The organism is Thiorhodococcus drewsii AZ1 (assembly GCF_000224065.1).
GTDB classification, from domain to species: Bacteria; Pseudomonadota; Gammaproteobacteria; order Chromatiales; family Chromatiaceae; genus Imhoffiella; species Imhoffiella drewsii.
The window spans coordinates 1-57671 of sequence record NZ_AFWT01000017.1; the positions used below are offsets into that span (position 1 = coordinate 1).

A 57671-nucleotide genomic window follows, 5' to 3' on the forward strand; every position below is an offset into this window, starting at 1 on the left:
TCTCTTCTCCATCAGTTGCTTAAGAAAATGAATGTACTCTTTAGAGGCAATGGACTTCTCTGTTACGTGATATCTCAACTCTCCTTGAGCCGTGATATACCGAGCTAATACCAATTTTTCGGTTTTTACTCGCCGACAATGGCGAAGTTTTCCGTCAGCAACGATCGTAGGTCACCACGATATTGGTTCGGGTGACGAAAGAAATTCTCGCAAGCCGCTTTGAAGTCGGCGAACGACTCAAAATAGCGGTTATAGAGCACTATCTTTTTAAAATACTTCCAGAATCGCTCGATCAGATTGAGGTTTGGCGCATAGGGCGGGAGAAAGAGCAATTGCACGCGTGATGTCTCCAAGTGCTTACGAACCGCCTTGGAGCGATAGTAGCGAGCATTGTCGCAAATCACGTGAATCACCGCCGCGTCTGGATGCCGCTGCTCGATTTGCTGCAGCAGAGCGATGGTCGAGACGGCATTGATGCTGTCGTCGAAGCGGACAACGGGTTCGAGGCACTTGAGATCGATGGCACCGTTGATGTTGACGCGCCGCCGCCCGGTGTTGGAGCGGATCTCGCGATCCTCGCCGCGCTTGATCCAGCCCTGGGCGATGACCGGATTGTGCTGCGGGTGGACCGCATCCATGAAATAGATGGGATCCGCATCACCCTTGGTTTGCTTGAGTGTTTCGTACTCGGCGAGGAAGGCTTTCTGGGCCTCGGGATCGGCCTTGCCAGGGATGAGCTTGGGTTTCTTGTAGACGTAGCCCAAGCGATGCAGCAGCGCCGTCATGCCGCTGACGGTGTAGGCAACATCAAAGGTGTTTTCGACCCACTGGGCGACAGCCTTGGCGCTGAGGTAGAGGTGGCTTTGCAGATGCGCTTCCAAGCACGTCAATTGCGCGGCGTCGAGCTGGCATGCGCTGCCACGGAACGCCACGTGCCCCAGTGATTTCAGGCCATCCTGGCGATAGCGCTTGAAGTGGTTGCGCACCGTATTCGGGTCGATCTGTAGCACCTCGGCGATTTGCTCCGCTGTCCAGCCGGTCGCGAGCAGAACAACCGCCTTGATCCGATCAGCCTCGCGTTTATCGCGCGTACCTCGGTGGGCCGCACGCAGTTCCGCGAGTTGCTTATCAGTGAGGTGGTAGTCAGGCATGGCGAAGATTCTACAGATTCGGTTGAGTGTCACAAAATGCCTGTCCGCAAAAAACTCAAATGAGAGCGGTATATCTCAACTTATCATCGCTATTGGCGTTAACCTGTTAAACAGCCACTTGGTCGGAGGAGTCGCTGTGATTTTTGCTGGAGGTCTGCAGGCGTCGCTAGCACTGTATTTCACATTCCGCACCAGCAAAGGCTAATCGGATAGCCGGGGGTTTTTCTCCCCCGGCCTCCACAACACCCCGCATGCGGGTCCGCACGGGGCGTTTCCTTCGGGTTTAAAAGGATCACCGAAGAATGGCGACCTCCAACGCTGGCTACATAACGGACCGCCAAGGCCGATTCACCCGGTCGGGTGCAATTCAGCCATTGAGATTCGCCAGGCTCGCTCGTTGCCGAAGGTTCAGGCCTTCACCTTGTCCCACCCATTACAGTGGGCGTTTGGCTACTATGCCGTCTGCTGACTTCTGTCTCATCACGCCGAGCGTTACCGCTCAGCGCGCTGCCCGAGTCGCTGTAGGGTCCGGTGGTTATTCCAACCCTTTCGGACTGGCCCTCAGGCCGGCTCCCACGGCAACCACAGCCCCCTTAGGGTTCGATGGTGATTCCAGCCCTTTCAGGCTGGCCCTCAGTTCGACTCCCATAGGAACGCGGACCGCAAGCGAGACAGATCTCCCCGGATAAGAACGTGAACTTTCAGTGCACAACCGCCGCATTTACCCTACCCCCTGCACCTGTCGGGCTTCGTCATCTCGTGCTGACTCGCCCAGGGGCCAAGCCTTCTATGCGGTTTCTGTCCGTCGGCTCGCACTTTTGCACTCGGGCTTCCTCCAGACATCCCCTCGCGGGTTTGCCCTTGCCGTCAGCTAGTAGTTACAGTCCACTTCGTGGACACAGGTACTCCTACAGGGGACTTTCACCCCATGAGTTCACGCCCATGCCGGGCGTACACGATCGCGACGCCCGCCAAAACGGGCGCGAACAGCATGGTCAGAGTGTCGGTGCAACTCGCATGCAAGGGTCCGATCGGCGACATGTCTCGCATCTCCCCGTCGATCAGCTCGACGCGATCGCCATCGGCGAATACGCCTGCGTCGATCATCTGGTGGAACCGATCCACGCTGACGCGATGAATGGGGTTGTGAAGATCCAAGGCTTCCATCGCGGGATACCTGTTCTGTCTCGTTGCTCGGGATTAGGCTAGCAGAAAAGTGCAGCACGGCCCGCGATAGGCAACAGCCAACACCACGGCATCGCTTCGACGCCTAGCGTGCTGGAGGCACGCATGTGCCGATCGGCCGATCCGGCTTGGTATCGGGTCGGGCTTACAGGCACAATGCAGCTCTTTTCCGATCCGCAAGACCATGCTGCAAGCACGCATCCGCCTCATCACCTTCGACCTGGACGACACCCTCTGGCCCTGTCTGCCGGCGATCCAGGCGGCGGAGCAGGCGCTTTACGACTGGCTGCGTGACCGGGCGCCCCGGCTCGCCGAGTCGCACGACATCGAGAGCATGCGCGCACATCGTCGCGCGGTCATGGAGACGATGCCCGAAATCGCGCACGACCTGGGGCTGGTCCGACACCGCTCGCTGATCCAGCTTCTGGAATCCTTCGGCTATGCGACCGACCTGGCCGACGTCGCGATCTCGCTCTTTTTGGACCATCGCAGCCGGATCGAGCCCTATGCGGACACCCTGCCCGCGTTGCGCTCACTGGCATCGAACTACCGTCTGGCGAGCCTCACCAACGGCAATGCCGATGTCGAGGTGACGCCGCTGCGCGGGATCTTCGACCACAACCTCACGGCGGCCGGCATTGGCGCAGCCAAGCCGGACCCGGCCATGTTCCGCCGCGCACTGGAACTCACCGGCTGTAGTGCCGACGCATGTCTGCATCTGGGCGACGATCCCTGGACCGACGTGGAGGCGGCACGCGCGCTCGGCATCGCTGCGATCTGGGTCAACCGCACCGGTCGCGACTGGCCGGACGCACTCACACCACCGTCGCTGACGGTGAAGAACCTGTATGAATTGACCGACTGGCTGAACGGCGGTCGCACCGGAGACACTGATGGAATTTGATCTGCTTGGCCAAGACGGTCTGGCACGACGCGCCCGCCTGACGTTCGAACGCGGAACGGTCGAAACGCCCGCCTTCATGCCCGTGGGCACCTACGGCACCGTGAAGGCGATGACGCCTGAGGAGCTACTGGAGGTCGGCGCCGAGATCGTGCTCGGCAACACCTTCCATCTGATGCTGCGTCCGGGAACCGAGATCATCCGCCGACTCGGCGATCTGCACGACTTCATGCATTGGGACAAACCGATCCTGACCGACTCGGGCGGCTTCCAGGTCTTCAGCCTCGGCGAGCTGCGCAAGATCACCGAGGAGGGCGTCCATTTCCAGTCCCCGATCGACGGCAGCAAGGTCTTCCTGAGCCCGGAGGTCTCGATGCAGGTCCAGCGCGAGCTGGGATCGGACATCGTCATGATCTTCGACGAATGCACTCCCTACCCGGCCGATGAGGCCCAGACGCGCGCCTCGATGGAGCTGTCGCTGCGCTGGGCGGCCCGCTCGCGCGAGGCGCACGGCGACAATCCGTCGGCCTTGTTCGGTATCGTACAAGGCGGCATGCACGAGGGACCGCGCGCCGATTCGCTCGAAGGGCTGACGCGAATCGGCTTCGACGGCTACGCCATCGGCGGGCTCTCGGTCGGCGAGCCGGAAGAGGACCGGCTGCGGATCCTCGATTTCCTGTCCGACAAGATGCCGACCGACCGGCCGCGCTATCTGATGGGTGTCGGCACGCCCGAGGACATCGTCGCGGCGGTCCAGCGCGGCATCGACATGTTCGACTGCGTCATGCCGACCCGCAACGCCCGCAACGGCTATCTCTTCACCCACCAGGGCATCGTCAAGATCCGCAACGCCGCCAACCGCACCGACGAGGGGCCGCTCGACCCCTTGTGCGACTGCTACACCTGCCGCCACTACAGTCGCGCCTATCTGCACCATCTCGACCGCTGCAAGGAGATCCTGGGCGCACGGCTCGCGACCATCCACAACCTGCATTATTACCAAACGCTCATGCGCGGTCTGCGCGAGGCCATCGCCGCCGGCAAACTCGATGCATTCGTTAGTCATTTCAAGGAACAACGCCGCCCGAGGGCCGTCAGAGTGTAGCCTGGCGGCGAAGATTGGGGTCTTACTCCTCATCGACCTTGTGCGATAATCCGCCGCCATGTCTCGTGCGGCGGTTGCGCCGCCGGACGATGCAGCGCTGTTCATGCAACTGGATCCAGCTCACGGATCCACACACCACTAGGGAAGCGATATGAGCTTTTTCATCACCGACGCCCTGGCCCAGGGCGAGCCTGCGGCAGCCGCAGGCGACCCCTTCATGGCACTGCTGCCGCTGGTGCTGTTCGCGGTCGTCTTCTACTTCCTGCTGATCCGCCCTCAGTCCAAGCGTCAGAAAGAGCACCGTAAGATGATCGAGGCCCTGTCGAAGGGCGATGAGATCACCACCGTCGGCGGTGTCGCCGGCCGCGTCATCGACCTTGGCGAGAATTTCATCCTGGTCGAGATCGCCGACGGCGTGCAGATCAAGGTTCGCCGGATGGCGGTCGAGGCCGTGATGCCAAAAGGCACCCTTAAGGACCTCTGAGCCGCCGGTAAAATAGGCATGGACCCGGCTCGGGCCGCCCTTGGCGGCAAAGCCGGGTCATCCGGCCGCTATATCTCCAATTCGGTCGCGGCCACCGCTACACGGCGGTCTCTCCCGCGCGCCCTTCCCGCCTCCCCTCCAGGCTGTCGCGACCAGCGATGTTGAGATTTGAACTGCAATGAACCGATATCCCTTGTGGAAGAACCTGCTGATCCTGAGCGTGATTCTGGTGAGCCTCTTTCTGGCTTTGCCGAACCTCTACTCTCAAGACCCCTCGATCGAGATCAGCGCCGCGCGCGGCTCGACCATCACCGATTCCAGCAGCGGAGAGATTCGTGCCGCGCTGGAGAACGCCAAGGTGCCCTTCAAGGACATCGAACCCCGCGAAGGTGACAAGCTGCTGGTGCGTTTCGCCAAGCCGGGCGAACAGCTCAAGGGCCAGGAGGCGATCGAACGCACCCTGTCCGAGCGTTACCGCACCGCGCTCACCCAGGTCGCCGATCTGCCCGGCTGGATGCGCGCCATCGGCCTGAACCAGATGGCCCTGGGTCTCGACCTGCGCGGCGGTATCCACGTCGTCATCGACGTCGACATGGAGGCCGCGCTGGATCAGGCGCTCGAACGCTATATCGGCGACCTGCGCTCACAGCTGCGAGAGGCCAAGATCCGCTACCTGACCGTCACCCGCGACGGCGGAAACATCAAGGTCAAGTTCTCGGATGCCGACAGCCGCGCTGCGGCGGAGAAGCTCCTGAGCCGCGAGTTCCGCAACCTTCAGGTGCAGTCGAGCGAGAGCGGTTCCACCTTCGAGCTCCAGGCCAGCCTGCCCGAAACCGAGCAGAAGGAGATCAAGGACTTCGCCCTGCAGCAGAACATCACGACCCTGCGCAATCGCGTCAACGCACTGGGCGTCGCCGAACCGAGCATCGCGCGCCAGGGCGATCGACGCATCGTCGTCGAGTTGCCCGGAGCCCAGGATCCTGGACGCCTCAAGGATATCCTCGGCGCTACGGCAACCCTGGAATACCGTCTAGTCGATACCGAGGGCAGCGTGGCCGATGCGGTCGCCGGACGGGTTCCGGTCGGCAGCAAGCTCTACTACGAGCGCGACGGAACCCCGATCCTGCTCAAGCGTCGCGTCATCGTCACCGGCGACCAGATCACCGACGCCTCGGCCGGCTTCGACAACCAGAGCGGCACCCCGACGGTCTTCGTCAACCTGGACGGACAAGGCGCACGGCGGATGCGCAACGTCACCACCGAAAACGTCGGCAAGCCCATGGCGGTCGTCTTCATCGAGAACCGCACCACCACCAAGATGGTGAACGGCGAGCCGGTCAAAAACACCCGCAAGGTCGAAGAGGTCATCAGCGTCGCCAACATCCGCGAACCTTTCGGCCGACGCTTCCAGACGACCGGTCTCGACAGCAGCGAGGAGGCCCACAACACCGCACTGCTGCTGCGTTCCGGCGCCCTGGCCGCACCCATTCAGATCGTCGAGGAACGCACCATCGGCCCCAGCCTCGGCCAAGACAACATCGATCAGGGCTTCTTCTCGGTCATGGTGGGTCTTGCCATGGTGGTCGGCTTCATGGCGCTCTACTACCGCAAGTTCGGCCTGATCGCCGACCTGGTGCTGGTGGTCAACCTGGTGATGATCATCGCCATCCTCTCCATGCTCCAGGCCACCCTGACGCTGCCCGGTATCGCGGGTATCGTGCTGACGGTCGGCATGGCGGTGGACGCGAACGTGCTCATCTTCGAGCGCATCCGCGAGGAGATCCGCAACGGAAATTCGCCGCAGGCGAGCATCCATGCCGGATACGACAAGGCGCTCTCGACCATCGTCGACGCCAACGTGACCACGCTCATCGCCGCCGTCGTGCTCTTCAGCTTCGGCACCGGCCCCGTCAAGGGATTCGCCGTGACGCTCTTCATCGGTATCGTGACCTCCATGTTCACCGCCATCCTCGGATCGCGCGCTCTGGTGAACCTCATCTACGGCGGCAAACGCCTGAACAAGCTGTATATCTGACGGAGGGATCACCATGAAATCGCAAAGCACGGTCAAAACGAAGCGAACGATCAACGACTTCGGCATCGACTTCCTGGGCAAGCGCAAGTTCGCGGCCATTGTCTCCGGCACCGCCCTGGTCATTTGTCTTCTGTCGATCCTGTTCCGAGGCTTCGACTTCGGACTCGACTTCACGGGCGGTACCGTGATCGAGCTCGGATATCAGGAGCCCGTCGAGTTGAGCGAGATTCATCAATCGCTCGAATCGCAGGGCTTCCCCGGTACGACCATCCAGTATTTCGGCTCGAACCGCGACATCCTCATTCGTCTCGCCCCTCAGGAGGAAAAGGACAGCTCCAAGCAGAGCGACCGGGTCTTCCGCATTCTCAGCCAGGAGGCCAAGGGCCAGGTCGAGCTGCGACGGGTGGAGTTCGTGGGTCCGCAGGTCGGCGAGGAATTGCGCGAGCAGGGCGGCCTGGCGGTTCTCTTCTCGCTCATCGGCATCCTCATCTATGTCGCGCTACGCTTCGAGTGGCGCTTCGCGGTGGGAGCCGTGGTCGCACTCGTCCATGACGTCCTCTTCACGGTCGGCATCTTCTCGATCTTCCAGATCCAGTTCGACCTGACGGTGCTCGCCGCCGTGCTGGCGGTCATCGGCTATTCGCTGAACGACACCATCGTCATCTTCGACCGTATCCGCGAGAACTTCCGACGCATGCGCAAGGGCACGGTGATGGAGATCACCAACAACTCGATCAACCAGACCCTCTCGCGCACCATCGTCACCTCGGGGACCACCCTGCTGGTGCTGTTCGCGCTCTATCTGTTCGGGGGCGAGGCGATCAGCGGTTTCTCCCTGGCACTGATCGTCGGCATCTTCGTCGGCACCTACTCCACCATCTACGTGGCGACCGCCATCGTCATCTGGCTGGGACTGACCAAGGCCGACCTGCTGCCGGTACCGGTCAAGAAGGAAGGCGCCGAACTGGACTCCATGCCTTAACAGCCGCCAGCCGCCAGCCGCCAGCCGCCAGCCGCCAGCCGCCAGCCGCCAGCCGCCAGCCGCCAGCACTATAATCTTGCTGGTAGCTGGTAGCTGGTAGCTGGTAGCTGGTAGCTGGTCGCTGGCTCAGGCCGAGCGGTAGCGGCGCAGATACATCCACTCGAAGAAGCGCTTCAGCCAGTGGAAGAGCTTCATCGAGGGCAACACCAGATTGAACTTCTCGTTTCGGGCCACGAGCATGCCGCTGTCGTTGGTATCGACGATGCACAGCAGTTCGACCCGGAATCCCGCCTTGGGCTCGCGACCGGCGAATTCGGCCAGCAGATTCTTCACCGCAGCGCGTGCCTGCAGATCCGCCATGTGACCCTGCTTCGGCATCCAATCCGGCCCGGGGAAGCTGCCCGAGTCGCCCGCCACATAGACCCGCTCGAACCCAGGCACCCGGCACTGGGCGTCGGCCTGGAGCAGACCGCCCGGCGAGCGCGGCAGACTGGTGTTGTCGAACCAGGCGTTGCCCGTCATACCCGGCATGAAGAGGATGAGATCGGCATCGAACGCGTCGCTCTCGGTGGTGACCTGGGTCGAGGAAAAGCCCTTCATCTTGCTGCCGAGATGGGTTTCGATCCCACGGCGCTTCATCTCGGCGAGCAGGCCATCGACCGCCTTCGGCCCCAGACGGTTACCGGGACGCTCGGCCGGGGTGAAGAAGTGGAGCTTGAACTTGTCGCGCCGCTTCTCCTTGCGCAACTGATTGTCCATGCCGAACAGGAACTCGAACATGGGTCCGCCACGCATGGAGCTCTGCTCCTTGGGGTTGCTGGCGAAACCCATGGCGATGCTGCCACCGTCCATCGACTTGACCCGATCGCGAATCGCCTTGGCCGCTGCCACGCCCTCGCAGGGAACGATGGCATGTTCGATTCCAGGCAGCTTCTTGATGAAGCGTCCGCCGCTGGCGAGGATGAGACCGTCGTTCTCGATCGGACCATAGGTGGTCTCCAGAACGCGACCATCCGCGCTGAGACCCGTCGCCTCGCCGGGGATGTGCTTCACCCGCATCCGCTCGAAGAAGCGCCCTAGATCGATGACCAGATCGTCCCCGGTACGTCGCCCCGAGGGCACCCAGATCAGGCCAGGATAGTAGACGAATTCGGGCTTGCGGCTGACCAGCGTGATCTCAATACTCGGATCGGCTTGGCGCAGCGCCCGGACGGCGGTCAAGCCGGCGAATCCAGCCCCCACGATCGTCACGCGTTGCATGTCATAGACCCCCAATCGATGGATATCCAGCCAAGGCTGGACAAAAGGAAACCAAGACCATCCTCGGATGGTCCGTAATCGAAACCTGGCACGAAATCAATGCCCCTCGGGCGCGCTCAACAGTGGCTCGAGCGCCGGCCAAACGTTATCGAGAATACGCCCCTGGGCCTTGGCTCGCGGATGCAATCCATCCGCCTGCATCAGATCCCAGTGCTCGGCAACATCGGCGAGCAGGGCCGGAACCAGGGACACGTCGAGCGACTCGGCAACCTCGCCGAACAGGGATTGAAAGCCCTGGGTGTAGGACGCACCGTAGTTCGGCGGCAGCCGCACGCCGATCAAGAGGACACGACACCCTGAGTCCTGCCCCAGCTGAACCAACCGAGTCAGATTCTGTCGGATCACAGCGAGCCCAAGCCCGCGCAGACCGTCGTTCGCGCCCAATTCGATCACCAGCACCGCCGGCCGATGCCGAGCGAGCAGCGACGGCAAACGCGTCAGACCGCCCGCCGTGGTATCGCCCGACACGCTGGCATTTACGACGGTCTCCGCGCGACCATCGGCCTTCAAGCGTTCGGCGAGCAACGAGACCCAGCCCTCGCCCGGACCCAGCCCATAGCCGGCGCTCAAACTGTCGCCCAGGACCAGCACGCCCGGCGGATTGGCGACAACGATGGCGGGAAACGTCAGGATACAGATCAGGAGTAGTCGGATCATGTCAGAACCTTTGACTCAAACAATGCCTCGAACCCTGTCGAAGGCAATCGGCTTGGGCAAGCATGTTAACGGTCCGGCCGGCGGATTGACCATCCTCGAAGGGCTGGATCTGGAGATCGACGCTGGCGAGGCCGTGGCCATCCTGGGCGCCTCCGGATCGGGCAAATCCACCCTGCTCTCGCTGCTCGCGGGACTGGACGACGCCAGCGCCGGCGAGGTCTGGCTCTGCGACCGACGCATCGGCGACCTGGACGAAGACGGGCGTGCCGAGCTGCGCGCCGGCCGGGTCGGATTCGTGTTCCAGAATTTCCAGCTGCTACCGACGCTGACCGCGCGCGAGAACGTACTGCTGCCCCTGGAACTCACTGGGACAGCAAACGCGGCCGAACGTGCCGATTCGGCATTGGAGCGGGTCGGCCTCACCGCCCGTGCGGGACATTATCCGCGCCAGCTCTCGGGCGGCGAACAGCAGCGGATCGCCATCGCGCGCGCCTACGCCCCGCGTCCGAGCGTGCTCTTCGCCGACGAACCGACCGGGAACCTGGACCAACAGACGGGCGAACAGATCATCGACCTACTGCTCGATCTGCGCCAGGCCAGCGATGCGGCCTTGATCCTGGTCACCCATGACCCGCGCCTAGCCGAACGCTGCGACCGCCGCCTGCGGATGCGCGACGGCCGGCTGGAGACGCTGGCATGAGCGCCTGGCGGATCAGTCTGCGACTGCTACGCCGCGACTGGCGTAGCGGCGAACTCTATCTGCTGGCCGCCGCGCTGGTGATCACGGTCGCGGCCGTCACGGCGGTCGGCTTCTTCACCGACCGGGTAGAGGCCACCATGGAGCGTCAGGGCAGCGAACTGATCGCCTCCGACCTCGCGATCCAATCCTCTACCCCTCTGCCCGAAACACTCGCCGACGAGGCCAAGACACGCGGCCTGAGCACGGCTCAGACGCTCGAATTCCGCAGCGTCCTGGTCACGGACCAGACGCCCCAGCTGGTCAACATCAAGGCCGTCGACTCGGCCTATCCGCTGCGCGGCGAACTGCGGATCCGCGCAAATGCGGATACCCAGGACGCACCGGCCCCCCAGGGCCCTCCCGCCGGCGAGGTCTGGCTGGAATCGCGACTCCTGCCCCTGCTGCAGATCCAGATCGGCGACCGCATCAAAATCGGCGAGACGCCACTGCGCATCGGCGCCATCCTGACCCGCGAACCCGACGAAGGACGCAGCTTCTTCAACATCGCGCCACGGGTCATGATGAACACGGCCGACCTGAAGGCCACCGGACTCATCGGACCGGCCAGCCGCGCCACCCATCGTCTGCTGATCGCCGGCGATGCCGAGGCGGTGGCACGCTATCGCGACTGGATCGAGCCACGGCTCGCGGCCAATATGTCGGCCGAATCGGCGAGCGAGGCACGTCCCGAGTTCGCTTCGGCGGTCGAGCGCGCCGCCCGCTTCCTGCATCTCGCCACACTGACGACACTCCTGGTCGCGGGCGCCGCCATCGCACTGGCCAGCCATCGTCTGGTCGAGCGCCAGACGGACGCAGTCGCCATCATGCGCTGTCTGGGCGCGCCACGACGCCTGCTGACACGGATCTTTCTGCTGCGACTGGTTCTGTTCGGACTGATCGCGAGCCTGGTCGGCTGTCTGTTCGGCTGGCTCGCCCAAGCCGGGCTCGTCGGCGCGCTGAGCGACTGGCTCGGAGAGGATCTGCCTCCGGCCTCGGCAGCCCCGATCGTGACGGGTGTCGCCACCGGTCTCATCTGCCTGCTCGGATTCGCCCTCCCGCCGCTCCTGCAACTGACCCGCGTCACCCCGCTGCGGGCACTGCGCCGCGACATCGGCGGACCGAAAGCGCCGGCTGCGCTGGCGCTCGTGGCGGCAGGCGGCGCCCTCGCACTGCTGATCCTTTGGCAGGCGCAGGACCTGTCGCTGGCCTGGAAACTGATCGCCGGGGTGATGGGCGCGCTGGTCACGCTCGTCCTCTCCGTCCTGCTCCTGGTCCGTCTGGCCGGGCGGCTGACCGGACGGGTCCGGGGCATCTGGCGACTGGGACTGGCGGCCCTGGCGCGCCGCCCGAGCGGCGCCGTGCTGCAGATCGGCGGCTTCGGGATCGGGATCCTGGCGCTGCTGCTCCTAGCCGTGGTTCGACTCGACCTGCTGCACGCCTGGCAGGACAGCCTGCCGACCGACGCGCCCAATTATTTCCTCATCAACATCCAGCCCGAAGAGGTCGAACCGCTCAGGGACTTCCTCGCCGAAGCGGGCATCGAACGGGCGCCGATCTATCCCATGATCCGGGGCCGTCTGACCCGCATCAACGCCCATGAGGTCGAACCGAGCGACTACGAGGATCCGCGCGCCGAGCGGCTCGCGACCCGCGAATTCAACCTCAGCTACGGGACCGAACCTCAACCGGACAACCGCATCGTCGCCGGCAACTGGTGGTCTGGAGAAGAGGCACCGCCACAGTTCTCGGTCGAGACCGGCATCGCCGAAACACTCGGCATCGCATTGGGCGACAGGCTCACCTTCTGGATCTCGGGTCACGCCGTCAGCGGCCCCGTGACCAGCCTGCGCGAGGTTCAGTGGGACAGTTTCAACGTCAACTTCTTCGTCACCGCGAGTCCGGTCCTGCTGCGCGACGAGGCCGCGACCTATATCACCAGCTTCCACCTCGCGCACGAGAACGAGGGACTGGTCGCCGAGTTGTCGCGACGCTTCCCAAGCGTGACGCCGCTGGACGTGGACGCCATTCTGGGACAGGTGCGACAGGTGATCGACCGAGGCGTGCTGGCGGTCGAATACGTCTTCGCCTTCACGATCTTGGCGGGACTGCTGGTGATGTATGCGGGAATACAGGCAAGCCTGGAGGATCGGCGCGCCGAGCACGGCATCCTGCGCACGCTGGGGACAGGGCGTCGGGCATTGCTTGGAAGTCTGGCGGTCGAGTTCACCGCCGCCGGACTGCTCGCCGGACTGCTCGCCTCGATCTTCGCCGAGGCCACCGGCTGGCTGCTGGCCGAACAGCTGTTCGAGCTGGAGTTCAGCTTCAACCCCTGGCTCTGGGTAGTCGGGGTCTTGGGCTCTGGATTGGCGATCGGATTGGCTGGAACCCTGGCGACCTATCCGCTGCTGATTCGACCACCACTGCAGTCGCTCAGACAGGCAGGTTGAGCGGGGTTCGAAAGGGATCCGCAAGGCTCGACCAGGGGATGGTCGAGCGCACGTTACGGTCGAACGGACAGGATCAACAGGATTTCATCCTGTTCGATCCTGTAAATCCTGCCTCATTCAAGGGTTCGAAACCGAGGCAGGAACTAGGCTCAGGCCGTGACCCAGTTACCGAAGTTCTCGGCACTCTTCTCCTCGCCGTCGCTGTAACCGGCCTCATAGGCCTCGGTCAGGCGCTGCTCCTCGCGCTTGGGGTTCTGAAGAAATCCACACTGCCACCCCTGAATGTATTCATCGTCGACGCCCATCTGCTCCATCTTGGTCACGGCATCGTAGTAGAACTGGTTCATTTCCGGTCTCCGAGCTGTTTTTCATTTGGTGAAGGCGGCATCCATCAGGACTGGGCCATCGATTTATTCTGTGGACGAATCCAACCCTCATCGGCGGGACCCGTCGAGTCCTCTCTGGTTATAGACTCTCGGACGGAGCGTCACCCGACAGCGGGCACGATCACGGGGACGAGAAGGGGCATAAGAATACAGCGTTTTTCTAATAGGTGACAAGAAGCATGGGCAATTGAACGACGACTGGGTTTGCAATGACGACCATCAATTTCAAGCGGTTGCCAAACCCCAGATTTAGTCCCATTTGATCCATTCAGTCTTATCCAGCCGATCCTTGCGCTCACCCTGCCCGGAGGAATCAGACACGCCATGCGTCCAGCCCAGTTGTTTCGCGTCCTGGATCGCGAGCTCACCAGTACCGCCGAAGGCCACCACACGCCGACCATGCTCTGGGGGCCTCCGGGGGTCGGAAAGTCACAGATAGTGACTCAAATCGCCAAGCACCATGGTGTTTCGGTGATCGATATTCGACTGTCGCAGATGGAGCCGAGCGATCTGCGCGGCATCCCCTTCCGTGACGACAACCGGGTCGAGTGGGCCATCCCGGCGGTCCTGCCCGACATCCACCGCCACGGCCCAAGCGGCATCCTCTTCCTCGACGAGATCACCTCCGCCCCGCCGGCGGTGTCGGCGGCGGCCTATCAACTCATCCTGGACCGCCGACTGGGCGAGTATCAGGTTCCGGACGGCTGGGCCATCTTCGCCGCCGGCAACCGCCAGGGCGATCGCGGCGTCACCTACGCCATGCCGGCGCCACTGGCCAACCGCTTCGCCCATTTCGAGGTCGAGGCCCATCTGGACGATTGGGTGGCCTGGGCCTACGCCAACGGCATCGACGAGCGCCTCATCGCCTTCCTTCGCTTCCGACCCGAACTCCTGTTCGATTTCGATCCGGCTCACAATCCGGTCGCCTTTCCATCGCCGCGATCCTGGGAATTCGCCCATCGCGGACTCCGGAAATTTCAGGATGACCCGGATCTGCTCCAAGGGGCGCTCCAGGCCTGCGTCGGCCCGGCCGCCGGGATCGAGCTCGCCGCCTTCATCCGCAGTCTGGAACAGATGCCGGACCTGGACGCCATCGCGCGCGGCGAATCGGTGAGCGTTCCGCGCGAGATCGACCTCCAGTATGCCGTCGCCGCCGCCCTGGTCGGCCGGGCGATCCGCGCGATGGGGGAGGACGACGGCCAGATCCTCATCGGCAACATCCTCAACTACGCCGGGTATTTCCATGAGCGCGAGATGGGCGTGATGCTGGTCTCCGATCTGCACCGCGCGCTCGGCAACCGACTGTTCGAGATACCGGCCTTCGCCGACTGGGCACAGTCCGTATCGGATGTCATGCTCTATGCCTGAGTCCGCCACGAAGCCAGATCCGTCTGCGGTCGAGACCAAGCTGGCCGCAGCGCGCACGCGCCTCATCCTCGACAAGCCCTTCCTGGGCGCACTGGTGCTGCGTCTACCCTTGAAGCCAGCCGACTCCGACTGGTGCCAAACCACCGCGACCGATGCCAAGTCCTTCTATTTCAATCCAGATTACATCGCGTCGCTCACCCTGGAGCAGACCCAGTTCATCCTGGCCCATGAGGCACTGCACTGCGCGCTCTCGCACTTCGCGCGACGCCAACACCGCATCAAGCATCGCTGGGATCTGGCCTGCGACCACGCGATCAACCCGCTCCTGATCGACGACGGACTGATCCCGCCGCACTCGGCGCTCGCACAGCCGCGCTTCAAGGGACTGACCGCCGAGGAGATCTATCCGCTGATCGACGAGGAGGACCCGTCCGAGACGCTCGACCAGCATCTCTACGACCAAGAGGAACGCTCGAACGGCAGCCAACCCGAGCACAACGACGCCGAGTCGAACGGCCGTCGGAACGACCAAGATGAAGGGGACAAGGGCCGCTTAGGATCCAGCGCGCCAGCAGTCGAGACCGACAACACGGGCTCGGGCGCGCCAGAGCCCCGCCCCTTGTCGGCGAGCGAGCGCGAAACGCTCGCGACGCAATGGCGACAGCGGCTCGCCGGCGCCGCTCAGCAGGCACTCCAGGCCGGCAAACTCGGCGGCGAGATGGCGCGCATGATCGACCATCTGCTCCAGCCCCAGCTACCCTGGCGCATGCTGCTCGCACGCTATCTCACGGCCCACGCCCGAGACGACTACGACTATTACCGCCCCTCGCGCCGCGAGGGCGACTTCATCCTGCCCCGTCTGCACAGCCACCAGATGGATCTGGTCGTGGCGATCGATACCTCGGGTTCCATTCGCGATGGCGAGCTCGACGACTTCATGGCCGAGATCGACGCGCTCAAGGGACAGGTGCGAGCGCGCGTCACACTGCTCCCCTGCGATGCGCGACTCGATCCGGGCGCCCCCTTCCATTTCGAGCCTTGGGACGCCTTCCAGCGTCCCGCTCGGCTCGCCGGGGGTGGTGGGACCCACTTCACCCCGGTGTTCGACTGGATCGCCGACCGGGAGCTGCCTCCGGACTTGCTGGTCTACTTCACCGACGCCAACGGCGAGTTTCCAGAGCGCGAGCCCACCTACCCCGTCATCTGGCTGGTGAAGGGGCGCGCGCCGGTGCCCTGGGGACAGCGCATACAGCTCAACTGATCCATGCAGACACACCCGCTTGACCCGAGACCAACGGCCGGTTCATTGTGTTTGCACCCGTCGCCGAAAACCTTCGGCCATACTTCACTCGCCCACCTGAATCGGCAGACCGTCGCGACGGGAACTCAGCGGACGGTCGCCTCTCTGAGCAAGCGATGATAACGACCAGACTTCCCACCCGAATCAGAAAACTCCTGCTCGCGGCCGGCGTGATCGCGACAACCGGACTCGCCGTACCAACCACCCAGGCCTTCGACCTGCCGGACATGGGTAGCTCGGCGGATGCCGTCATGTCGACCGGAGCCGAGCAGAAGCTCGGCAAGGCCTTCATGCGCAGCGTGCGCGAATCGCTGAAGATCGTGGACGACCCAACCCTGATCAACTACATCGAAAATCTCGGGCAGTCGCTGGTGGCCGCCGACCCCGAGGCAACGGGCAACTTCACCTTCTTCCTCATCGACGAACCCGTGGTCAACGCCTTCGCCGGTCCGGGCGGTTACATCGGCGTGTATGCCGGGCTCGTCCTGGCCGCCGAAACAGAAAGCGAACTGGCTGCGGTCATGGCCCACGAGATCGCCCACGTGACCCAGCGGCACCTGATGCGCAGCATCGAAGAGCAGAGCAAGATGTCGATCCCGGCGACCGCGCTGCTGATCGCCGCCGCCATCCTGGGCGCACAGGTCTCGTCCGACGCCGGTGTCGCCGCCATCGCCGGCATCCAGGCCGCAGCGCTTCAGCGTCAGATCAACTTCACCCGCGACAACGAGAAGGAGGCCGACCGGCTCGGCATCGCCACGCTCGCGAACGCTGGGTTCGATCCCTACGCCATGGCCGGATTTTTCGAAAAGCTGACCAAGTCGAGCCGGCTCTACGCGAACAACGCGCCCGAGTTCCTGCGCACCCACCCGGTCAACAGCAACCGTATCGCCGATGCGCTGGGACGCGCCGACGACCACGGCGCCAGACAACGCCCGGACAGCCTGGGCTTTCAATTGACGCGCGCCAACCTGCGCCAGCGCGCCTATTCGCGCGCGCAACTCTCGGTCGACCATTTCCGCAAGACGCTGCGCGAGGGACGGCTGCGTAGCGAGATCGCCGAACGCTACGGCTATGCGCTGGCGCTCGAGCGCGCCGGCAACCTGTCCCAGGCCAAGAAACTGACCAACGCACTGCTGTCGGCAAAACCCAGCCAGGCCGAATTTATCATTCTGGACGCGCGGCTCGACCGCAAGATGGGCAAGGCCAAGCAGGCCGTGGAGATGTTGCGCCAGGCGACCAGCCTCGCATCGGATCAATGGCCGCTGCGCGTGGCCTACGCCGAAGCGCTCCTGGACGCGGGCCGACCGAACAAGGCGATAGACGAGCTGACGACGGTCGCCAGACTGCGCCCCGGAAACGCCTTCCTCTACGACATGCTGGAGCAGGCCGCAATGAAGGCCGGCAACCGCGCCGCGACCCATCGATTCCGCGCCGAAAAGCTCTATGCCGAGGGCGACCTCGAACCGGCGATCCGTCAGCTTGAGTTCGCCCTGCGCAACCGCGATATTCCCTATCACGACGCCGCGCGAATCCAGGCGAGACTGGATGCCTGGAAAGAAGAAGAACGCGATCAGAAGCGCGATGAAAAGGGCAGAAATAGAGGGGAAGGCCGAACCGGCTGACGCGACGCACCAGGGCCGCGATCTGCAGGCGTTGCCAGCCGAACGCAAGCCCTTTCTTTCGAGGCTCGCAAGGACTGCTGTAAGCTCAGGCGCGCGACGCAGCCGGCAAAGCGGCCCGATCTCCGTTGCCGGACTACATATTCGACCGGCTCGCCCCCATCACGGCAAGACCGTCCTTCAGCGAGCCAGGACGTTGCATTCGACCATTAGGCTCGCCCATTTCATTTCATCACTGACGCTCGACAGGAGATCCTGCATGATCGACGCGAAACGTAGAATCCTACTGAAAGGCTCACTGGCGGCCGGCTCGATCGGCATCGCGGCCGGAGCCGGATTGCTGACACCCGGACGCGTGCTGGCCGAATGGAACGAGACCGCCTTCCGCGCCAAGGACATCCCCACCGCCTTAAGCAGCCTCATGGGGGCCGACGACGCCGAGATCAGCGACAAGATCAAGATCAAAGCCCCGGACATCGCCGAGAACGGCGCCGTGGTTCCGATCACGGTGGAAACGGACCTGGAGGGGGTCACCTCGATCGCCATCATCGCCTCCGGTAACCAAACCCCACTGATCGCCTCGTTCGAGCTGTCGCCGATCGCCCTTCCTTTCGTCGCAACCCGCATCAAGATGGCCAAAACGGCCGACGTCGTCGCGGTCGTCAAGGCCGGGGACACGCTTTACAAAAACGCGAAGAACGTCAAGGTCACCATCGGCGGATGCGGCGGCTGAGCCAGGGTCTCACCGACTGCCACACACAACACCGCCCCGATCAAAGACGCCAATAGAGGAGAGAGACGATGCCAGATATCAAGATTCGCGCCAAACTGAGAGGCGATGAAACCACCGTCAAATGCCTGATGAGCCATCCGATGGAAACCGGACTGCGCAAGGACAGCAAGACAGGAGAGCTGGTTCCGGCGCACTTCATCCAGGAGGTCGTCGGCAAATACAAGGACCAGGTCGTGATGACCGCATCCTGGAGCGGCGGGGTATCCAAAAACCCCTACCTCTCCTTCAAATTCAAGGGCGGCGCGGTCGGCGACCCGATCGAGATCGCCTGGACCGATAACAAGGGCGAATCCAGCAGCGCCTCCGACACCATCTCCTGAGAACGCCCGCTCCACTGACCCGATAAGCCCCAGCCATGTCGTGCGTCTGACATGGCTGGGGCCTACCTTCACTCAACCGCCTTGCAAACGCCTCACGTGGCGAAAGACATGGGCATCGTCCAGCGGGCCTGTGTAGACCTTGACCCCGCCTTCGGGACGCCGACGAAAACGCTTGTAGGACCAGAGATACTGCTCAGGACAGGTCAGCACGCAACGCTCGATCCCTTCGTTGAGCGCACGCGCGGCGACCTCATCATCCTCGCTGGCGACCTCCTCGGGGGCCGGGATACAGTGCAGCCTAAATCCCCCCTCGACCAGACGCTCGGCGAAAAGGAACACCACCGGAGCCCCGGTGCGCTTGGCCAGCCGATTGACCAGTAGCATGGTGAATGCGGGCATACCGAAGAAGGGCGCGAAGACGGCACCCTTGTTGGCCTTGGGCTCCTGATCCGGCAGGATCCCGACGAAATCGCCGCGCTCCAGCGCCTGAACCAGCACCCGGATGCCCTTGGCGGTAATGGGCGCCAGCTCCCCTCCGGTACGCGCGCGTGAGGCACGAATGAGGTCGTCGAGATAGCGCTGGGGTTTGTAGAAGATGGCTGTTGGCCCTTGCGCCGCGAGATAGAGCCCCGCCAGCTCCCAGGCTCCGATGTGCGGAGAGAGCACGATCAACCCCTTCCCCTCTTCCCGGCGCAGCCACTCGGCCCCTCGAACCTCCTTCACCAACCCCAAGACCTGGTCGACCGGGCGCAGCCAGAGATAGCCGATCTCGGCGTAGGTCTTGCCGAACTCCCTGAGATTGCGATCGCGCAGACGCAGCTGCTCCTGCGCGGACAGATGCGGCATGCAGAGCGCGATATTCATGAGCGCATTGCGGCGCTGCCGATTCGGCCAGCGGGCGACGATCGCCCCGGCGAACGCGCCCAGACGATGGGTCGCCGACAAGGGCAAACGGGCGATGAGACGCACCAGAAAATGCGCCAGCGCATCCTTCCAGACCACACCGAAGGGCCGATCTGAGTGTTGTTGTGATTGCTTCGCCAATCGATTCTCCTCGAAAAGGCCATCCAGGCGCCCCGAGCCGGCCCGCAAGATGAAAAAAAGACGCACCGCCCTTAATTAGTTCGGCTCGCGAACCGAAGGACGGAGCCGACCGGATCGAGCAACGCGTCCTGCCGGAAAACCTGGCGTCGGTGCGCGCGATCCAAACACCGAGCCGCTATGATCGCGCCAGACACGAAAACGATCGCCACATGCACCCCCGGCTCCCGATGGGCCGATAGGACATCAAGGCGACTGCATTCCGCCGTTGCATGGCAACGACACCAACCACCAACCGAACCCCGATCTGGAGGAAGACCGTATGAACGAAGATCAACCGCAGGGACTGAACCCTCAGGAGGCCATGGAATTGCTCGAATCCCATCCGCAGGCGGTACTGGTGGATATTCGCTCCTCCATGGAATTTCTGTTCGTCGGGCATCCCAAGGGGGCCGTCCACGTCCCCTGGATCGACGAGCCCGACTGGGTCGTCAACCCGCATTTCGTCACCGAGATTCGCAAGCTTCTGCTCGGGGGCGCCGCCTGCGACCAAAGTGCGGGGTGCGCCCCAGTCATCCTCATCTGCCGCAGCGGCAAACGCTCGCTCGAAGCCGGCAAGGCACTCATCAGCGAGGGATTCAAAGCGGTTTATCACGTCGATGAGGGATTCGAGGGCGATCTCGACGAACAGCACCATCGCAGCACCCTCGGCGGATGGCGCTTCCAGGGACTGCCCTGGGAGCAGTGCTGAGACGGCAACCCGATAGACACCTGAGTCAGTCCTGAATACCCAGTTCGAGCCGCCGCTCCTCGGCATCGCGCCGGCAGCGGCTCAGGGACTGGAGCTTGCGGACGATCTGACGCGCCGCCCGCAGATTGCTCGGGCACGGATCGGCGAACAGGTCGTGGAGTTCCTTGTCGAGCGCAGCGCATTCCTCAGCGAGACTGGTCAGGATCTCGGCCACTGCGGTCGCGGGATCCGGCCGATTGCTTGCCTCGGCCAGCGTCTCGCGCAGCTCCATCTCCTCCATGAGGGACGCACCCCGATTCCCTCGAATTTCGGCGTAATCACCAGACTCTGCGGAGGTCTCCGAATAGAGACTGAAGAGATATTCCGCCCTGGAGAGCGGATCGGTCAGGGTGCGGTAGGCCTTCTCGACCTGGGTCACGGCCCGGATGTTTCCGGCGGAATCGACATCGTTGTCGATTCCGTAACGGATCCTCTGGGCGCTTCTGAGCAGAGCGCGATACCGCTCGGCCAATAGGCTGGCATCGATCGCGAAGCTCATCGGAAGGTCGAAGAGTTCGAAATAATTCTTGGTGGAGTTCAGCACGACGAGCTGCATGGGTGGAGAAGGTCACCCGTCCGCAATCAAAACGACCCTAGGCTGGCCGGGTAGCCTCATGCTAACCGGATTGACGACGAAGGCAAGTGCTTGTTCAGGCCAGGACCCCGCCTCATGAACGAATGGTCCTTCAGGCGCTTTCAACGATGCGTTGAACGTCGAGCTTGACGTCCACGGCGGCACAGGTCGTCGGGGGACGTTGCCCGGATTCGTCGCGACGATCGACCAACTGCTGCAGATCGATCTTATTCAGATGTTCGTAGATGAGATCGCTGAGATCGTGCCACAGATCGTGGGTGAGACAGGGGCCATTATCCTGACAATTGTGGGCGCCACCACAGCGCGTGGTATCAACGCTCTCGTCCACCGCTGCGATCACCTCGGCGACATGGATCTCGGCGGCGGCGCGCGCGAGATTGTAGCCTCCGCCCGGACCCCGAACGCTGGTCACGAGCGAACGCTTACGCAGCTTGGCGAACAGTTGTTCCAGATAGGACAGGGAAATGCCCTGCCGCTGAGCGATATCGGCCAACGCAATCGGTCCCTGTCCCTGATGGATAGCCAGATCCAGCATCGCGGTCACAGCGTAGCGGCCCTTGGTCGTCAATCTCACGTGCAGCCCCTCCGGCTTCGTTTTCGAGGGTGAATCATACGTTACCCGACAAGAACGATCAATTAAGCCCTATGAGTGTTAGGGTCGTCCAGTTCGTCCGCGTTGGTCGCCGACTCCATCGTCATGGAGTCCAGGTCGGTCTCGTGCGCGAAGCACTGCATGATGCCCTGAGATTCGAGCGCCTGGGACATCGCCTCCATGCGTCGATCCATGTGATGGATGTGATCGAGCATGCGGTTGATGGCATTGGCGACCGGGTCTGGGGCATCGCGGGTGGCGCCATAGGCGTCGAAGCCGATCCGCTTGGCGGTATCGGCGCGACGCTGGGTGGCTGCGTCGCCCGCCGACTCGATGATTCGCCCCGGCACGCCGACCGCCGTCGCGCCAGCCGGAACCGATTTGACGACCACCGCGTTGGAGCCAATGCGCGCGCCATCGCCGATATCGATCGGTCCCAGCACCTTGGCCCCCGCCCCCACGACCACGTCGCACCCGAGGGTCGGATGGCGCTTGCCCTTCTGCCAGCTCGTCCCGCCGAGCGTCACCCCATGATAGAGGGTGCAGTCGTCACCGATGACGGCGGTTTCTCCGATCACGACACCCATGCCGTGATCGATGAAGAAGCGCCGCCCGATCACGGCGCCCGGATGGATCTCGATACCGGTGAAGAGTCGCGCGAAATTGGACAAGACGCGCGCCAGCCATTTGAAGTCACGACGCCACAGCCAATGCGACAGACGGTGGGCCATCACGGCATGAATTCCCGGATAGGTCGTCAGCACATCGAAACCGTTACGCGCGGCCGGATCGCGGTCGAAGACGCAACGGATATCCTCATTCAATCGGGCGAACATGAACTTCTCTCACTGTCTGGTACGGGGAACGCGTATCACCAAGACCGGCAGGTCTAGGCGTCGTGCCGCTTGAAACGCTCGGACGTCTTGCGACCCTGGGCGGCATTGAGGATACCGCGCAGGATATTGAGTTCGACACGGTCGAGACGCGCACGATTGAACAGACGCCGCAAACGCTTCATGAGGGTGCGCGACTGCTCCGGATCGCTGAACCCGATATGCAGCAGCGTTTCGAGCAGATGGCCGAAGAACCCCTCCATCTCATCGGCGGGCGCCAAATCGCGCCGCTCCTCCGAATCCGCAGCGGACTCGCGCTGAACGCCGGCGAGCGCCTGACGCCGGATCTCGTAGGCCAACACCTGGCCGGCGGCGGCGATGTTCAGCGAGCTGAAGTCGGGATTGGTGGGGATGTGCACCAAATAATGACAGCGGGCCAATTCATCGTTGGACAGACCCGAACTCTCGCGTCCGAACACCAGGGCGACATCGCCCTCGGCGGCCTCGTCCAGCAAACGGCGCGCGCACTCGGACGGATCGAGCAGCGGCCACTCGATGCTGCGCAAACGGGCGCTGGCACCGATGACCAACCGACAGCCGGCAAGCGCATCCACTAGATTCTCATGGACGCCTGCCGATTCGAGCAGCACGTCGGCACCCGAGGCGCGGGCCATGGCCTCGGCATCCGGACGGGTCTTGGGGGATACCAGCTCCATGCGCGAAAGACCCATGGTCTTCATCGCTCGGGCCATCGCCCCCATGTTGCCGGTGTGGGTCGTCTCCACCATCACGAAGCGGATTCGTGCGAGCGAGTCGGTCATTTGGTCTATCATGCGCGGTCAGTTCATCAAGAATATCGCCGTATCATCGAGCTATGATACAGCGACCGCTCGGGATATCCTTCACGACATGCACCCAAGTCTCAACATCGCCATCCGTGCCGCTCGCAGTGCCGGCAGAATACTCCTGCGCTTCTCGGATCGAGTCGATCAGATCAAATTCGAGTCCAAGAGCCACAACGACTTCGTCAGCGACGTCGATCGCGCCGCCGAGGCGGCCATCATCCAGGAGTTGCGGGGACGTTTCCCCAGCCATGCCATCCTGGCCGAGGAAAGCGGCGAACAGGGCAGCGGCGACTTTCAGTGGATCATCGATCCGCTGGACGGAACCACCAACTATCTTCACGGCTTCCCCCAATACTCCGTATCCATCGCGCTCAAGCACAAGGGACAGCTCGAATGTGGCGTGGTCTACGATCCGCTGCGCGAGGAGATGTTCACCGCAGCGCGCGGACAGGGCGCTCAGCTCAACGACCGCAAGATCCGCGTCACCAACCGCCCGTCGCTCGAAGGCGCGCTGATCGGCACCGGATTCCCCTTCCGCGACCAGCGGTACATCGACGCCTATGTCGGCATGTTCAAGGCCATGACCGAGGCCACGGCCGGACTGCGCCGCCCCGGCTCGGCCGCCCTCGACCTGGCCTATGTCGCGGCGGGCCGTACCGATGGATTCTGGGAGCTGGGCCTTTCGCCTTGGGACTGCGCCGCAGGCGCTTTGCTGGTGCAGGAAGCGGGAGGAACGGTCACCGACCTGAGCGGCGGTACCCGCTATCTGGAAACGGGCAATCTCGCCGCCGGTAACCTCAAGGTCCACCGCGCCATACTGGACCTCATCACCCCCTTCATGAACGACAAGCTGAAGGCGTGATCGCCCTCGGCGGCCCCCGATTTCATCGGCGCGGCCGCTTGAGGCTCTATTCGACCTTGAAAGCGCCCCACACCCGAGAGGCTCGAGACGGCGGTGTTCGCTGGAGTTTCTAGCTCCCGCCCCAGGCAACCCTACTCACCGACCGGCAGAATCGGATCCCGCGCACCGTTGGTCGATCAGCGCTTCGGCTTGGCAGCGCTCGTGGCAGCCAAGATCAGCGCCCGGATCAGTTGCTGGAGAGATAGACGCTGACCGGACGCACCGGGCGGCCATCGGACCAGACACCCAGATCGAAGCTGAGTTGGTCGGCCCGCTCGCCGTCGCGGATGACCCGGTCGAGCGCGGACCAGAGATAGCGCCAATCCAGATCGTCTTCCGTGCCGACACCATCGAGCATCAACTGTGCGAGCAGCGGCGGGAAGAAGCTGGTGTCGTCGGTGGCCTGCTCATGGTTGGCGAAATGGCCGGGACAGCCGTGGGTGTCGGTGTAGGACAGGAACATGCGCTTGTGCTTGGTGGCGATATAGCCGAAGGGCGTGTCCCACTGAGCCTTGGGCACCACCCAGTCTGCGTCGCCGTGGAGGCCTCCAACGGGAGTGGATTGTGCGAACAGGACGAATCGCCGCCCGGGATGCGCTTATGGGCGCGGGTATTCGGTGACCGGCCAAGAGACTATAGGCCGGCCTCGCACATTCTTACCCAATCGATTATGGGCTGGGGGCAAGATCAAGCGTCCTGACCACCGCTTCGGTCTCGGCCACCGCATCGTCTGGCCCGGAGATGAGCAAGACCCGTTTGGCGTCGTGCAGGATGCGGGGGCTCGACGGTGCGTCCGGCAGCGTCTCGGCCGGCGCCGGCGCATTCAGGACGGCGACGACATCCGCAGCGTCTTCCGTGCTGTCCCAAAGGGTATCCAGCAAGGCGACATTGGCACCATCGCGCATCTGGATCACGACAGCCCAATCCCCATTCCAGCCTGCGGCGGCTCGGGAGGCTGATTCGTCGTCGCTTTTGGCCATCAGGCTGGCAATCACCAGCTCGCCCAGACGGGTCTGATAGAGCACCGTACCGCCGAGCGCCTTGGCAATGCCTTCGGCCTTGCCCGCGAGTGGCGATTGCTCCGGCTCCTCCCCCGCAACGAATTTATCGCGATGCAGGATCTGCTCTGTCGTGGTCGGCACCTGGTCGAACATGGCGGCAAAATCCTTTTCCTGGCCGTCCTGATAGCGTTGGAGCACAAACAGGGCTCCGGCGCCGTAGGGGGCAAGGCTCAGCTCGCTGAGGAACTGCTCGCCCGGTGTCGGGACGAGTTCCATGGGCTGGCTCAAGATTTCGGCGAGATAGGTCTCGGCGTCGTCCGGCATCTGGGATCGGAGCATCTGCAGAACCTGGACGGCTTGTGCTTGCCCCTCCAGGAGTGCGGTTGCGGCCAGCGTCGCATCCAGTGTTCCGCTGTACCGCTCCTGGTACGCCGTCAAACCGATGGCCTGGTCCTGCGCGGCATGAACCAGCTCGTGGGTCAGGGTCCGTGCGAGCTCGTCGCCGGATGCGCCTTTCACCAGAAGGACGTGCTTCCCGGACGGGTCATAGATGCCAGCGATACCGTTCAAGGGCGATGCCTGGTCTCTGGCGGCAAGCGCGAAGTCTGCGGGGATAAGGCCCAGGGTGCGAAAGAGCGCAATCTGGCCTGCAACCTCCCCTTCCTGGTCTGCGTCCCAAAGAAACGGCGATTGCTTGAAGTAGGTGGCGAGGATGTCGCCGCGCGACGCGGACTCGACTTGGGGCAAGGGGTCGAGCCTGAGACCACTGACCTGCGTGATGACGGTCGCGTAGCGATCCATCATGAGACGCGGGTCTTCGCGGCCGGTGTCGCGCCGGAAGTAGTCGAGCAAAGGATTCGACAGCGTCTCGCCCGCCGTCGCCCCAGTGGCGGCGCCAACGAGGCAGACTAAAGCTAGGACCAGGCCAGCCTTAGCTCTCGGCGTCCTTGTCGTCGAGCTTGCGCAAGAGGTCGTAGGCATACTGATACTCCATGTAGTTGGCGGCCCGGGTCTGCAGGCTGATCGTGAGGTGACGCTCCGCCTCCGTGCGGCGGCCTTGCTCCGCGGCGATAGCGCCCAGGAAGTAGTGCGCCTCGCAGAGGCGTGAGCGGCCCTTGGCGGCGGCGAGCAGTGTGGGCGCGTCGATCTGCCGGGTGAGGAAGCGCACGCGCGTGGCGAGCCAGTCGTCGTCGAAGTCTTGAAGTCGCGCCAGAATCGCGCGCTGCTGCTCGGTGTCGGCACCTCCACCCTCGCGCCAGGCGAGGGCCGCCATCAGCAGGGAGATGTCGGCGCGATACGGCGACAGATCCATGCGCTCAAGGAAAACCGGAACCGCAAGCCTTGGCTCGTCGTTCATGAGCAAATGCACCCCCAGGTACTCCGTGACGGTGGGGATGGTCTTGGAATAGAGGTCGAGCAGCTCCCGAAGCAACGGCGCGGTCGAACCCGGCTGCGCGGCCTCGCTCGCCGCGAGATAGCGCGGGGCATAGTTGTGGGGGTACGTGTGACGCGGGTCCGTAATGTCGCGGGCAAGGGCGCCATAGAGCTCGGCGGCCGTCGCCGGCTCGTCGAGTTCGAGGAATTCCCTGGCCAGGGAACTGCGCACCCGGATTCCTTTCCAGTCAGAGGGCGACGCCTCCTGTGCGAGCGCGACGGCTAGCGATGGATCTCCCGCTTCGTGGGCGTATTTGGCCAGCCACGGGACGAAATAGTCGGCAGCGTTGTAGCGTCTGTAGGTTCGCAGCACCTGCAAGGCTGCGGCGCGGTTGCCCTGGCGCAGGTAGAAGAGGGCCAGCTCGGCGGGCGCGCGGCGCCTCGGATAGCGCTTGGCGGCAGTCGTGAAGTACTTTTCGGCCTGCAGTTCGCGGCCGGTGCGCTCGCTCGCCAGGGCAAAGCCGATAAGGCCATAGCCGGTTCCGTCCCTGGCAGCCTGTTCCAGGATGGGATAGGCCGTCTCGGCATTGCCGGCGTCCATCTCCAGATCGCCGATGCTGATCCGCAAGCGCCCCGCTGTCAGCGTGGTGTGATCGTGTTCCAGATAGGACTGCATGACCTCAATGGCCTGCTGCGGCTTGCCGTCGTCGATCAGCATGGTCGAGAGCAGATCATAGGGCTTGCTGTCGCTGGGATTCGCCGATATGGCGCGGCGCAGCTCGGTCTCGGCAGCGGCAGAATCCCCCGCCTCCTTCGCCAGCTTGCCCTTGAGGTAGAGGATCGCCGGAAGATGTTCGATGCCCTCGGCGTAGGCGCCGAAAGCGCTCGGAGACAGCTTCAGACCGACGATCTCACGCGCGACCTCGTAGTCGAAGGGCGCGGCGGCCATGGCCAGGTCGAGCTGCGGGCGCGCACAGCCGTTGACGAGATGGAGATCGCGACAGGAGGAGACGAGAGCGAGCAGATCTCCGCGCGCCGGGTCGCTGAGGGCATGCAGGGCGTCCAGAGCGTCGAGCACCTTGGGAAAATCTGCAGCATTCTTGGAGGTGTGCAAGAAGAGAATGAAATCGCCGAGCAGGCGACGATCCGCTCCGTCGAGACTCAATGTCTTAAAAAACTGGATCCGCGTCTCGACCTCGGGATCATAGCCGCGCACCCAGAGCCAGGCGGTTTGGCGCAGCGGAGCGTCGGGGTAGGCCTGCTCGACCAGCTGCGCGATCTCGCTCGCCTGCGGGGGACGACCAAGCCCCTGGGCCTCGAAGGTGACCTGATAGTAGAGGGCGTCCTGCGTCTCCAGCGCGAGCAGCCTCTTCACCAGATCCATGTCGAAGAGATGGCGGGCCTGGCGCATCCGCAGCGGCTGACCCAGGAGCCGCGATTCCAACTGGACCCAGTGCGGAAGGGCCTCCTTCCGCGTAGTCCCGAGCCGTGCGGTCGCGACCAGTTCCGGATCGGACAGCAGTGAGGCTGGCTCGACCAGCTCGCCCAGGATCTCCAGGTGGAGCTCGAGAAGATCGAGCGGGTACTGGCGGACATGGGAATTGCTGACGCCCACGACGCGGATCGAGGAGGCATATTCGGCGAGATGGGTGAAATCGACATAGTCGCCCGCGAAACGCTTGATGAGGGCCGATCCCTCGGAACCCATGCCGCTTTCGCGGCTGGCGCGCGCGAGCAGATAGTTCGCAAGCTTCACATCGTCGCCGCCCGCCTCGGACGCGGCCTTGAGTCCGCTTAGATCGCGCGTAGCGAAGGCGATGAGCAACCGGCTCCGGTCCGTCTCGGGGGCGGTTTCAAGTGAGGCCAACGCGGGCGCCGGCAGGTCGAGCGCGAGCCAGACCAGGCCCTCGACGAAGGGATCCCGCGCGCCGGATGCCAGATAGGCGGCCAGGGCGCGCGTCGCCAGGAGGTCGGCGACGCCGCTGTCGGTCACGGCGGTCTTGAAGAAGGCCTCCCAGGCATAGAGCTCGGCGGCCTGGAGGAGGATGTCTGCCTCCGGGGCTGCGTCGAGCCGGCTGTCAAGCTCGGCCAATGCATGCAGCATGTCGCGGCTGTTGAGCGGGATCGGTTGTCCCCTTCCCGGGGCTGCCTCGGCCGCGATGGCTGGCGGCTCCGGCGCAAGCCCATCGAGCAGGGTCCGCAGTGCAATCAGGTTGGCGTCGGAGCGCTCCGGCAGAGCGGACAGGGTGAGGCGATGAAGACGGCCGTCCAGCCGGTATTCGACCTGGTAATCGTCGCCGGCACCGTCGTGGACCTCGACATCGACGGCTGCCGGGGCCTGCGCGGCGTCGGCGAGACCCTGGCGCAGCTCCAGCGCGATCGGCAAGGCGGCGGCGAGGCGCTTGTCGCGCAGGGGGCTTTCGAGATAGGAGACCGGCAGCGGTCGTTCATCGAAGGGATGCGGGCTCCTGGATCCGTGCGTCGACGCCTGATACCCAGTCGCAAACAGGGGCCAGGGCGCGATCGGACTGGCGAAGAGGGCGTAAAAGAGAACGAGCAAGAGAAGAACCAGGAGCAGCAGTTCCCGTGTCTTCCCGCCACCCTTGGTCGTGCTCGCCATATCCGGGGTATGGCGAACATGCGGGTTCGCCGTGTCCTGATCCCTTGCCATTGAGGGCCGCTCCTTGGTCTGGTTGTGAGGCTTCCACTGATTGTGGAGACATCTTCCTCCCTGACGCAACGGGAGCGAGCCGTCTCGTGGGTGCCAATACTCCTAGACTGTGACGGGGTTCACAGATCACTCAAGAAGGGGCCAACAACAGATTCCCGATTTTTGTAGGTTCGAATGTATTCGCACCTCAGACACTCGAAGTGCGAATACGCCAGTCCCCCTCGACGAGACATGCCTTGATTGACCGTGAGCGCAAAGCGCTGAAAGACGCTTGAATGAGCGCCTCGAATCAGCCTGGCTGAATCGGAAAACCCGCGCGCGGTCCGATGCCAAAGCGATCGCGGCTGTAGAGCGGAGGACCCTGCATATAGACGGAGACCAGACGTGCCAGAGACTCGAGCGCATCCAGATGGATGCGCTCGTATCCGTGCGAGGCATCCACGCCGAAGGTGACCAGAGCGGTACGCACGTCGTTGCCCGCCTCCAGCGCGGCCGCGCTGTCCGAGCGGTAGTACTTGAAGACGTCGCGCTGATGCTGAATGGAGAACTCCTGACAGAGCTGGATGATGCGATGGGTCAGGTGATAATCGAAAGGGCCACTCTGGTCGGCCATGGCGATGGTGACACCGAACTCGCTGGAGTTCTGCCCAGGCGCGCTGGTGCCGTTATCGATGGTGAGCATCTCGGCAACGTCCTGATGCAGCGCTGCAGAGGCACCGGATCCGACCTCTTCCGAGATGGTGAAGAGCGGATGACAGTCGACCGGCAGGTCGAAGCCCTCGCGTATCAGCGCCTCGATCGAGGCGAGGAGCACGGCAGCCCCGGCCTTGTCGTCGAGATGGCGCGAATTGATGAAGCCGGTATCCGTGATCTCTGGGGTCGGATCGATGGCGAGGAAATCGCCAACATGGACCCCGAGTCGCAGCAGACCCTCCAAGTTTCGCACCTTGGCGTCGATACGGAACTCGACGTGATCCCAGCCGCCGGGCTGATTGTCGATCTCTGGCGCGAAGGTATGTCCGGAGGCCTTGAGCGGCAGGATGGTGCCGCGCCATTGACCGTGATCGGTGAAGAGCGTGGCGCGCGCGCCCTCGGCGAAGCGCCCGTTCCAGTGACCGACCGGCACCAGCACGAGCCGACCGTTGTCCTTGAGCGACTTGACCATGGCCCCGAGCGTATCGATATGGGCGACTACGGCCCGATCCGGCTCCGAGACACGCCCCTTAAGGGTCGCCCGAATGGCCCCGCGCCGGGTGAGCTCGAAGGGAACGCCGAGACGCTCCAGTTCCTCGCTCACCAGATGCACGACCCGATCGGTATAACCCGACGGGCTCGGGGTGAACAACAATCGGAGCAGGATGTCGACCAGATAGTCGGAATCGATTCGAGGTAGTTTCACGTCTCGTCCTCACGGGCGGCCGTCTGAGGGAAAAGCAGATCGACGAAACGCTCCGCCGTCGGCTGCGGCTCGTGGTTGGCCAGACCGGGCCGCTCATTGGCCTCGATGATGACATAATCCGTCCCACCAACGGAGGGAACGATCATATCCAGTCCAGTCACCGGTATATCGATCGCCCGCGCTGCGGCGATGGCCGCCTCGGCCAGACGGGGATGCAACTCTTCGGTCACGTCATGGATGGTGCCCCCGGTGTGCAGGTTGGCCGTCTTGCGCACCTGCAAGAACTCGCCCTCAGGCAAGAGATCATCCAGATCGTAGCCAGACTGGGTCACGCAGCGTTCGGTCTCCGAATCCATCGGAATCGCACTCTCGCCGCCGGTTGCCGACCGGCGACGTCGGCTCTGCGCCTGGATCAGATCCCGAATGCTGTGCTGACCGGTTCCCACGATCTGGGCCGGGCGCCGAATCGCGGCGGCCACAACCTGGGAGTCGATCACCACGATCCGCAGATCGTCGCCCTCGACGTATTCCTCCAGAATAACCGTCTCGCACACCCCCTTGGCCGCGGTGATCGCCTGCTCCAATGTCTCGGCATCGCGCACATCGACACTGATTCCGGCCCCCTGCTCGCCCCGCGCCGGCTTGACCACCAGGCTGCCGAGACGAGACAGAAAGGCCTCAGCCTGATCGAGCGCCTCGAAACGCGCCTGCTCGGGCACCCGCAACCCGGCATGCCGAAGCAGACGATGGGTGACCGCCTTGTCGTCGCAGCGGCTCATGGCGACCGCGCTGGTCAACTCGCTCAGACTCTCTCGACAGACGATCCGACGTCCGCCGAGCACCAGGGCGAAATAGCCGGCCGAGGCATCGATCACCTCGATTCCGATCCCGCGCCGACGCGCCTCGTTGACGATGATGCTGGCATAGGGATTGAGATCGCCTTCCGGCTGGCGCCCCATGAACAACGGCTCGTTGAAGGCGTTCTTGTTCTTGAGCGCGAAGGCCGGGATGCGCTCGAAGCCGAGTTTCTGATAGAGCCGGATCGCATTGGCGTTGTCGTGGATGACCGAAAGATCCAGAAACGACCGACCACGCGCGAGGAAGTATTCGATCACCTGGCGCACCAGCGCCTCGCCGATCCCCGGATAGGGGGCCTGCCCATCCACCGACAACGCCCAGAGACTGGCACCGTTCTCGGGATCTTCGAAGGCGGCGGCGTGGTCGACACCGGTCACCACGCCCAATAACGAGCCGTCCTGATCGTCCTCGGCGACCCAGTAGGTCAACACCTTCGAGGTTCGGTTACCCCAGATGAAGTCGGCCCCGGGCGGCACCATCCCACGCGCGATATAGAGACGTTGGATCGCCTCGGCGTCGGAACGGCTGTTGAGCAGACGGATCTGAAATCCCTTGGGACGGCGCTGACAGGACTGATAGCGCTCCAGCCAAAGACGGAAGGTATGGGAGGGATCGAGAAAGAGATCCTGCGGCGCGTAGGACAGCACCACATGCGGATCGCTCAGATAGAGCGCGACGTCCCGCTTGCCCGGACGCTCGTCCTGGAGCGCCGCAGCCAAAACCATGGGGTCCGTGAAGGTCTGCCCGAACAAGAGGCGCCCCCAGCCGCAATCGACCGTCGCGGACTCGCCCAACTCCTGATCGGCGCGTGGCCGCCGGTCCCAGTTCTTCACCGATGGGGCACGGCTGCGCTCGAGACGGTGATGGATGCGGTCTTTGGTATTCATCGTCGCATGTCCTGTATCACTCGCGTTGGTCGGACGAGGTATCGAGCCCTTAGATCCCATGTTCCTGCAACCACATCTCCAGCAGAGCAACCTGCCACAACTTGGATCCGCGTAACGGAGTGATATGGTCATCCGGCGCCGCCAGCAACTCCTCGACATAGGCCGATTGGAAGAGTCCACGCTCGCGGGCACGACTCGAATGAACCAGATCCGCGACGGTTTCCAATACCTTACCACGCAGGTATTTCAGCGCCGGGACAGGGAAATAGCCCTTGGGACGATCGATGACCGAGCTCGGGATGATGCGACGACCCACGGCCTTGAGCACGCCCTTGCCATCGTCGCAGAGCTTGAAACGATCGGGCATGCGCGCGGCCAACTCGACCAGCTCATGGTCCAGGAAGGGCACCCGCGCCTCCAGTCCCCAGGCCATGGTCATGTTGTCCACCCGCTTGACCGGATCGTCGACCAGCATGATGCCCTGATCCATCCGCAACGCCTTGTCGACCGGAGCCTCGGCCCCGGCGCGCGCGAACTGCGCGGCGATGAAGGCGCGGCTGTAGTCGTCGCCGTAGAAGCGCGGGTCGACCGCACGCCGATAGTCCTCGTGGGAGCGATCGCAGAAGGCGCGGGCATAATCGGCCTCCGGATCCTGACTGCCGACCATCGGCGGATACCAGTGGTAACCGGCGAACACCTCGTCGGCCCCCTGCCCGCTCTGGACCACCTTGACGTGCTTGGAAACCTCCTCGGACAGGAGATAGAAGCCGATGACATCGTGACTCACCATGGGCTCGGCCATGGCGCGCACGCAGTTGGGCAACTCGGGCAGCAGACGCGAGGCCGAGTCCACGCGGATCTTGTGATGACGCGTGCCATAGTGTGCCGCGATGATGTCCGAATATTGGAACTCGTCGCCGACCTCTGCACCCACGGTCTCGAAACCGACCGAAAAGGTGTTCAACCCAGTCTGCCCCTGTTCGGCGAGCAGACCGACGATGAGACTGGAGTCCAAACCGCCCGAGAGCAGCACGCCGACGTCCACGTCCGCAACCAGACGCCGCCTCACCGCCGTGCGCAGCGCATCCAGCACCCGTTCCTGCCAGTCCTCGAACGAGAGTCCACGCTCCTCGGCCGGGGTTTCGAAGCGCGGATCCCAATAGAGCCGATCGCTCGAACGTCCATTGGGCTCGATGGTGCGAATGGTCGCTGGGGGAAGCTTGCGCACACCGCTCAGGATGGTGTGGGGAGCCGGCACGACGGCATGGAAATGCATGTAATGATGCAAGGCGACCGGGTCGATGTCGGTCGAGATCCCCCCGCCCGCCAGCAGGGCCGGAAGGGTCGAGGCGAAACGCAGTCCGCCGGACACCTCGGCATAGTAGAGCGGCTTGATGCCGAGCCGGTCGCGGACCAGGGTCAGACGCCCCGAGTCGCGCTCGGCGACGGCGAAGGCGAACATGCCGTGAAAGCGATCGACACAGGCGGAGCCCCAGGCGTGAAAGGCTTTGAGCACCACCTCGGTGTCGCCCTGGGAGAAGAAGCGATAGCCCCGCCCCTCAAGCTCGGCGCGCAACTCCTTATAGTTATAGATGCAGCCATTGAAGGCAACCGAGAGTCCCAGCGCGCTGTCGACCATGGGCTGGGCCGCATGATTGCTCAGGTCGATGATCGACAGACGCCGGTGCGCCAGCGCGATGCCGCCCTGCTGCCAGATTCCGTGTCCGTCGGGTCCCCTGGGCGTCATGGTCGCGTTCATGGCACTCAGGGCACCGAGGTCAACCGGATTGTCATCGAAGCGGATCTCACCGCAAAAACCGCACATGGCTGTTGCTCCTTCTTGGAATGGGTCGCGCGGTCCCCTTCCTGGACCGATGCGACTCGGGGTCGCGAAATCGCGAATTCCCAATCCCTCCGCTTACGACGACGTCAAACCGCCGAGAACGGCGATGCATCCCTGCATCGCGGAAGGCGCCGCAGCTCGCGGGCTTCCAATTGGGATCGGAGGAAGAGGTGGGCGGACGACGCCTTTCACGGCAACCAATCGGTGTAAGACCGAAAGCGGGTTGACGGCCAATCATCGACACGCCAAACCGAACCGACCTGGAACCGAAGGGATCCGGATGGCACGGGCTCGAAAACCCGAATCGAAAATTCGGACCATGCCGCAACCGAGGTGGGGGACGCGACAAACGAGGGAGATGGCTGGATCGATCGGCTGACAACGCAAGGCCTTTCGTCCGCAGTTCAAAATTTCGCTAGATATTTTCTATACATACTAACCGACCCAACCCCAGGGGTCCAGAAAACATCGAACGACGGGGACAGTGACAGCCCCCGAATGCAGGCCCGTCAACTGGTCGCGCGAGCGATTGAAAAGCGGCGACGTCGAACAATTTCAAAAGGATTCGTAACAATCGACGGCCCTAGAGTCCGACCTAAAGCGCCGCTGTCGGCAAGGGCCATGCGACCATCAACCCGCCAGAGCCCAACCGAACGAACACAGAAAGAAAACGGCAACCGATCCACCCGGATGGCGACTATTGGCCAGGCAACCAGTTGTAGGGCATCATCCAATGCATATCGCGCCCCATAGATCCGGTGTCGTAGGACATCTTCTGGACCGCCGGAGTCATCGTGGACATGATTCCGACGCTGTGAGTCATACGATCGACCGCCGTCGACATGCGCCCCACGTCGGCCGACATCGCGTCGACCTTGGCGGTCATCCGGCGTATATCGGCCCCCATGGAATCCATGGTCGCCATCACCGTCGACATGGTCTCGATGTGTGCCCGCATGGCCGTCATGTCGGAACGCATCGTCTTCATCGACAGATTCATGTCGTGCATGTCATCGCTCATGGAGACGACCAAGCCGCCGATGTTGGCACCGGCCGCAACCACGCCGATTCCCAGTATGGCCACGATCGTATAAACAAGCCTGCGATCGCGCTGATTGTCCTTTTGGACCTCTTCCACCAACTGGCCAAGCGCCTGCGCGATCGCCGCCGCGCTGTTGTCTTGGCCTGAATGCTCCGTTTGCCCCTCGGAATTCCCATTCGTCATCGGTCGATCCTCTCGGTCATTGTCGAGTCACCCAAACGATGCCCGCGCGGTACGCGTTCCAATCGCGGTCATCAGCATAGACCAAGCCCCATGATTGTCGAATGTTCGACGAACGCCCCGGTAGACGCCCGTCGAAAACATCGCGATCAGTCCGACTTCAGCGCCGCGTGCGCCGCCGCCAAACGGGCCACCGGCACGCGCGGCCCGGAGCAGCTCACATAGTCGAGCCCGATCTGGTGGCAGAAGGCGATCGAAGAGGGATGACCGCCGTGCTCGCCGCAGATACCGACATGCAGGCCAGGCTTCACCGCACGCCCCCACTCGACCGCGAGCCTCATCAGCTTGCCGACACCCTTGACGTCCAGCACCTCGAAGGGGTTGTCCTGAAGGATGCCGGACTGGTTGTAGAGCGGCAGAAACTTGTTCTCTGCATCCTCGCGCGAGAAGGAGAAGGTCGCCTGGGTCAGATCGTTGGTGCCGAAGGAGAAGAACTCGGCCTCCTCGGCCAGCGAGTCGGCGCGCATACAGGCGCGGACCACCTCGATCATGGTGCCGAATTTGTACGGCACCGGCTTACCGAATTTCTCGGCCACCTCAGTATGAATGGAGTCGACGAACGCCTTGACCTTGCGCAGCTCCTGCGCCGTGCAGACCTGAGGTACCTTGATCTGGGGATGGACCTCGATCCCCGCCTTGGCACACTCGGCGGCGGCCTCCAGGATCGCGCGCACCTGCATCTGGTAGATCTCGGGAAAGGTCATGCCCAGACGCACGCCCCGATGCCCCAGCATGGGATTGGTTTCGTAGAGCGCCCGCACCTTTTTGAGCATGGCCTCCTTCTTGGCGATCGCCTCCTCGACGACCGACGGATCCACCATGCGCCGAGCGGTCTCGATCTCGTGGCGCAGACCCTCGGTGGCATGCAACAGCCCCATGGCCCCGGCGAGCACGCTTACGCCTCGCGCGTTCTGCGCCAGCACCCGCAACTCGGACAGCTCGCGTTCCAAGACATGCTCATCGGGCAGGAACTCGTGGATCGGCGGATCGAGCAGACGGATCGTCACCGGATTCGGCGACATCACCTCGAACAGATCGCGGAAGTCGTTGCGCTGCAAAGGCAGCAGCCTGTCGAGCGCCTCCTGACGCTGCTCGGGCGTCTCGGCCACGATCATCTCGATGACGATCGGCAGCCGTTCGACGTCGTTGAACATGCGCTCGGTACGCGCCAGACCGATCCCGACCGCGCCATAGCGACGCGCCCGACGGGCATCGACGGGGGTATCGGCATTGGCCATGACCTTGAGCCGCGCCATTTCGTCGGCCCAATCGAGCAGGATATTGAGTTCCGGGGTGAAATCCGGCTCGACCATGGGGATGGCGCCCAAATACACCTTGCCGGAGGTGCCGTCGATGGTGATGACGTCGCCCTCCTTGAAGCTGGTGAGGCCGACCCGCGCCTCGCGCCGGTTGACGTCCACGCCGATGCTCTCGGCCCCGGCCACGCAGGGCTTACCCATGCCGCGCGCCACGACCGCCGCGTGCGACGTCTTGCCGCCGCGCGAGGTCAAGATACCCTCGGCGGCGAAAAAGCCGTGGATGTCCTCCGGCTTGGTTTCCTCGCGAACCAAAATGACCTTGTGGCCTTGCTCCGTGCCGAGCTGCTCGGCGCGATCGGCGTCGAAAACGGCGATGCCGGAGGCCGCGCCAGGCGACGCGGGTAGCCCTTGAGCCACGGACTCGACCTTGACGCTCGGATCCAGACGCGGGAAGAGCATCTGCTCCAACGACTCGGGCGCGATCCGCAGCAAGGCCTGCTCCTTGGAGATCAAACCCTCGCGTTCCATCTCGACCGAGGCGCGCACCATGGCGACGGTGTTCATCTTGCCGTTGCGGGTCTGCAAACAATAGAGCTGGCCGCGCTCGATGGTGAACTCAAAGTCCTGGACCTCGCGATAGTGCCCCTCCAACTTGTCGCGTAGCCTATCGAGCTGCTCGGCCAGATCGGGCATCTCGACCTTAAGCCGATCGATCGGCTTGGGCGTGCGGATGCCGGCCACCACGTCCTCGCCCTGGGCGTTGATCAGATACTCGCCATAGAGCTTGTTCTCGCCCGTCGCCGGGTTGCGGGTGAACCCCACGCCGGTGGCCGAATCGTCGCCTCGATTGCCGAAGACCATGGTGACCACGTTGACCGCCGTGCCATTGGCCATGTCCGGCGTGATATGGAACTGCTTGCGGTAGTCGACCGCGCGCCGGCCCGACCAGGAACCGAACACCGCCTTGATGGCGATCTCCAGTTGGCGGTAAGGATCCGAGGGGAACGGATGCCCGGTCGCCTCCTCGACCACGACGAGGAAGCGCTCGCTGACCTCCTTGAGGTCGGCGGCGGAGAGGTCGACATCCTGCTTGGCATGGGCCGCAGCCTTGATCGCCTCGAACTCCGTGTCGAATGCCTCATCCGGCACGCCCAGCGCGACCTTGCCGAAGAGCTGGATGAAACGCCGATAGGCGTCGTAGCCGAAACGCGCATCACCGGTAGCGGCGATCACGCCCTGCAGGGTTTCGGCATTCAGACCCAGATTCAGAATGGTGTCCATCATCCCGGGCATCGACATGGCGGAGCCCGAGCGCACCGAGACCAGCAAGGGGTTTTCGGGATCGCCAAACCCCTTGCCGGTCTTCTCTTCAAGCACACGCATGTGCGCCCGAACGTCATCGATCAGACCCGCCGGCAACGCGTGGTCGCTGGTGTCCAAATACTCAAGACACGCCTCGGTGGAAATCACGAACCCGGGCGGCACATTCAAGCCAATCTGCGTCATCTCGCACAGATTGGCACCCTTGCCTCCCAACAGCTGCTTGTTCTTGCCATCCCCCTCATCGAAGGCAAAGACGTATTTTTTGGTATTGTCCATGATTCGAACTCAGCCTCTCTCATCGTTGTAATTGACGGGAAATCGAGCCACCTCCCGCGCCGCGCCAAGGAGGATCCAACAGGAGCCATTCTGGCAAACCTTGCGCCGAATCGTATCCCGAATAGGCCGCCTTGTTGCTCCCGCTCTTGACCGAGGTCGATCGGGGATATTCAGCACAGCACCCTGGGCACCAGATGCTGCGGGACCAATGCTCGCCTCCAGGAAGGGTTGGCGGAAGCACCGCACGCACTGTCGCCGCCATCCCGATACCGAAGGCCGGTGCCCAGCCAGACCGGGTGGTATGAGCATCGACAGAAATCGCCTTATACTCGGATGTTTTTCACGCGCCTGACCACGAGCCCGAGCACCATGCTGGACAAGAATTACGACCCACAGACCCTGGAAAAGAACTGGTACCGCTTCTGGGAAGAGCAGGGCTATTTCGTCCCCTCGCACACCGATGGAGACACAGCCTATTGCATCATGATTCCGCCGCCCAACGTCACGGGCAGCCTGCACATGGGACATGCCTTCCAGGACACCATCATGGATGCCCTCACCCGCTACCACCGGATGAAGGGCGAACGCACGCTGTGGCAGGCCGGTTCGGACCATGCCGGCATCGCGACCCAGATGGTCGTGGAGCGCCTGATCGACGCCGAGGGCAAGACGCGCCACGATTACGGTCGCGAGAAGTTCGTCGAGCGCATCTGGGACTGGAAAGCGGAATCCGGCGGCACCATTACCCGCCAGCTGCGGCGCATGGGATCCTCGCTCGACTGGGAACACGAGCGCTTCACCATGGACGAGGGGCTCTCGGAGGCGGTGCGCGAGGTCTTCGTCCGACTCCATGAAGAAGGACTTATCTACCGTGGCAAACGGCTGGTGAACTGGGATCCCGTCCTGCACACCGCCGTCTCCGACCTGGAGGTGCTCTCCGAGGAAGAGAGCGGCCATATGTGGGATCTGCGCTACCCGGTGGTCCAGCCGGAAGGAGCGGAACCCTTCTACATGGTCGTCTCCACCACCCGCCCCGAAACCATGCTCGGCGATTGCGCCGTGGCCGTGAACCCGGAGGACGAGCGCTACAAACACCTCATCGGCGAGTTCGTCGAGCTGCCGCTGAGCGGTCGGCGCATCCCCATCATCGCCGACGAGCATGCCGATCCCGAATTCGGCACCGGCTGCGTCAAGATCACCCCGGCGCACGACTTCAATGACAACCAGGTCTGGCAGCGTCACCGCGACGAGACGGCCATCGCCGATCAGCCGAACGGCGGACTCATCAACATCTTCACGCCCGATGCTGCCATCCGCGCCAACGAGCCGGAAGAGGGCCAGCTCATCCCTGCCGCCTATATCGGACTGGACCGCTACGCCGCGCGCAAGCGTATCGTCGCCGACCTGGAGTCACAGGGACTGCTCGCCAACATCAAGGATCACCGACTCCAGCAGCCGCGCGGCGACCGCTCCGGCGCCGTCATCGAGCCCTATCTGACCGACCAGTGGTACGTGCGCGTGCAGCCGCTAGCCGATCCGGCCATCAAGGCCGTCGAGAACGGCGATATCCGCTTCGTGCCGGACAACTGGAAGAACACCTATTTCGAATGGATGCGCAACATCCAGGACTGGTGCATCAGCCGTCAGATCTGGTGGGGACATCGTATCCCGGCCTGGTACGACAGCGAGGGCAACGTCTACGTCGGTCGCTCCGAGGATGAGGTCCGCGAAAAGCACGGCTTTGGTCCCGAGGTCGAGCTGGAACAGGATCCCGACGTGCTCGACACCTGGTTCAGCTCCGCGCTCTGGCCCTTCAGCACCCTCGGCTGGCCCGAGGAGACCGAGCGTCTCAAGACCTTCTACCCGACCTCGGTTCTGGTTACCGGATTCGACATCATCTTCTTCTGGGTCGCCCGCATGATCATGATGGGCCTCAAATTCACGGGCGAGGTCCCCTTCCGCGAGGTCTACATCCACGGCCTGGTGCGCGACGCCCACGGCGACAAGATGTCCAAGTCCAAGGGCAATGTCCTCGACCCCATCGATCTGATCGACGGCATCGAGCTGGAACCGCTGGTCGAGAAACGCGTCCAGGGCATGATGCAGCCGCACCTCGCCGACAAGATCGCCCGGGCGACGCGCAAGGACTTCCCCAACGGCATCCCAGGCTTCGGCACCGACGCAGTGCGCTTCACCTTCGCCGCGCTCGCCAGCAACGGCCGCGACATCAAGTTCGATCTCGGCCGCACCGAGGGCTACCGCAACTTCTGCAACAAGCTGTGGAACGCCTCGCGCTACGTGCTCATGAACACCGAGGACCAGGATTGCGGCTTGGGGTCGGAGCCGATCGAACTGAGTGCAGCCGACCGCTGGATCCGCTCGCGTCTCGACGCCACCACAGCGACCGTGACCGAGTCCATCGACGCCTATCGCTTCGACCTCGCAGCTCAGGCCATCTACGATTTCACCTGGAACGAGTTCTGCGACTGGTATCTGGAACTGTCCAAGCCGGTGCTCACCGGCGACAGCGCCAGCGACGCGGCCAAGCGCGGCACCCGACAGACACTGGTGCGGACGCTGGAAACCCTGCTGCGGTTGGCGCACCCCATCATGCCCTTCATCACCGAGGAGATCTGGCAGAAGGTCAAACCGCTTGCCGGTGTCGATGGGGACACCATCATGCTCGCACCCTACCCGACGACCGACCCCGCCGCAGCGGACCCTCAGGCCGTCGCCGAGATCGACTGGGTCAAGCAGTGCATCCTCGGCATCCGCCGCATCAAGGGCGAGATGAACATCGCCCCTGGCAAGCCCCTGCCCGTCCTGGTCACCAACGCCTCCGATCAGGACCGGGTCTGGCTGGAGACCGCGCGACCCTATCTCGACTTCCTGGCCCGCACCGAGTCGATCAGCGTGCTGAGCGATGAATCCGAGGCCCCCGAGTCGGCCATCGCCCTGGTCGGCGGCATGAAGCTACTGATCCCCATGGCCGGTCTCATCGACAAGGATGCGGAACTCAAGCGTCTGGACAAGGAAATCACGCGACTGACCGACGACATCGCCCGCACCGAGAAGAAGCTGCAGAACCCCAGCTTCGTCGATAAGGCGCCAGAAGCGGTCGTGCAGAAGGAACGCACCAAACTGGCCGACCATGCGGCGGCGATCGCCAATCTGCAGGCTCAGAGGGAGAAGATCGCGGCACTCTGAGGAACATAGCCCCCTCCGCGAACGCCCGTTCGCGGAGGGAACGTCAGAGCCCGGAGGAAGCGGCGGATTTCGGCAGCACCTCAACCGTCGCCGTCCGTCCGACCACAAGGTCCGTGATCGGATCCGGGAGCTGATCCAGGCGGATACGCACCGGAACCCGCTGAGCCAGACGCACCCAGCTGAAGGTCGGATTGACGTTGGGAAGCAGATTGTCGCTGGAGGCGCGGTCCCGGTCCTCGATACCGGTGGCGATGCTCTGGACATGGCCCTTCAGGACGCGACGATCCCCCATCAGGCGAACCCGAGCCGGCTGACCGACCGAGATGCGGTTCAGCTTGGTCTCCTCGAAATAGCCCTCGACCCGATAGGAATTGGCGTCGATCAGCGCCATCACCGGCGTACCCGCAGTGACATAGTTGCCGACCCGAAGCCCCAGGTCGGACAGCGCGCCGTCAACCGGCGCCTTGACCAGTGTGCGCTCCAGATCCAATGCCGCCAGGTCGCGCGCGACCTGCGCCTTGGTCAGCGCGGCCTCGGCCTGAGTCTGCTGCGAATGGCTCTCCTCGCGATCCTCTCTGGACACCATTTCGCCGAGCGCTGTGGCACGTGACGCATCGCGTCTTGCCTGCTCCAGGGCCGCCTTTCGCGCCAGGATCTCGGCCGCCGCCTGACGCAGTGCGAGCACGTAGCGATCCGGGTCGATCTGGAAGAGCGGCTGGCCGGCATGGACCACCTGATCGTTGGTGACCAAAACCTTGGTCACCATTCCCGAAACGTCGGGGGCGATTTTGACGATATCGGCACGCACCCGCCCGTCGGGCGTCCAGGGCTCGACCTGGTAGTGGATCCAGAGCCGATAGCCGGCGAACAGCGCCAGTCCTACGACCGACAGGGTCAGCAGAATTCGTCTTAATTTGAGCAAGGACTGCATCGAGAACACAGAAAATCTCCGCCGTTTCACACGAACCACAAAGAGGAAAGCTTCACCACCAGCGCCCAGACGATCACGAAGAGCGCCACCTCGGCCAAGGCCTGGTGCCAAAAATAGCGATAGACCCCGAGCCGGATGAGGAGCCGATTGACCCCAAAGGTCAGGACCAACGCGACGCCGCTGGTCACCAGCTCGGAGCGGAGAAAGACACCGAAGAAATCGACCTCGCCGATCATGCCGCGCCTCCTACGGCGAGCGGACCGCGATTGGGCGTATCGGAACGATTCAGCGCATCCGGAAAGAGGTTGCGTCTCAGACCGACCAGTGCGCCGATCCCGCGCACACCGAGCGCGCCGCCGGATGCGCCGCTCTGAGCCGACCGCTCCAACAACCGGTCGAACTGAACCAACAGCCCACTGTCGTCGGGTGCCCGACCGTCGAGCGACAGACGCTGATAGCGCTCTCCGACGCCATCGAGCAGGCGATCCAGCGCCGCGCCAACCGGCGCAGGAAGCCCGGAGCGCAGATCGCGCAAGGCCACCAGATCCAAGCCGACCCTTAAATCCTTGAGGACATCGACACCATTGAGATCGCTGTTTTTGAGACGCGCGAGCTTGGGGCTCAAGAGCCCAAGACGGTCCAGCGATCGGGAGGCGAAATCCACCGCCGTGTTTTCTTCGCGTCCATTGGCGAGACGGGACAGATGACTCCATATCTGGCGCAGCAGACGCCGGGCACTGACCTCGGCGCTCATGGAGCGCAACGAGCGGGTCACGAAGACCGCGACGAAGACGCCGAAGAACTGCGACAGGCTGATATTGAGAAACCGCGCGAAATCGGCGGATGCATGGTCTTGAATCACGAGTGTGTTGACAACGTTGAGAATGGTCGAGAGCGCGGGAAAGGCCAGGCGCGGATCCGGGATCATGATCCCGATGCCAAAGAGCATCGGCGTGAGTGCCAAGGCCAGCATGGGGAAGCTGCCGATGGACGGCATCACCACGAAGATATAGAGCCCGGCCACCACCATGGAGACCACCAGATAGACGCCGAAACTGCGAATCGCGGGCACCGGATCATCCATCGCGGCGAACAGTGAGCAGGTGATGGCGGCCGTCATCGCGGACCATTTGCCGTCGTCCCACCCGGAACCGATCCAGACCAGACAGACGATCATGATCGTGATCGTCGCGGCCAGACCGGAGAGCAAGGCCAGCTCTGGATCCCGATGCAACGGACGATCGGCGGTACTCGCAACCTCTTCGCCGAGCAGCCGAGGCAGCGGTCCGTCCGGGGCATGCAGATGGGCCAGCAGGGCATGCCCCTCGCCCAACGCCGTCACCAGATCACGGAGACGCGAGATGAGCGCGACGCGCGTCGCCTGGTGCCAGTCCCCAACCTCCGTCTCCGCGGCCAACGCATCGAGACGCTCGATCAGCGAGCGGCTGGAGGCGAGCGACGCGCCCTCCTCGACCCAATCGGCCACCTCGCGAAGCATGACGGCGATTTCCGGATCGAGATCCGGGGTGGCTCGGCGCATCGCTGCGATCCGGTCGGACAGGCTCGACAGGATAGGAATCAGGAGCAGCAGCCGATCGCGCAACAGACGCACCACCGCAGTGGTCTCGCGCAGATTGGACGTATCGAATGGCAGGTGGACCAGCATGAGCTGGATCTCGCTGGCCGCACCGGCCAGCCGACCGCGATTGCGGTCGACATCCGAACCGTCGAGCCCCGATTCCAATCCTTGACGCAGCAGATCGAGTGCCCAGTCATCCGCCTCGCCGAGCCAGTTGCCGATGCGCGAGCGCAGTGCCTCACCGACCGGGCGCGGGAAGAACAGGCTGTGGACCAGGGTCGCGCAGACGATGCCGAGCAGGATCTCCTGGACGCGATAGATGGCGACGTCGAAGATCTGGGTTGGTTCCGTCACCGCCGGGAAGCCGATCAAGGCGATGGTGTATCCGGCCAGCATAAGGATGTAGGCGCGCGGAGAACGGTCCAGCACCGAGATCGCCAGACAGCCCCCCACCCACAGCGACATCACCAGCGAGAGCAGCACGGGCGCCTGTACGAATCGCGGAATGAGCAGAACGGCGCCGGCCGCCCCGAGCAGGGTGCCCAGAAATCGGTAGATGGCCTTCGAGCGCACCGCAGCAGCCAGCGGATGGCTGACGACATAAACCGTCATCATCGCCCAATAGGGACGCGGCAAATCGATGCTCATGGCGAGATAGAGCGCAAGCATCCCCGCCAACAGAGTATTGATGGCGAACTGCAGGCTCGCCCGGTTGATCACTGGCATGGCAAGTTTCAGCGATCGGCCTTGGAGGCATCCGCGCGCGCCGCCAACCCTTCTTCCAGCGCCCCGAGCACGCGCAGAGCCGCTTCCAGATCTGCGTCGCTGACCGAAGCCAACAGGCCACTGCGCACCTGACTCAATGCCGCCTCAATGCGCGCAGCCAGTGCGTTCCCGGCCGACGTCAAATGCAGCGTCTTGGCGCGCCGGTCGCAGGTGTCATCTCGACGCTCCACCAGCCCATGGGCGCAGAGCTGATCGAGCAAACGCACCAGAGACGGCCCCTCGATCCCGATCTCCTCGGCGAGCACGTTCTGGCGCACCCCGCCACCGCAGCGGGCGATATGCAGCACCGGAAGCGCCTGTGCGTCCGAGATGCCACAGCCGCCGAGCCCTCGATTGGCCTCTTTGCGGTAGACCCGCGATAGCCGCACGACCTGACTGGTGAACAATCGCTCCTGTTCTTGTCTGACTCCGCTCACAGATAGTGTTTCGCTAAAATAGATAGGTTACTAAATATTAGTTAGCGTCCTATCTATTTGTCAATCCGGTCCTGACCCCATATTCAATGGTCGAGCGTCAGCCTCAATGGCATCGAGCCCCATTCGGCGGCGGCCCTCGAAGACATCGGATATCCAGGATAAGGGCCCTCGCGAACACCATCTGACAGACGGTCGTCACGCGCGAGCGCTTACGCTATCGCGGCTCTGTGCTAGCATCCCTTTCCGATCCGGATCCATTCATTCCCGACGCCCGAGCGGTGTCGCCGTATTCTGTTTTTCTGTTTGAGGACATTAGGTTGAACCTGCGTCTATTCGCCACAGTCTGTTGCATGGCACTCACCACCGGACTCTTACAGGGATGTGCCGGCACCCCGACGACTGCGGATCAGCCGGCAGATCCAACGCTGGAGGTCGGCAATCTCCCGCAGAAACTCATGTCCGGCGCGCAGCGTTCCGATCTGAAGTCGCTCGCGATGGGAGCCGCCCGCAGCAAGGGCTGGACCATCGTCGACTCCGACTCGGATCGACTCATCCTGCGACGCCCTGCGGAAAGCCGGGATCTGCCGCCGAGCACGACCGTCCCGCCGGGATCGAGCCTGGAGGTCACCTCCTATTTCATCGAGCAGCCCGGCGGAGTAAACGTCGCGACCAAGGCCGAGCTGGTCTCGCCGTACCCCGGAACGGCTCAACCGCTTCGAACCGACTACACGGACTATTTCCGCGACACCCTGAATCAATCGCTCGATAGGCTCGCCGCCAACTGGATGCAAAACCGAAATCGCCTCGCCCGCGCCGTGCCGCCAGCCTCGGGCTGGAAGAGTGCCTGGGAAGAAAGCCATCCCGAAGAGAACGCGGAAGACGGTGCGCAGAACGCACCGCCCCCCTCTGCGCCGGCGGCCACAACGGCGTCCACGCAAGACAGCAACGCTGCACCTGCGGCACCGACGACGGCTGCGGCCCTACCGCCCCGGAGCTACGATGCGCCTCGGACGACGCCCGCACCCGAGCCTCGCCGCACACCATCGGGCGCAGCTCCCGTCGTGGACGCCACCGCCGTACTGGCCTCCGGCCGAACCCCCTCATCACCCGATTACAGCTATGAACCACGTCAAAACGACATGATGACCCTGCCGCCGAGCGGCCGCTCGCCCTCCCGAGTGACCATGACCGCCAGCGCCGAGCAATTCGCCCGTCAGCATGGCTGTGAGATCGACGGAGGCTCCCAGTTGATCGAGTCGCGCCAAGACGGCGAGGTCCACAAGGTCTCATGCGTCGGTCGCGACAGCGTCCTGGTCAAGTGTCAGAGCGGCGTCTGCAAGAGCCTGCTATGAGCGGCGCGGCGGAACGGTCACCCCGCCGTTTACGCCGTCCCCGGGTCGCCCGCCCGACCCGGATCCTCCTCCTCTGCGCCCTGCTCGGCCTGATGCTCGGCACCAACGCCGAACGCGCGCCGGCCCAATCCGCTCCGGACGTCCTGCTTTTCGGCGCCGATCTCGGCGAAGCACGCAGCTTCACCGTGGATAGCGCAGCCAGTCGAGGCTGGAGCGTCCGCGCGGTCGCGCCGACACAAGCCGTCTTCGAGCAGACACTGGTGGGCGATGAGAATCAGGGCATCCTCACGATCGAGAAGCTGCTGCGCATCGTCGCCGCGTTCAGGGAAGAGTCGGCCGGAGTGCGGGTCGACCTGCGCGCCCTGGAGATCGACTGGCCCGAGACCGAGGAGGAGCGAATGACGGACGTCACCGACCGCTACCGCGACAACCTCGGGCACGCGCTCGCCTCGCTGCGCGCCAAATGGGATGCCCGCAGGGAGGACGGGGCCGGGGCAAGACCGGCCGAGCAGGGTGAAACGCCCGGCCGCTTCACCCCCGCAACACCGACCTCCGGTGCCTCCGGCACCTGGTCCTACGCCGCCGAACGCTACGCCATCAGTCGTGGCTGCGAACTCACGGATCGCCCGACCCAACTCCTCGCATCCGGCCCGGACTGGGAGCGCCACCGCGTCTTCTGCCTCGGCGGCTCCGAGGTCAGTGTGGACTGCCATTACGGCGACTGCACCAGTAGCCACTGAGGCGCCCATCCATTCCCGACTCGGTTTTTGGGCGCATGTGCCGTTCTGAAACAGGGCACTACGAGCATCGATCAATCCTGCCCACAGCCTGGACGCGACAGTTCCGGATACGTTTAGCCACCCATCCTTGAGCATTCTCATTGGCGGTTTCCGCGACGGGCCTGAGAATGCATCGCATGAACACGTCAATCCGATGCCTATTCGCAACCCTCATCGCCACCAGCCTCTGGGGCTGTGGATCGGGCGACCAGGGCAACTTTGCTCCCCCCGACGAAACGCCCCAGGCCATGATGGATGTCGCCGAGCAAGGCGATCTCAATGCGCTGGATCGACTGCTGGCGCGCCACCGCAAACCGGACGTCCGCGACAGCTGCAACTGGACGCCGCTGATGAAGGCGGCCCTCAACGGACATATGCCCGTGGTCGAGCGGCTGATCTCGGTCGGCGCCAAGATCGACGCCGAAGACAAGGGCGGCTACACCGCCATGATGCTGGCTGCGTCGAACAATCACGCCGAGATCGCCGATCTGCTGCTCAAGCGCGGCGCCATGGTCGACCATCAGGAATCGACCAAGGGCTGGACGGCGCTCATCTGGGCGGCCAAACAGGGCCATGCGCGCACCGTCGCGGTCCTTTTGAACCATCATGCCGACCGCACGCTCAAGGACTTCGAGGGCAAAACGGCGGCCGACTGGGCCAGGGCGGAAGGCCATACCGAGGTACTGAAACAGCTCGAATCGGCCGGCTGAGGCCGTGCCCGACGAGACGCACCGACAGGGAGGTCGGTGCGAAACGCAGCTGCATCCGCGCGCGGCTCCGGCTATTCTTGGCCCATGTCGAACCTACGCGAACGCATGGCAGAGCAGGGATTCGAGTCCAACGAGGACTACGAATTCCAGCTGCGCTGCCTCATCGAAAGCCCGACCCGGGGTGTCCGCACACTCAACATCGAGGGTGACGGAGAGCGGCGCAAGACCGCCTTCGCTACGGCGCTGGCCCACGCCATCGGGGTCGCGCACGTTCTCTATCACGACTTCACCGACAAGAAGCCGCCAGTCCCGGCGGTCATCCTCCCTCCGAGCCGCGACGAAATGGGACGGGAAGAGCCTCCGATCGAACCGCTCGACTCCATCGTCAGCGAGGCATGCGCCCAGAGCGAGGGCGACTCCACGGTTCTGATCCTGGATCAACTCCAGGCGGCCGATTTCCGCGAGCACATCCGCATCCACCGTCTGGCCACCAACGGCTACTGGGAGGTGCGCGACGGTCGCTACGAGGCCAACTCACACCATCTGCTGCTGTTCCTGATCTCGGAGGAACCGCTCTACCACGCCTTGCAGAAGGCCAGCTTCCGCGTCTGGGTCAACCGGGTCTCCGAGCGGGAGATCGTCTATCGTCCGGAGATGTTCGGCCTGGACGCGGACGCCCAGCCACTGTTCGATGCGCTCTCCCGGCTGTTTCGCACACTGGGAACCACCCCGACACGCAGCGAATTTGCGCACATCCTGCGCGATCTGCAATGGCACGCACGCACCGACGAGCATCTGCGTCTCGTCCTCTACGGACGCACCGAAGGCGTGGATCGCACGCTGTTGGCGAGCGAGGCGCTCGTCGAGCCATTGAATTCGGTCATCGAAACGGCGCGCCAGCTGCTGGTCACGGAGCATATCGAGGCGTCTTGAACCGCCGCTGTTGGGGTTCGCCCCCGCTCCCCCCACCTACCCATGACGATCGGCTTCATAACGATCGCCAGGTCATTTCATACCTGGAAATCACCTGACATCTAGGATGGCAGAAGACGGCGCTCCCACCGAGCGGGCACCGTTATCATGCCGAAAGGCACCCAAAGAGGAGGCAGATATGAGTCGGAAAGCGCGGATCGAGGACCGATTGCAGAAGACATTCAGGCCCATCCATCTGGATATCGTCGACGAGACCTACATGCACTCGGTCCCGCCGGATGGCGAGTCGCATTTCAAGCTTCTGGTGGTCAGCGAAGATTTCGAGGGCATTCCGCTGGTCAAGCGCCATCGTCGAGTCAACGACGTGCTGGGCGACGAGTTCGGCCAGGGACTGCATGCGCTGACCATGCATACCTGGACGCCGAAGGAATGGCACGCCAAGGGGGGCGTTCCCAAATCACCACCCTGCCTCGGCGGGTCGCGGGTCGCCTGAACCGACGAGCGACAACACCCGATCAAGGATGCGAAGCCGCCGCGACCCGCGACGGCTTCGCAAACGATCAGGCGGGCTTGCGGACGAAATACTCCCGAGTCAGCTGAAACACCACCGGACTCAGCATCAGCAGCGCGACCAGATTGGGGATGGCCATGAGCGCGTTGAGCGTGTCGGCCACCAGCCAGACGAAGTCCAGTTGAGCTATCGCTCCGAGCGGCAACACCAGGACCCAGATCACCCGAAACGGCACGATGATGCGCTCACCGAAGAGATATTCGGCGCAGCGCTCACTGTAGACGCTCCAACCCAGCGTCGTCGTATAGGCGAAGAGCATCAGGCCGATCGCAACGATATAGGCCCCGAATCCGGGCATCGCCTGCTCGAAGGCGCTGGTCGAAAGCGCCGCGCCGGTCACCCCGGAATCCCAGACGCCCGAGACCAGGATCACCAGTCCGGTGATGGTGCAGATGACGAGGGTGTCGATGAAGGTCCCCAGCATGGCGACCGTGCCCTGCGCGACCGGGTCGCTGGTCTGGGCGGCGGCGTGGGCGATTGGCGCGCTACCCAAACCGGCCTCGTTGGAGAAGACGCCGCGCGCCACGCCGAACTGGATCGCTGCAGCCACGGTCGCGCCGGCAAATCCGCCGGTCGCCGCTATGGGCGTGAAGGCATGGGTGAAGATGAGATTGAAGGCCGGTCCGATCTGATCGAGATGGGTCGCGAGCACGAACAACCCACCCAACAGATAGATGATCGCCATGAGGGGCACCAGTGCGGCCGAAACCTCGCCGATACGTTTGATGCCGCCGATCAGGACCAGGCCGGCGAAGACCGCCATCGCGGCGCCGCTAACCCACAAGGGAAGTCCGAAGGCATCGGCTGCAGCATGGGCGACCGAATTGGCCTGGACCGTGTTGCCGATCCCGAACCCGGCGAGCAGACCGAACAAGGCGAAAGCCGTCGCCATCCATAGCCACTTCTTGCCCAGGCCCAGCTTGATGTAATACATGGGACCGCCAAGATGGTTGCCCTTGGCGTCCACCTCGCGATAGTGCACCGCCAGCACCGCCTCGGCGTACTTGGTGGCCATACCGACCAGCGCGGTGCACCACATCCAGAAGAGCGCCCCCGGTCCACCGAGAAAGAGGGCGGTCGCCACGCCGGCGATGTTGCCCGTACCCACCGTCGCGGACAACGCAGTCATCAACGCCTGATAGGACGGGATGTCGCCCTCGCCCTGCTTGACGCGACCGCGCCACAGCATGCGGAAGCCGAAACCGAGCTTGGCCAGCGGCATCAGACGCAGGCCCATCATGAGGAAGAAACCGACACCGAGGATCAGCACCAACATTGGTGGTCCCCAGACGATGCCGTTCAAGGTATTTACCCAAGACGTTATCAATTCCACTTCGATCCTCCAGGATTCAAGACAGCCATAGCAGGGCGGATCACTATACAAGGAGCTGCCAGACTGAGGTTACCCGGGCATGTCGTTTTCCAAGAGGAACTTAGGCCATCGACCACGCCTGCGACCATCGGCCACATGCCAATACAATCAGCTTGATGTCAAAGAGATACCCGTGAATCCCGTTTCAGCGCGGCCTCGGGAAGGCGCGCGAAAGGCACACCGAACGGCCTTTTCTGGGCGTTGCGTCACCAGACGCTAGAGATTGATTCAAAAGGGCCACACAGACCATCAACATCATGATGTCGATGGCGTCTCACCCTCCCAAATTGCGAGCAATGGCGTTAGGCGCCAGCGGGGATGGCCGACTCAACAGGCTCCAGCGCCCATCGTTTCGGTAAGTGGGTGTGCAAATACTCGACGAGGACCTGGAGGCGACGCGGGCGCGGCCCCTTGGGCAAATGACAGGAGATCTCGACCGGCTCTGCCTGCCACTCGCCGAGGACTCGGGCGTACTGTCCACGCAAACCGTGACGCGGGCACTCGGCCAGCCAGGAAGGCAGCACACCAATGCCGTAGCCCCGAGCGATGGCGTCGGCCAGCATTTCGAGCGAGTCGACACGCAGACGAGGACGCGGTTCCAGTCGCCACAGAGCGCCGCTGGACGGGTGTCGCAGCTCGATTTGCGCCGACTCGCCTGCCAACCCGATCCAGGGGCAGTCGCCCAGTCCGCCAGGGTCCTCGAGTAGACGACAAGGCCCGTCCGCCGCCATGGCATAGAGCCGCCGCCTCCAGAGCCCCAATGGCGAACGCTTGAGAGCGGACAAACGGCGCCCGTCGCAGGCGAGCCACAGATCGGTCCCATCCGTTGCGGGCAGACCGCCAGGCGGCAGCACCCTCACATCCAGACTGATCTCCGAATAGCGGCCAAGGAAGTCGTTGAACGTGCGCGTCGCCCAGCCGCGTGCCAGTGGCTGATCGACCCACACCCGAATCTCACCGCGCATCTCGCGCGAAAAGGACGCCACCGAGCGCTGGGCCTCCTCGGCCAGCGCCAGAATCCGCTCGCCATAGCCCGCATAGCAGCTGCCCGCGTCGTTCAGCAGCAGACGCCCACTCTTCTGGTGTGTGAGCGGGTGTCCCAATGCCGCTTCAAGCGCCGCCAGTCTCCGGCTCAGCGTCGACTTGGGACACTCCAGTGCACGTGCCGCTGCCGTCAGATTGCCATGCTCCTGCACGGCGATCAGCGCCCGCAGCGCGTCAAAATCCGTCATCTCCGTTCCCTTTTCGCAACAAACCGTTCCACGAATGACACTTCCCGACACTCCGTAAGGACATTAGGATGATTTATGTAATGCGAATGATTCTACTTAATATCTAATGGTGGCGCGATGAGAACCGACACACCCAAGACGACCCTGGCGGTCATCCTGATGGCGGCCGGGTCAACGTCGACCCAAGCCCAGACGAATGAAACCGCGCACGCCGAGTTCTCTACCATCTATGTCGAGGCTCGGGACGAAACGCAGGGCCGCGACATCCCGGTCGAACGTATCCAGCGCAGTCTGGCCAACGACATGGCGGATGTCTTCAAGGACGATCCCTCGGTCCGCGTGGGCGGAGGCGCACGCAACGCCCAGCGCATCTATCTGCGCGGCATCGAGGGCAGCAATCTCAACATCACGGTCGACGGCGCGCGCCAGGGCCGCAGCCTGCATCAGCACCGGGGCGGCATCGGCGGGATCGATCCCGATCTGCTCAAGCGCGTGGAGGTCATCACGGGTCCATCGGCCGACCGCGGCCCCGGCGCCCTGGGCGGCGCCATCCGTTTCGAGACGGTCGACGCCCAGGATCTGCTCGACCCGAATCAAACGGCCGGTGCGACCCTCAAGGCGGGCTATGCCAGTGCCGACAGCTCCGAGCAGGGCAGCGTCACGGCCTACGGCAAGGGCGGCGACCACCTGGGGCTGCTGGCCCACATCTCGGCGGTCAACCGCGAGGATTACCGGATCGGCGGCGGCGGGGACGTCCCCAACTCGGCCGGACAGGATCGCGACTATTTCGTCAAGGCGACCCTGCTCGGCCTGGAGGGACACAGCCTGCGACTGAGCGCCGAGCGCAACACCAACTCGGGGCTCTATCTCTACGGCAGCACCGGGAGCGACATGGGCTATGCCCCAGAGGGCTCTATACCTGAGTACCAGATCACCTCGCGCGAGACCTACACCCTGGACCATCGCTTCCAGTCCGGGAATCCGCTGATCGACTGGCGAATCAACCTCTACGCCAACGACAACGAACTCGAGAACCAGGACCGCAACAGCGAGGTCTCGAGCGAGGAGTTCGGCGGCAGTCTGAGCAACGTCTCCACCTTCGAGATCGGGGCGACCAGCCACCGGCTGACCCTGGGCGCCGACTATTACAGCGAACAGGGCACCACCCAGGCGGCCGACGGCACCGAGATCGAGAACGACTCGGGCAATCTCGGTCTCTTCCTGCAGGAGCGCCTGACCTGGGACTGGCTGAGCCTGTCGCTCGGCGCCCGCTATGACGACTACTCGTCCGACTATGGCCCCAGGACACTGGAGGGCGACCGGGTCTCGCCGAACGCCAGCGCCGAGGTCCGTTTCGCCGAGGGCTGGACCGCCTTCGCCGGTTACGGCGAGGCGGTGCGCGGCAGCGGCATCATCCCCGTCGGCTGGCTGTCCAACATCGACGCCACGACCAACTTCAACGACGGCAAACCCCTGGAGGCCGAGGAATCCTTCCAGCGCGAGGCCGGACTGCGCTACCAGACCAGCGGTATATTCCGCCCGGACGCCGTCTTCGACGCCGAGCTGACCTTCTTCGACACCCGGCTGCGCAACACCATCGAGCGCGTCGGCGGCGGACGCGGTCCGGTCGCCAAAATCATCAGCAACCCGGAGACGCTGCGCTCGCGCGGATTCGAGCTGCGCGCCACCTGGAGCTGGCGCGCGCTGGAGACGCAGCTCGGCTATTCGAGCTTCGAGACCGAGGACGGCGATGGCAATCCGGTCGGCATCATCCGCCGCAAGGCGGCCGGCAGCGGCGATCAGCTGGTGTGGGACACCCGCTGGAGCCCGCGCGAAAACATCACCCTCGGCTACACCCTGACCGCCGTCGCCAGACTGGACGAGGTCCCGGAGGACCAGGAGGAGCGCGCCGGCTATGTGCTGCACGACATCCAGGCCCGATGGCGCCCTGCCAAAACGCCCGATCTGACCCTGTCGCTCGCCATCCACAACCTCTTCGACCGGCGTTATGCCGATCAGGCCTCCATCGCCAGCAGCACGACCGGGATCGTCCACGAGCCCGGACGCGACGTGCGCCTGGCCCTGAACTATCGATTCTGAAAACAGCTTACCCAGATCCGGACCCGCAGGGTCCTCACCAGGAGTATCCAAGCATGATTTCGACATCGAGCGTCCCGCGCTGGGCCGCCATCCCATTGATCTCCGGCATTCTGCTCACCGGCCTCCCGGCCTCGGCCGAAACCGAGACATCCTCGACCAAGCAGAGCGGACATCTCTATCTGGTCAGCATCGGCATCGGCGATCCGGACAACATCACGGTCCGCGCCCAAAAGATCCTTGCCGAGTCGGACATCGTCTTCGGCATGGAGTCGGTGCGCGAGCGTCATGCCGACCTACTGCAGGGCAAGGAGATCTACGAGGCGGGTCACGGACTCTTCCGCCAGATGCCGCCGCGCCCGAGCAATGATGCCAAAGGATCGGATCAGGACGAGCGGGCAGAGCGTCGCCGGCGCTACGAGGAGAAGCGCGCGGAGCGCGAGGCACAGGCGCGCAAGGTCATTCGCGAGGCCGTCGAGGCGGGCAAGCAGGTCGCGGTGATCGACTACGGCGACCCCACCATCTATGGCCCCCAAACCGGCTATCTGAGCGAGTTCGCCGATCTGGATCCGGTGGTGATTCCGGGCGTGTCGAGCTTCAACGCCGCCAACGCGGCGCTGGGCCGGGGCATCACCCAGGGCGAGCACAGCCGCTCGGTGATCCTGACCCGCACGCCGGGCGGACCCGAGCGTGAGAACCGGCTCGACACATTGGAGAAACTCGCCGAGAGCCGCTCGACCCTGGTCTTCTTCACCATGCGTTCCAAGCTTCCGGAGGTCGTGGAACGTTTGAAGGGGTCCTATCCGGGCGACACCCCGATCGCGATCGTCTCCCATGCCGGCTATGCCGAGCGGGAGCAGGTCATGGTGGCGACCCTGGATACGGTCCTGGAGCAGGCCGGAGACGCTGAGCTGCCCTTCGAGCATCTCATCTACGTCGGCGACTTCCTGAAATGAGTCAGGCCCAGCCCAGCGAGCTCAGACGCGAGATCGGATTGGTCTCGGCCACCGTGCTGGTCGTGGCCAACATGATCGGCAGCGGTATCTTCACGACCTCGGGTTTCATCCTCGCTGAGCTGGGCAGCCCCACGGCCCTGCTGCTGTGCTGGCTGCTCGGCGGGCTCTTCGCCCTGACCGGGGCGCTCTGCTACGGCGAGCTCGGGGCCATGCTGCCGCGCGCGGGCGGCGAGTACGCCTATCTGCGCGCCTCCTTCGGTCCCCTGCCCGCCTTCGTCTCGGGCTGGATCTCGCTGATCGTCGGCTTCTCCGCCCCCATCGCCGCGGCGGCCATCGCCTTCGCGACCTATTTCCTCGGCGGGGCATCGGACCCCTGGCTGGTCCTGGGATCCGGCGAACACCCCTGGATCAGCCTCTCGCCGATCACCCTGCTCGCCTGCGCCGCCGTGGTCGTGCTCTCACTGGTGCACATCCACAGCCTGCGTCTGGGCCAGGGCGTGCAGAACCTGCTCACCGCCTTCAAGATCGGCTTCATCCTGGTCTTCATCGTTGCCGGTCTCTGGCTCGGACAGGGCGATCTCGGGCATCTGAGCCAGTCGCTGTCGGACAGCGGCGTCTCCGCCTCCAGCTTCGCGGTCGCCCTCATCTTCGTCTCCTTCGCCTACAGCGGCTGGAACGCGGCGGCCTATCTGGGCGGTGAGATCCGCCGGCCCGGGCGTAACCTACCGCTCGCACTGGCGCTCGGCACCCTGCTGGTCACCCTGCTCTATCTGCTGCTCAACCTGGTCTATCTCTATGCACTGCCGCCGCAGGCCATGAGCGGACTGCTCGAGATTGCCGGCGGCGCAGCCGACGCGCTCTTCGGAGCCGACATCGGTGCCCTGTTCGGACTGGCCATCGCGCTCGGCCTGCTCTCGGTGATGAGTGCCATGATCATGGCCGGTCCCAGGGTCTACTTCGCCATGGCGTGCGACGGCGTCTTCTTCCGCCGCTTCGGCAGCGTCCACGCCAAGCGTCACACCCCGGCGCAGGCGATCATCCTCCAGGCCCTGATCGCAATCGCCATGATTCTGGTCGCCGCCTACGACGCACTGCTCGTCTATATCGGCTTCACCCTGTCGCTCTCATCCATGCTCACGGTCGTCGGCCTGATGCGGATGCGCCACCGCTCGCCGGACCTGCCGCGCCCCTACCGCACCCTGGGCTATCCGGTCACGCCCCTGATCTTCATCGCCGGGAATCTCTGGATCGTCCTCTACACTCTCTCCAGCAAACCGGTGGTTGGACTCTACGGACTCGCAACCCTCCTGCTGGGCGGACTCATCTATCGGTTCCTGCGTCCGACCGATGGCCCGCCGGATACGCTCGAACCGCTGCCGTCCGAACCGTCCGCTTGAGCGGTCTCGTGATTCTCGCCACAAGGTATTGAGAAGAATTTGCATTTGTATATAATACAAATAAGAATGATTGTCTTTAAGCGATCAAGGCGAAATCCTGACTCCTAGGATGAAAGGATCGCTCACCGAAACCATCATCAGCCCCGGATCCACGATAGGCCCCGCCGTATGCGCTCCAGTCTCGCTCACAGCATCACCTGTCTCCTCCTGTCCTGCCTGGCGCTCTCGACCCCGCCCGTCCTGGCCGAGGACACTGCGGGTTCGATCGAGATCGAGCTGAACAAGCTCGAATCCCAGGCCAATGCCTGCCGACCCTATCTGGTCTTCGACAACAAGACCGATACGGGCTTCGAATCGCTCGGGCTGGAGCTGGTCCTGTTCGACCAGGACGGATTCATCCTCAAGCGCTTCGGTCTGGAGGCGGGACCGCTCGCAGCCGGAAAGACCAGCGTCAAGCTGTTCGAGATCGCGGATCTGTCCTGCGATACCCTCGGCCGCATCCTGCTCAACGCCGTCACGGCCTGCACCGACGCCAGCGGCCCGGTGGACGGCTGTCTCGCGCGCATGCGGACGTCCTCGCGACTTCCCGTGGACTTCTTCAAGTAACCGACAGGATCTCGCCCATGACCGATATCACAACGAACGCCGCGCCCGCGGCACCTGCCCAAGCCCAAACCCCGATCTCTCCGCCGGGGGATGTGGCGCCGGGTGGCGCGGCACCTTTATCCGAGACGGCCAGCGCCGCCTCTCCCGCACCCATGGATGTGGATGTACCGACCGATCCCGACATG

Annotated in this window: 49 protein-coding genes (1 of these 49 running past the window's edge); 25 read left to right on the top strand and 24 right to left on the bottom strand. The window is 63.7% G+C overall.

All coding sequences use genetic code 11. From position 1 onward, the window contains the following. Positions 1-125: 125 nt before the first annotated feature. The gene (locus THIDRDRAFT_RS12580) at positions 126-1151 is read right to left on the bottom strand and encodes an IS630 family transposase (RefSeq protein WP_007041232.1); all 1026 of its coding nucleotides are present in this window, start codon (positions 1149-1151) and stop codon (positions 126-128) included. 921 nt (positions 1152-2072) lie between these two features. After that, the gene (locus THIDRDRAFT_RS12585; RefSeq protein WP_245535843.1) at positions 2073-2309 is read right to left on the bottom strand and encodes a Uma2 family endonuclease; all 237 of its coding nucleotides are present in this window, start codon (positions 2307-2309) and stop codon (positions 2073-2075) included. A gap of 211 nt (positions 2310-2520) precedes the next feature. Between THIDRDRAFT_RS12585 and THIDRDRAFT_RS12590 the strand changes: the two genes are divergently transcribed. The 5 genes from THIDRDRAFT_RS12590 to secF all read left to right on the top strand — a co-directional run bounded on the left by THIDRDRAFT_RS12590 (position 2521) and on the right by secF (position 7843). Next, positions 2521-3240 carry an HAD family hydrolase gene (locus THIDRDRAFT_RS12590; protein WP_007041234.1) on the top strand — a complete coding sequence of 240 codons (720 nt, stop codon included), beginning with the start codon at positions 2521-2523 and terminating at the stop codon, positions 3238-3240. Then, positions 3230-4342, top strand: coding sequence for a tRNA guanosine(34) transglycosylase Tgt (gene tgt / locus THIDRDRAFT_RS12595; RefSeq protein ID WP_007041235.1), 1113 nt, complete (start codon positions 3230-3232; stop codon positions 4340-4342). Before THIDRDRAFT_RS12590 ends, tgt begins: the two co-directional genes overlap by 11 nt. 151 nt (positions 4343-4493) lie before the next feature. Continuing rightward, positions 4494-4826, top strand: a complete 333-nt coding sequence (gene yajC / locus THIDRDRAFT_RS12600; RefSeq protein WP_007041236.1) for a preprotein translocase subunit YajC — start codon at positions 4494-4496, stop codon at positions 4824-4826. A 178-nt stretch (positions 4827-5004) separates the two neighbouring features. Continuing rightward, entirely contained in the window at positions 5005-6861 is a 1857-nt protein-coding gene (secD, locus tag THIDRDRAFT_RS12605) for a protein translocase subunit SecD (protein WP_007041237.1), read from the top strand. A gap of 13 nt (positions 6862-6874) precedes the next feature. Beyond that, positions 6875-7843: a protein translocase subunit SecF gene (gene secF, locus THIDRDRAFT_RS12610; protein ID WP_007041238.1), complete on the top strand. Its 969-nt coding sequence runs from the start codon at positions 6875-6877 to the stop codon at positions 7841-7843. Positions 7844-7969: 126 nt separating this feature from the next. Here the strand turns inward: secF and THIDRDRAFT_RS12615 are convergent, their stop codons facing one another. Together THIDRDRAFT_RS12615 and THIDRDRAFT_RS12620 are read right to left on the bottom strand one after the other, a co-directional pair. After that, positions 7970-9103, bottom strand: a complete 1134-nt coding sequence (locus tag THIDRDRAFT_RS12615) for an NAD(P)/FAD-dependent oxidoreductase (protein ID WP_007041239.1) — start codon at positions 9101-9103, stop codon at positions 7970-7972. A 96-nt stretch (positions 9104-9199) separates the two neighbouring features. Continuing rightward, positions 9200-9820 carry an arylesterase gene (locus THIDRDRAFT_RS12620; RefSeq protein ID WP_007041240.1) on the bottom strand — a complete coding sequence of 207 codons (621 nt, stop codon included), beginning with the start codon at positions 9818-9820 and terminating at the stop codon, positions 9200-9202. Here THIDRDRAFT_RS12620 and THIDRDRAFT_RS12625 point away from each other — a divergent pair. Together THIDRDRAFT_RS12625 and THIDRDRAFT_RS12630 are read left to right on the top strand one after the other, a co-directional pair. After that, the gene (locus THIDRDRAFT_RS12625) at positions 9819-10520 is read left to right on the top strand and encodes an ABC transporter ATP-binding protein (RefSeq protein ID WP_050984718.1); all 702 of its coding nucleotides are present in this window, start codon (positions 9819-9821) and stop codon (positions 10518-10520) included. The two genes, THIDRDRAFT_RS12620 and THIDRDRAFT_RS12625, sit on opposite strands and share 2 nt — an antisense overlap. Next, complete coding sequence (locus tag THIDRDRAFT_RS12630; RefSeq protein WP_007041242.1) at positions 10517-13006, top strand: ABC transporter permease; 2490 nt, start codon at positions 10517-10519, stop codon at positions 13004-13006. The genes THIDRDRAFT_RS12625 and THIDRDRAFT_RS12630 overlap by 4 nt, the downstream gene beginning before the upstream one ends. Before the next feature lie 149 nt (positions 13007-13155). Here THIDRDRAFT_RS12630 and THIDRDRAFT_RS12635 read toward each other — a convergent pair whose 3' ends face one another. After that, a complete protein-coding gene (locus THIDRDRAFT_RS12635) occupies positions 13156-13353 on the bottom strand; it encodes an Alvin_2107 family globule sulfur oxidation protein (protein WP_007041243.1) in 198 nt (65 codons plus the stop codon). Between the two features lie 363 nt (positions 13354-13716). Between THIDRDRAFT_RS12635 and THIDRDRAFT_RS12640 the strand changes: the two genes are divergently transcribed. The 5 genes from THIDRDRAFT_RS12640 (at position 13717) to soxZ (ending at position 18792) form a co-directional block, all read left to right on the top strand. Then, positions 13717-14760 (top strand): AAA family ATPase, encoded by a 1044-nt coding sequence (locus tag THIDRDRAFT_RS12640; RefSeq protein ID WP_007041244.1) that lies wholly within the window; start codon positions 13717-13719, stop codon positions 14758-14760. Continuing rightward, positions 14753-16021 carry a vWA domain-containing protein gene (locus THIDRDRAFT_RS12645; protein ID WP_007041245.1) on the top strand — a complete coding sequence of 423 codons (1269 nt, stop codon included), beginning with the start codon at positions 14753-14755 and terminating at the stop codon, positions 16019-16021. Before THIDRDRAFT_RS12640 ends, THIDRDRAFT_RS12645 begins: the two co-directional genes overlap by 8 nt. A gap of 155 nt (positions 16022-16176) precedes the next feature. Further along, positions 16177-17682, top strand: a complete 1506-nt coding sequence (locus tag THIDRDRAFT_RS12650) for a beta-barrel assembly-enhancing protease (protein WP_007041246.1) — start codon at positions 16177-16179, stop codon at positions 17680-17682. 256 nt (positions 17683-17938) lie between these two features. Then, complete coding sequence (gene soxY / locus THIDRDRAFT_RS12655; protein ID WP_007041247.1) at positions 17939-18412, top strand: thiosulfate oxidation carrier protein SoxY; 474 nt, start codon at positions 17939-17941, stop codon at positions 18410-18412. Between the two features lie 68 nt (positions 18413-18480). Then, positions 18481-18792, top strand: a complete 312-nt coding sequence (gene soxZ, locus THIDRDRAFT_RS12660) for a thiosulfate oxidation carrier complex protein SoxZ (RefSeq protein WP_007041248.1) — start codon at positions 18481-18483, stop codon at positions 18790-18792. Positions 18793-18864: 72 nt separating this feature from the next. On the opposite strand, the gene THIDRDRAFT_RS12665 is transcribed toward soxZ, so the two are convergent. Continuing rightward, entirely contained in the window at positions 18865-19794 is a 930-nt protein-coding gene (locus THIDRDRAFT_RS12665; RefSeq protein ID WP_425358440.1) for a lysophospholipid acyltransferase family protein, read from the bottom strand. A gap of 361 nt (positions 19795-20155) precedes the next feature. Here THIDRDRAFT_RS12665 and THIDRDRAFT_RS12670 point away from each other — a divergent pair, with 361 nt between their 5' ends. After that, positions 20156-20584: a rhodanese-like domain-containing protein gene (locus THIDRDRAFT_RS12670; protein WP_007041250.1), complete on the top strand. Its 429-nt coding sequence runs from the start codon at positions 20156-20158 to the stop codon at positions 20582-20584. Positions 20585-20609: 25 nt separating this feature from the next. On the opposite strand, the gene THIDRDRAFT_RS12675 is transcribed toward THIDRDRAFT_RS12670, so the two are convergent. From THIDRDRAFT_RS12675 to trmJ, 4 genes are all read right to left on the bottom strand, one after another. Continuing rightward, on the bottom strand, positions 20610-21167 hold the full coding sequence (locus THIDRDRAFT_RS12675) for an iron-sulfur cluster co-chaperone HscB C-terminal domain-containing protein (protein ID WP_139058721.1): 558 nt from the start codon (positions 21165-21167) through the stop codon (positions 20610-20612). Positions 21168-21309: 142 nt separating this feature from the next. Beyond that, positions 21310-21792, bottom strand: coding sequence for a Fe-S cluster assembly transcriptional regulator IscR (gene iscR / locus THIDRDRAFT_RS12680; protein ID WP_007041252.1), 483 nt, complete (start codon positions 21790-21792; stop codon positions 21310-21312). Positions 21793-21854: 62 nt separating this feature from the next. Beyond that, positions 21855-22646 carry a serine O-acetyltransferase gene (gene cysE / locus THIDRDRAFT_RS12685; RefSeq protein ID WP_007041253.1) on the bottom strand — a complete coding sequence of 264 codons (792 nt, stop codon included), beginning with the start codon at positions 22644-22646 and terminating at the stop codon, positions 21855-21857. A gap of 53 nt (positions 22647-22699) precedes the next feature. After that, positions 22700-23464 carry a tRNA (cytosine(32)/uridine(32)-2'-O)-methyltransferase TrmJ gene (gene trmJ / locus THIDRDRAFT_RS12690; protein WP_007041254.1) on the bottom strand — a complete coding sequence of 255 codons (765 nt, stop codon included), beginning with the start codon at positions 23462-23464 and terminating at the stop codon, positions 22700-22702. 88 nt (positions 23465-23552) lie between these two features. Here trmJ and THIDRDRAFT_RS12695 point away from each other — a divergent pair, with 88 nt between their 5' ends. After that, the gene (locus THIDRDRAFT_RS12695) at positions 23553-24350 is read left to right on the top strand and encodes an inositol monophosphatase family protein (protein WP_040844800.1); all 798 of its coding nucleotides are present in this window, start codon (positions 23553-23555) and stop codon (positions 24348-24350) included. Positions 24351-24576: 226 nt separating this feature from the next. Here THIDRDRAFT_RS12695 and THIDRDRAFT_RS12700 read toward each other — a convergent pair whose 3' ends face one another. From THIDRDRAFT_RS12700 to ppdK, 8 genes are all read right to left on the bottom strand, one after another. Beyond that, positions 24577-24909 (bottom strand): hypothetical protein, encoded by a 333-nt coding sequence (locus tag THIDRDRAFT_RS12700; protein WP_139058722.1) that lies wholly within the window; start codon positions 24907-24909, stop codon positions 24577-24579. Positions 24910-25057: 148 nt separating this feature from the next. Further along, complete coding sequence (locus THIDRDRAFT_RS12705) at positions 25058-26242, bottom strand: hypothetical protein (RefSeq protein WP_040844781.1); 1185 nt, start codon at positions 26240-26242, stop codon at positions 25058-25060. Between the two features lie 79 nt (positions 26243-26321). Further along, a complete protein-coding gene (locus THIDRDRAFT_RS12710) occupies positions 26322-29435 on the bottom strand; it encodes a tetratricopeptide repeat protein (RefSeq protein WP_007041258.1) in 3114 nt (1037 codons plus the stop codon). Positions 29436-29724: 289 nt separating this feature from the next. Continuing rightward, positions 29725-30834: an osmoprotectant NAGGN system M42 family peptidase gene (locus tag THIDRDRAFT_RS12715; RefSeq protein WP_007041259.1), complete on the bottom strand. Its 1110-nt coding sequence runs from the start codon at positions 30832-30834 to the stop codon at positions 29725-29727. Continuing rightward, positions 30831-32579 (bottom strand): N-acetylglutaminylglutamine synthetase, encoded by a 1749-nt coding sequence (gene ngg / locus THIDRDRAFT_RS12720; RefSeq protein ID WP_007041260.1) that lies wholly within the window; start codon positions 32577-32579, stop codon positions 30831-30833. The genes THIDRDRAFT_RS12715 and ngg overlap by 4 nt, the downstream gene beginning before the upstream one ends. Before the next feature lie 49 nt (positions 32580-32628). After that, positions 32629-34404: an N-acetylglutaminylglutamine amidotransferase gene (locus THIDRDRAFT_RS12725; protein ID WP_007041261.1), complete on the bottom strand. Its 1776-nt coding sequence runs from the start codon at positions 34402-34404 to the stop codon at positions 32629-32631. Between the two features lie 715 nt (positions 34405-35119). Further along, positions 35120-35647, bottom strand: a complete 528-nt coding sequence (locus THIDRDRAFT_RS12730) for a hypothetical protein (protein ID WP_007041262.1) — start codon at positions 35645-35647, stop codon at positions 35120-35122. Positions 35648-35793: 146 nt separating this feature from the next. Beyond that, positions 35794-38562, bottom strand: a complete 2769-nt coding sequence (gene ppdK, locus THIDRDRAFT_RS12735; RefSeq protein WP_007041263.1) for a pyruvate, phosphate dikinase — start codon at positions 38560-38562, stop codon at positions 35794-35796. A 369-nt stretch (positions 38563-38931) separates the two neighbouring features. On the opposite strand from ppdK, the gene THIDRDRAFT_RS12740 reads away from it, so the two are divergent. Next, positions 38932-41769 (top strand): valine--tRNA ligase, encoded by a 2838-nt coding sequence (locus THIDRDRAFT_RS12740; protein ID WP_007041264.1) that lies wholly within the window; start codon positions 38932-38934, stop codon positions 41767-41769. Positions 41770-41812: 43 nt separating this feature from the next. Here THIDRDRAFT_RS12740 and THIDRDRAFT_RS12745 read toward each other — a convergent pair whose 3' ends face one another. Genes THIDRDRAFT_RS12745 through THIDRDRAFT_RS12760 form a run of 4 tightly spaced genes read right to left on the bottom strand, consistent with a single transcriptional unit; the run spans position 41813 to position 45481 of the window. Next, complete coding sequence (locus THIDRDRAFT_RS12745) at positions 41813-42700, bottom strand: efflux RND transporter periplasmic adaptor subunit (RefSeq protein WP_040844802.1); 888 nt, start codon at positions 42698-42700, stop codon at positions 41813-41815. 26 nt (positions 42701-42726) lie between these two features. Then, a complete protein-coding gene (locus tag THIDRDRAFT_RS12750; protein ID WP_007041266.1) occupies positions 42727-42936 on the bottom strand; it encodes a DUF1656 domain-containing protein in 210 nt (69 codons plus the stop codon). Beyond that, positions 42933-45005, bottom strand: coding sequence for an FUSC family protein (locus tag THIDRDRAFT_RS12755; RefSeq protein WP_007041267.1), 2073 nt, complete (start codon positions 45003-45005; stop codon positions 42933-42935). Before THIDRDRAFT_RS12755 ends, THIDRDRAFT_RS12750 begins: the two co-directional genes overlap by 4 nt. A gap of 8 nt (positions 45006-45013) precedes the next feature. Beyond that, positions 45014-45481 carry a MarR family winged helix-turn-helix transcriptional regulator gene (locus THIDRDRAFT_RS12760; RefSeq protein WP_007041268.1) on the bottom strand — a complete coding sequence of 156 codons (468 nt, stop codon included), beginning with the start codon at positions 45479-45481 and terminating at the stop codon, positions 45014-45016. A 350-nt stretch (positions 45482-45831) separates the two neighbouring features. Here THIDRDRAFT_RS12760 and THIDRDRAFT_RS12765 point away from each other — a divergent pair, with 350 nt between their 5' ends. From THIDRDRAFT_RS12765 to THIDRDRAFT_RS12785, 5 genes are all read left to right on the top strand, one after another. Beyond that, on the top strand, positions 45832-46833 hold the full coding sequence (locus THIDRDRAFT_RS12765; protein ID WP_040844786.1) for a hypothetical protein: 1002 nt from the start codon (positions 45832-45834) through the stop codon (positions 46831-46833). Positions 46834-46925: 92 nt separating this feature from the next. After that, positions 46926-47573, top strand: a complete 648-nt coding sequence (locus THIDRDRAFT_RS12770) for a hypothetical protein (protein WP_139058723.1) — start codon at positions 46926-46928, stop codon at positions 47571-47573. A 176-nt stretch (positions 47574-47749) separates the two neighbouring features. Further along, entirely contained in the window at positions 47750-48322 is a 573-nt protein-coding gene (locus THIDRDRAFT_RS12775) for an ankyrin repeat domain-containing protein (protein ID WP_007041271.1), read from the top strand. An 84-nt stretch (positions 48323-48406) separates the two neighbouring features. Continuing rightward, positions 48407-49255 carry a hypothetical protein gene (locus THIDRDRAFT_RS12780; RefSeq protein WP_007041272.1) on the top strand — a complete coding sequence of 283 codons (849 nt, stop codon included), beginning with the start codon at positions 48407-48409 and terminating at the stop codon, positions 49253-49255. 178 nt (positions 49256-49433) lie between these two features. Next, a complete protein-coding gene (locus THIDRDRAFT_RS12785) occupies positions 49434-49748 on the top strand; it encodes a BolA family protein (protein ID WP_007041273.1) in 315 nt (104 codons plus the stop codon). Positions 49749-49815: 67 nt separating this feature from the next. Here the strand turns inward: THIDRDRAFT_RS12785 and THIDRDRAFT_RS12790 are convergent, their stop codons facing one another. Together THIDRDRAFT_RS12790 and THIDRDRAFT_RS12795 are read right to left on the bottom strand one after the other, a co-directional pair. Next, positions 49816-51159, bottom strand: a complete 1344-nt coding sequence (locus THIDRDRAFT_RS12790; RefSeq protein WP_040844788.1) for an alanine/glycine:cation symporter family protein — start codon at positions 51157-51159, stop codon at positions 49816-49818. 341 nt (positions 51160-51500) lie between these two features. Then, a complete protein-coding gene (locus tag THIDRDRAFT_RS12795) occupies positions 51501-52430 on the bottom strand; it encodes a LysR family transcriptional regulator (RefSeq protein ID WP_007041275.1) in 930 nt (309 codons plus the stop codon). Positions 52431-52547: 117 nt separating this feature from the next. Between THIDRDRAFT_RS12795 and THIDRDRAFT_RS12800 the strand changes: the two genes are divergently transcribed. The 5 genes from THIDRDRAFT_RS12800 to THIDRDRAFT_RS12820 all read left to right on the top strand — a co-directional run. After that, positions 52548-54530 (top strand): TonB-dependent receptor domain-containing protein, encoded by a 1983-nt coding sequence (locus THIDRDRAFT_RS12800; RefSeq protein WP_007041276.1) that lies wholly within the window; start codon positions 52548-52550, stop codon positions 54528-54530. A gap of 53 nt (positions 54531-54583) precedes the next feature. Continuing rightward, complete coding sequence (locus THIDRDRAFT_RS12805; RefSeq protein WP_007041277.1) at positions 54584-55483, top strand: SAM-dependent methyltransferase; 900 nt, start codon at positions 54584-54586, stop codon at positions 55481-55483. Continuing rightward, a complete protein-coding gene (locus THIDRDRAFT_RS12810; RefSeq protein ID WP_007041278.1) occupies positions 55480-56880 on the top strand; it encodes an APC family permease in 1401 nt (466 codons plus the stop codon). The genes THIDRDRAFT_RS12805 and THIDRDRAFT_RS12810 overlap by 4 nt, the downstream gene beginning before the upstream one ends. Positions 56881-57048: 168 nt before the next feature. Further along, positions 57049-57486: a hypothetical protein gene (locus tag THIDRDRAFT_RS12815; RefSeq protein ID WP_007041279.1), complete on the top strand. Its 438-nt coding sequence runs from the start codon at positions 57049-57051 to the stop codon at positions 57484-57486. Positions 57487-57503: 17 nt separating this feature from the next. After that, a protein-coding gene (locus THIDRDRAFT_RS12820) for a MotA/TolQ/ExbB proton channel family protein (RefSeq protein WP_007041280.1) crosses the window boundary here: on the top strand, positions 57504-57671 show its beginning. 699 nt of this gene lie beyond the right edge of the window; the window shows 168 of its 867 coding nt (coding positions 1-168); the start codon lies at positions 57504-57506; the stop codon falls past the right edge of the window.

Bases quoted from the DNA above. Each gene is read 5' to 3' on its own strand.
- THIDRDRAFT_RS12580 (WP_007041232.1), bottom strand. From the start codon at position 1,151: ATGCCTGACTACCACCTCACTGATAAGCAACTCGCGGAACTGCGTGCG.
- THIDRDRAFT_RS12615 (WP_007041239.1), bottom strand. From the start codon at position 9,103: ATGCAACGCGTGACGATCGTGGGGGCTGGATTCGCCGGCTTGACCGCC.
- THIDRDRAFT_RS12725 (WP_007041261.1), bottom strand. From the start codon at position 34,404: ATGTGCGGTTTTTGCGGTGAGATCCGCTTCGATGACAATCCGGTTGAC.
- THIDRDRAFT_RS12710 (WP_007041258.1), bottom strand. From the start codon at position 29,435: ATGGCAAGGGATCAGGACACGGCGAACCCGCATGTTCGCCATACCCCG.
- THIDRDRAFT_RS12590 (WP_007041234.1), top strand. From the start codon at position 2,521: ATGCTGCAAGCACGCATCCGCCTCATCACCTTCGACCTGGACGACACC.
- THIDRDRAFT_RS12800 (WP_007041276.1), top strand. From the start codon at position 52,548: ATGAGAACCGACACACCCAAGACGACCCTGGCGGTCATCCTGATGGCG.
- THIDRDRAFT_RS12750 (WP_007041266.1), bottom strand. From the start codon at position 42,936: ATGATCGGCGAGGTCGATTTCTTCGGTGTCTTTCTCCGCTCCGAGCTG.
- THIDRDRAFT_RS12745 (WP_040844802.1), bottom strand. From the start codon at position 42,700: ATGCAGTCCTTGCTCAAATTAAGACGAATTCTGCTGACCCTGTCGGTC.
- THIDRDRAFT_RS12650 (WP_007041246.1), top strand. From the start codon at position 16,177: ATGATAACGACCAGACTTCCCACCCGAATCAGAAAACTCCTGCTCGCG.
- ppdK (WP_007041263.1), bottom strand. From the start codon at position 38,562: ATGGACAATACCAAAAAATACGTCTTTGCCTTCGATGAGGGGGATGGC.
- ngg (WP_007041260.1), bottom strand. From the start codon at position 32,579: ATGAATACCAAAGACCGCATCCATCACCGTCTCGAGCGCAGCCGTGCC.
- tgt (WP_007041235.1), top strand. From the start codon at position 3,230: ATGGAATTTGATCTGCTTGGCCAAGACGGTCTGGCACGACGCGCCCGC.
- soxY (WP_007041247.1), top strand. From the start codon at position 17,939: ATGATCGACGCGAAACGTAGAATCCTACTGAAAGGCTCACTGGCGGCC.
- THIDRDRAFT_RS12635 (WP_007041243.1), bottom strand. From the start codon at position 13,353: ATGAACCAGTTCTACTACGATGCCGTGACCAAGATGGAGCAGATGGGC.
- THIDRDRAFT_RS12640 (WP_007041244.1), top strand. From the start codon at position 13,717: ATGCGTCCAGCCCAGTTGTTTCGCGTCCTGGATCGCGAGCTCACCAGT.
- THIDRDRAFT_RS12645 (WP_007041245.1), top strand. From the start codon at position 14,753: ATGCCTGAGTCCGCCACGAAGCCAGATCCGTCTGCGGTCGAGACCAAG.
- THIDRDRAFT_RS12740 (WP_007041264.1), top strand. From the start codon at position 38,932: ATGCTGGACAAGAATTACGACCCACAGACCCTGGAAAAGAACTGGTAC.
- secF (WP_007041238.1), top strand. From the start codon at position 6,875: ATGAAATCGCAAAGCACGGTCAAAACGAAGCGAACGATCAACGACTTC.
- THIDRDRAFT_RS12795 (WP_007041275.1), bottom strand. From the start codon at position 52,430: ATGACGGATTTTGACGCGCTGCGGGCGCTGATCGCCGTGCAGGAGCAT.
- THIDRDRAFT_RS12670 (WP_007041250.1), top strand. From the start codon at position 20,156: ATGAACGAAGATCAACCGCAGGGACTGAACCCTCAGGAGGCCATGGAA.
- THIDRDRAFT_RS12695 (WP_040844800.1), top strand. From the start codon at position 23,553: ATGCACCCAAGTCTCAACATCGCCATCCGTGCCGCTCGCAGTGCCGGC.
- THIDRDRAFT_RS12785 (WP_007041273.1), top strand. From the start codon at position 49,434: ATGAGTCGGAAAGCGCGGATCGAGGACCGATTGCAGAAGACATTCAGG.
- THIDRDRAFT_RS12805 (WP_007041277.1), top strand. From the start codon at position 54,584: ATGATTTCGACATCGAGCGTCCCGCGCTGGGCCGCCATCCCATTGATC.
- THIDRDRAFT_RS12815 (WP_007041279.1), top strand. From the start codon at position 57,049: ATGCGCTCCAGTCTCGCTCACAGCATCACCTGTCTCCTCCTGTCCTGC.
- THIDRDRAFT_RS12780 (WP_007041272.1), top strand. From the start codon at position 48,407: ATGTCGAACCTACGCGAACGCATGGCAGAGCAGGGATTCGAGTCCAAC.
- soxZ (WP_007041248.1), top strand. From the start codon at position 18,481: ATGCCAGATATCAAGATTCGCGCCAAACTGAGAGGCGATGAAACCACC.
- THIDRDRAFT_RS12755 (WP_007041267.1), bottom strand. From the start codon at position 45,005: ATGCCAGTGATCAACCGGGCGAGCCTGCAGTTCGCCATCAATACTCTG.
- trmJ (WP_007041254.1), bottom strand. From the start codon at position 23,464: ATGACCGACTCGCTCGCACGAATCCGCTTCGTGATGGTGGAGACGACC.
- THIDRDRAFT_RS12770 (WP_139058723.1), top strand. From the start codon at position 46,926: ATGCTCGGCACCAACGCCGAACGCGCGCCGGCCCAATCCGCTCCGGAC.
- THIDRDRAFT_RS12620 (WP_007041240.1), bottom strand. From the start codon at position 9,820: ATGATCCGACTACTCCTGATCTGTATCCTGACGTTTCCCGCCATCGTT.
- THIDRDRAFT_RS12775 (WP_007041271.1), top strand. From the start codon at position 47,750: ATGAACACGTCAATCCGATGCCTATTCGCAACCCTCATCGCCACCAGC.
- THIDRDRAFT_RS12625 (WP_050984718.1), top strand. From the start codon at position 9,819: ATGTCAGAACCTTTGACTCAAACAATGCCTCGAACCCTGTCGAAGGCA.
- THIDRDRAFT_RS12630 (WP_007041242.1), top strand. From the start codon at position 10,517: ATGAGCGCCTGGCGGATCAGTCTGCGACTGCTACGCCGCGACTGGCGT.
- THIDRDRAFT_RS12810 (WP_007041278.1), top strand. From the start codon at position 55,480: ATGAGTCAGGCCCAGCCCAGCGAGCTCAGACGCGAGATCGGATTGGTC.
- THIDRDRAFT_RS12765 (WP_040844786.1), top strand. From the start codon at position 45,832: ATGGCACTCACCACCGGACTCTTACAGGGATGTGCCGGCACCCCGACG.
- THIDRDRAFT_RS12730 (WP_007041262.1), bottom strand. From the start codon at position 35,647: ATGACGAATGGGAATTCCGAGGGGCAAACGGAGCATTCAGGCCAAGAC.
- cysE (WP_007041253.1), bottom strand. From the start codon at position 22,646: ATGTTCGCCCGATTGAATGAGGATATCCGTTGCGTCTTCGACCGCGAT.
- yajC (WP_007041236.1), top strand. From the start codon at position 4,494: ATGAGCTTTTTCATCACCGACGCCCTGGCCCAGGGCGAGCCTGCGGCA.
- secD (WP_007041237.1), top strand. From the start codon at position 5,005: ATGAACCGATATCCCTTGTGGAAGAACCTGCTGATCCTGAGCGTGATT.